This window comes from Spirillospora sp. NPDC029432 (genome assembly GCF_040703975.1).
Lineage (GTDB): Bacteria > Actinomycetota > Actinomycetes > Streptosporangiales > Streptosporangiaceae > Spirillospora.
Map to the genome: position 1 here is coordinate 227,117 of NZ_JBEZWH010000001.1, position 55,652 is coordinate 282,768.

At 73.9% G+C, this 55,652-nt stretch carries 54 protein-coding genes (2 of these 54 running past the window's edge); 24 read left to right on the forward strand and 30 right to left on the reverse strand.

Features of this window, described 5'->3' with window-relative positions; translation table 11 throughout:
• A protein-coding gene (locus tag AB0881_RS00980) for an alpha/beta fold hydrolase (protein WP_366613235.1) crosses the window boundary here: on the reverse strand, positions 1-506 show its 5' portion. The gene continues 334 nt to the left of window position 1, outside the view; only the first 506 of its 840 coding nucleotides appear in the window; it begins with the start codon at positions 504-506; its stop codon lies beyond the left edge, outside the window.
• Positions 503-931: a helix-turn-helix domain-containing protein gene (locus AB0881_RS00985; RefSeq protein WP_366613237.1), complete on the reverse strand. Its 429-nt coding sequence runs from the start codon at positions 929-931 to the stop codon at positions 503-505. The genes AB0881_RS00980 and AB0881_RS00985 overlap by 4 nt, the downstream gene beginning before the upstream one ends.
• Positions 932-1,070: 139 nt before the next feature.
• Between AB0881_RS00985 and AB0881_RS00990 the strand changes: the two genes are divergently transcribed.
• The 3 genes from AB0881_RS00990 to AB0881_RS01000 all read left to right on the forward strand — a co-directional run bounded on the left by AB0881_RS00990 (position 1,071) and on the right by AB0881_RS01000 (position 5,052).
• Entirely contained in the window at positions 1,071-2,084 is a 1,014-nt protein-coding gene (locus tag AB0881_RS00990) for a zinc-binding dehydrogenase (protein ID WP_366613239.1), read from the forward strand.
• Between the two features lie 62 nt (positions 2,085-2,146).
• A complete protein-coding gene (locus AB0881_RS00995) occupies positions 2,147-3,115 on the forward strand; it encodes a hypothetical protein (protein ID WP_366613241.1) in 969 nt (322 codons plus the stop codon).
• Positions 3,112-5,052 (forward strand): hypothetical protein, encoded by a 1,941-nt coding sequence (locus AB0881_RS01000; protein ID WP_366613243.1) that lies wholly within the window; start codon positions 3,112-3,114, stop codon positions 5,050-5,052. The genes AB0881_RS00995 and AB0881_RS01000 overlap by 4 nt, the downstream gene beginning before the upstream one ends.
• A gap of 15 nt (positions 5,053-5,067) precedes the next feature.
• Here AB0881_RS01000 and AB0881_RS01005 read toward each other — a convergent pair whose 3' ends face one another.
• From AB0881_RS01005 to AB0881_RS01025, 5 genes are all read right to left on the reverse strand, one after another.
• Positions 5,068-6,903: an ATP-binding protein gene (locus AB0881_RS01005; RefSeq protein WP_366613245.1), complete on the reverse strand. Its 1,836-nt coding sequence runs from the start codon at positions 6,901-6,903 to the stop codon at positions 5,068-5,070.
• Between the two features lie 67 nt (positions 6,904-6,970).
• Complete coding sequence (locus AB0881_RS01010) at positions 6,971-8,401, reverse strand: hypothetical protein (RefSeq protein ID WP_366613247.1); 1,431 nt, start codon at positions 8,399-8,401, stop codon at positions 6,971-6,973.
• A 93-nt stretch (positions 8,402-8,494) separates the two neighbouring features.
• A complete protein-coding gene (locus tag AB0881_RS01015) occupies positions 8,495-9,007 on the reverse strand; it encodes a hypothetical protein (RefSeq protein ID WP_366613249.1) in 513 nt (170 codons plus the stop codon).
• 147 nt (positions 9,008-9,154) lie between these two features.
• Complete coding sequence (locus tag AB0881_RS01020; protein ID WP_366613251.1) at positions 9,155-10,438, reverse strand: sigma-70 family RNA polymerase sigma factor; 1,284 nt, start codon at positions 10,436-10,438, stop codon at positions 9,155-9,157.
• Between the two features lie 15 nt (positions 10,439-10,453).
• On the reverse strand, positions 10,454-10,873 hold the full coding sequence (locus tag AB0881_RS01025; protein ID WP_366613253.1) for a YciI family protein: 420 nt from the start codon (positions 10,871-10,873) through the stop codon (positions 10,454-10,456).
• 163 nt (positions 10,874-11,036) lie between these two features.
• Between AB0881_RS01025 and AB0881_RS01030 the strand changes: the two genes are divergently transcribed.
• From AB0881_RS01030 to AB0881_RS01040, 3 genes are all read left to right on the forward strand, one after another.
• On the forward strand, positions 11,037-11,756 hold the full coding sequence (locus tag AB0881_RS01030; RefSeq protein WP_366613255.1) for a VTT domain-containing protein: 720 nt from the start codon (positions 11,037-11,039) through the stop codon (positions 11,754-11,756).
• Positions 11,757-11,829: 73 nt separating this feature from the next.
• Entirely contained in the window at positions 11,830-12,831 is a 1,002-nt protein-coding gene (locus AB0881_RS01035; RefSeq protein WP_366613257.1) for a DUF418 domain-containing protein, read from the forward strand.
• Positions 12,832-12,983: 152 nt separating this feature from the next.
• A complete protein-coding gene (locus AB0881_RS01040; protein ID WP_366613259.1) occupies positions 12,984-14,045 on the forward strand; it encodes a PHB depolymerase family esterase in 1,062 nt (353 codons plus the stop codon).
• A gap of 47 nt (positions 14,046-14,092) precedes the next feature.
• Here the strand turns inward: AB0881_RS01040 and AB0881_RS01045 are convergent, their stop codons facing one another.
• Positions 14,093-14,929: an undecaprenyl-diphosphate phosphatase gene (locus AB0881_RS01045; RefSeq protein WP_366613261.1), complete on the reverse strand. Its 837-nt coding sequence runs from the start codon at positions 14,927-14,929 to the stop codon at positions 14,093-14,095.
• A 499-nt stretch (positions 14,930-15,428) separates the two neighbouring features.
• On the reverse strand, positions 15,429-15,659 hold the full coding sequence (locus AB0881_RS01050; RefSeq protein ID WP_366613263.1) for a hypothetical protein: 231 nt from the start codon (positions 15,657-15,659) through the stop codon (positions 15,429-15,431).
• A 206-nt stretch (positions 15,660-15,865) separates the two neighbouring features.
• On the opposite strand from AB0881_RS01050, the gene AB0881_RS01055 reads away from it, so the two are divergent.
• Positions 15,866-16,666, forward strand: a complete 801-nt coding sequence (locus AB0881_RS01055) for an SAM-dependent methyltransferase (RefSeq protein WP_366613265.1) — start codon at positions 15,866-15,868, stop codon at positions 16,664-16,666.
• Between the two features lie 13 nt (positions 16,667-16,679).
• Here AB0881_RS01055 and AB0881_RS01060 read toward each other — a convergent pair whose 3' ends face one another.
• Positions 16,680-17,732 (reverse strand): methyltransferase, encoded by a 1,053-nt coding sequence (locus AB0881_RS01060; RefSeq protein WP_366613267.1) that lies wholly within the window; start codon positions 17,730-17,732, stop codon positions 16,680-16,682.
• Between the two features lie 155 nt (positions 17,733-17,887).
• Between AB0881_RS01060 and AB0881_RS01065 the strand changes: the two genes are divergently transcribed.
• Complete coding sequence (locus AB0881_RS01065; RefSeq protein ID WP_366613269.1) at positions 17,888-19,090, forward strand: erythromycin esterase family protein; 1,203 nt, start codon at positions 17,888-17,890, stop codon at positions 19,088-19,090.
• On the opposite strand, the gene AB0881_RS01070 is transcribed toward AB0881_RS01065, so the two are convergent.
• Positions 19,087-19,686 (reverse strand): helix-turn-helix domain-containing protein, encoded by a 600-nt coding sequence (locus AB0881_RS01070; protein ID WP_366613270.1) that lies wholly within the window; start codon positions 19,684-19,686, stop codon positions 19,087-19,089. The genes AB0881_RS01065 and AB0881_RS01070 overlap by 4 nt on opposite strands.
• 157 nt (positions 19,687-19,843) lie before the next feature.
• Here AB0881_RS01070 and AB0881_RS01075 point away from each other — a divergent pair, with 157 nt between their 5' ends.
• Together AB0881_RS01075 and AB0881_RS01080 are read left to right on the forward strand one after the other, a co-directional pair.
• Positions 19,844-20,869, forward strand: a complete 1,026-nt coding sequence (locus tag AB0881_RS01075; protein WP_366613272.1) for an aldo/keto reductase — start codon at positions 19,844-19,846, stop codon at positions 20,867-20,869.
• Between the two features lie 63 nt (positions 20,870-20,932).
• Positions 20,933-22,240, forward strand: coding sequence for an FAD-binding oxidoreductase (locus AB0881_RS01080; protein WP_366613274.1), 1,308 nt, complete (start codon positions 20,933-20,935; stop codon positions 22,238-22,240).
• Positions 22,241-22,251: 11 nt separating this feature from the next.
• Here AB0881_RS01080 and AB0881_RS01085 read toward each other — a convergent pair whose 3' ends face one another.
• Positions 22,252-23,229 (reverse strand): TAXI family TRAP transporter solute-binding subunit, encoded by a 978-nt coding sequence (locus AB0881_RS01085; protein WP_366613276.1) that lies wholly within the window; start codon positions 23,227-23,229, stop codon positions 22,252-22,254.
• Positions 23,229-25,340 carry a TRAP transporter fused permease subunit gene (locus AB0881_RS01090; RefSeq protein WP_366613278.1) on the reverse strand — a complete coding sequence of 704 codons (2,112 nt, stop codon included), beginning with the start codon at positions 25,338-25,340 and terminating at the stop codon, positions 23,229-23,231. Before AB0881_RS01090 ends, AB0881_RS01085 begins: the two co-directional genes overlap by 1 nt.
• Before the next feature lie 139 nt (positions 25,341-25,479).
• Here AB0881_RS01090 and AB0881_RS01095 point away from each other — a divergent pair, with 139 nt between their 5' ends.
• Positions 25,480-26,424: a TAXI family TRAP transporter solute-binding subunit gene (locus tag AB0881_RS01095; protein ID WP_366613279.1), complete on the forward strand. Its 945-nt coding sequence runs from the start codon at positions 25,480-25,482 to the stop codon at positions 26,422-26,424.
• Here the strand turns inward: AB0881_RS01095 and AB0881_RS01100 are convergent.
• From AB0881_RS01100 to AB0881_RS01110, 3 genes are read right to left on the reverse strand one after another with little or no spacing between them, the layout of a single operon-like run.
• The gene (locus AB0881_RS01100) at positions 26,397-27,839 is read right to left on the reverse strand and encodes a HAMP domain-containing sensor histidine kinase (protein WP_366613281.1); all 1,443 of its coding nucleotides are present in this window, start codon (positions 27,837-27,839) and stop codon (positions 26,397-26,399) included. The two genes, AB0881_RS01095 and AB0881_RS01100, sit on opposite strands and share 28 nt — an antisense overlap.
• Positions 27,840-27,846: 7 nt before the next feature.
• Positions 27,847-28,506, reverse strand: coding sequence for a response regulator transcription factor (locus AB0881_RS01105; protein WP_366613283.1), 660 nt, complete (start codon positions 28,504-28,506; stop codon positions 27,847-27,849).
• A 35-nt stretch (positions 28,507-28,541) separates the two neighbouring features.
• Positions 28,542-29,087, reverse strand: a complete 546-nt coding sequence (locus tag AB0881_RS01110) for an ABATE domain-containing protein (protein ID WP_366613285.1) — start codon at positions 29,085-29,087, stop codon at positions 28,542-28,544.
• A 77-nt stretch (positions 29,088-29,164) separates the two neighbouring features.
• Between AB0881_RS01110 and AB0881_RS01115 the strand changes: the two genes are divergently transcribed.
• Positions 29,165-29,833 carry a haloacid dehalogenase type II gene (locus AB0881_RS01115; protein ID WP_366613287.1) on the forward strand — a complete coding sequence of 223 codons (669 nt, stop codon included), beginning with the start codon at positions 29,165-29,167 and terminating at the stop codon, positions 29,831-29,833.
• Between the two features lie 155 nt (positions 29,834-29,988).
• Positions 29,989-30,921, forward strand: coding sequence for a hypothetical protein (locus AB0881_RS01120; RefSeq protein ID WP_366613289.1), 933 nt, complete (start codon positions 29,989-29,991; stop codon positions 30,919-30,921).
• Here AB0881_RS01120 and AB0881_RS01125 read toward each other — a convergent pair.
• The 3 genes from AB0881_RS01125 to AB0881_RS01135 form a co-directional block, all read right to left on the reverse strand.
• Positions 30,876-31,652, reverse strand: coding sequence for a hypothetical protein (locus AB0881_RS01125; RefSeq protein ID WP_366613291.1), 777 nt, complete (start codon positions 31,650-31,652; stop codon positions 30,876-30,878). The two genes, AB0881_RS01120 and AB0881_RS01125, sit on opposite strands and share 46 nt — an antisense overlap.
• Before the next feature lie 159 nt (positions 31,653-31,811).
• A complete protein-coding gene (locus AB0881_RS01130; protein WP_366613293.1) occupies positions 31,812-32,360 on the reverse strand; it encodes a hypothetical protein in 549 nt (182 codons plus the stop codon).
• 130 nt (positions 32,361-32,490) lie between these two features.
• The gene (locus AB0881_RS01135; protein ID WP_366613295.1) at positions 32,491-33,621 is read right to left on the reverse strand and encodes an FAD-dependent oxidoreductase; all 1,131 of its coding nucleotides are present in this window, start codon (positions 33,619-33,621) and stop codon (positions 32,491-32,493) included.
• 234 nt (positions 33,622-33,855) lie between these two features.
• Here AB0881_RS01135 and AB0881_RS01140 point away from each other — a divergent pair, with 234 nt between their 5' ends.
• The 7 genes from AB0881_RS01140 (at position 33,856) to AB0881_RS01170 (ending at position 40,046) form a co-directional block, all read left to right on the forward strand.
• Positions 33,856-35,391 carry an ABC transporter substrate-binding protein gene (locus AB0881_RS01140; RefSeq protein ID WP_366613297.1) on the forward strand — a complete coding sequence of 512 codons (1,536 nt, stop codon included), beginning with the start codon at positions 33,856-33,858 and terminating at the stop codon, positions 35,389-35,391.
• The gene (locus AB0881_RS01145) at positions 35,388-36,392 is read left to right on the forward strand and encodes an ABC transporter permease (RefSeq protein WP_366613299.1); all 1,005 of its coding nucleotides are present in this window, start codon (positions 35,388-35,390) and stop codon (positions 36,390-36,392) included. The genes AB0881_RS01140 and AB0881_RS01145 overlap by 4 nt, the downstream gene beginning before the upstream one ends.
• A 4-nt stretch (positions 36,393-36,396) precedes the next feature.
• A complete protein-coding gene (locus tag AB0881_RS01150; protein ID WP_366613301.1) occupies positions 36,397-37,308 on the forward strand; it encodes an ABC transporter permease in 912 nt (303 codons plus the stop codon).
• Entirely contained in the window at positions 37,305-38,321 is a 1,017-nt protein-coding gene (locus tag AB0881_RS01155; protein ID WP_366613303.1) for an ABC transporter ATP-binding protein, read from the forward strand. The genes AB0881_RS01150 and AB0881_RS01155 overlap by 4 nt, the downstream gene beginning before the upstream one ends.
• Positions 38,321-38,974, forward strand: coding sequence for an ATP-binding cassette domain-containing protein (locus AB0881_RS01160; RefSeq protein WP_366613305.1), 654 nt, complete (start codon positions 38,321-38,323; stop codon positions 38,972-38,974). Before AB0881_RS01155 ends, AB0881_RS01160 begins: the two co-directional genes overlap by 1 nt.
• A 33-nt stretch (positions 38,975-39,007) precedes the next feature.
• Positions 39,008-39,607 (forward strand): superoxide dismutase, encoded by a 600-nt coding sequence (locus AB0881_RS01165; protein WP_366613307.1) that lies wholly within the window; start codon positions 39,008-39,010, stop codon positions 39,605-39,607.
• A 163-nt stretch (positions 39,608-39,770) separates the two neighbouring features.
• On the forward strand, positions 39,771-40,046 hold the full coding sequence (locus AB0881_RS01170; protein ID WP_366613309.1) for a hypothetical protein: 276 nt from the start codon (positions 39,771-39,773) through the stop codon (positions 40,044-40,046).
• Positions 40,047-40,082: 36 nt separating this feature from the next.
• On the opposite strand, the gene AB0881_RS01175 is transcribed toward AB0881_RS01170, so the two are convergent.
• Together AB0881_RS01175 and AB0881_RS01180 are read right to left on the reverse strand one after the other, a co-directional pair.
• Positions 40,083-41,327 carry a serine hydrolase domain-containing protein gene (locus AB0881_RS01175; protein ID WP_366613310.1) on the reverse strand — a complete coding sequence of 415 codons (1,245 nt, stop codon included), beginning with the start codon at positions 41,325-41,327 and terminating at the stop codon, positions 40,083-40,085.
• 145 nt (positions 41,328-41,472) lie between these two features.
• Complete coding sequence (locus tag AB0881_RS01180) at positions 41,473-42,198, reverse strand: GntR family transcriptional regulator (protein WP_366613312.1); 726 nt, start codon at positions 42,196-42,198, stop codon at positions 41,473-41,475.
• 101 nt (positions 42,199-42,299) lie between these two features.
• On the opposite strand from AB0881_RS01180, the gene AB0881_RS01185 reads away from it, so the two are divergent.
• The 4 genes from AB0881_RS01185 to AB0881_RS01200 are packed head-to-tail and all read left to right on the forward strand — an operon-like array spanning position 42,300 to position 46,341.
• Positions 42,300-43,622, forward strand: a complete 1,323-nt coding sequence (locus AB0881_RS01185; protein ID WP_366613314.1) for an MFS transporter — start codon at positions 42,300-42,302, stop codon at positions 43,620-43,622.
• A complete protein-coding gene (locus AB0881_RS01190; RefSeq protein WP_366613316.1) occupies positions 43,619-44,611 on the forward strand; it encodes a phosphoglycerate dehydrogenase in 993 nt (330 codons plus the stop codon). Before AB0881_RS01185 ends, AB0881_RS01190 begins: the two co-directional genes overlap by 4 nt.
• Before the next feature lies 1 nt (position 44,612).
• Positions 44,613-46,019: an acyclic terpene utilization AtuA family protein gene (locus AB0881_RS01195; protein ID WP_366613318.1), complete on the forward strand. Its 1,407-nt coding sequence runs from the start codon at positions 44,613-44,615 to the stop codon at positions 46,017-46,019.
• A complete protein-coding gene (locus tag AB0881_RS01200; protein ID WP_366613320.1) occupies positions 46,012-46,341 on the forward strand; it encodes a DUF4387 domain-containing protein in 330 nt (109 codons plus the stop codon). The genes AB0881_RS01195 and AB0881_RS01200 overlap by 8 nt, the downstream gene beginning before the upstream one ends.
• Before the next feature lie 6 nt (positions 46,342-46,347).
• On the opposite strand, the gene AB0881_RS01205 is transcribed toward AB0881_RS01200, so the two are convergent.
• From AB0881_RS01205 to AB0881_RS01245, 9 genes are all read right to left on the reverse strand, one after another.
• Positions 46,348-48,201: an ABC transporter ATP-binding protein gene (locus AB0881_RS01205; RefSeq protein ID WP_366613322.1), complete on the reverse strand. Its 1,854-nt coding sequence runs from the start codon at positions 48,199-48,201 to the stop codon at positions 46,348-46,350.
• An 11-nt stretch (positions 48,202-48,212) separates the two neighbouring features.
• Entirely contained in the window at positions 48,213-48,779 is a 567-nt protein-coding gene (locus AB0881_RS01210; protein ID WP_366613324.1) for a hypothetical protein, read from the reverse strand.
• Positions 48,776-49,336: a MauE/DoxX family redox-associated membrane protein gene (locus AB0881_RS01215; RefSeq protein WP_366613326.1), complete on the reverse strand. Its 561-nt coding sequence runs from the start codon at positions 49,334-49,336 to the stop codon at positions 48,776-48,778. Before AB0881_RS01215 ends, AB0881_RS01210 begins: the two co-directional genes overlap by 4 nt.
• Before the next feature lie 39 nt (positions 49,337-49,375).
• Positions 49,376-50,401 (reverse strand): MvdC/MvdD family ATP grasp protein, encoded by a 1,026-nt coding sequence (locus tag AB0881_RS01220; RefSeq protein ID WP_366613328.1) that lies wholly within the window; start codon positions 50,399-50,401, stop codon positions 49,376-49,378.
• Between the two features lie 4 nt (positions 50,402-50,405).
• A complete protein-coding gene (locus AB0881_RS01225) occupies positions 50,406-50,690 on the reverse strand; it encodes a hypothetical protein (RefSeq protein ID WP_366613330.1) in 285 nt (94 codons plus the stop codon).
• Positions 50,691-50,809: 119 nt separating this feature from the next.
• Positions 50,810-51,145, reverse strand: a complete 336-nt coding sequence (locus AB0881_RS01230) for a hypothetical protein (protein WP_366613332.1) — start codon at positions 51,143-51,145, stop codon at positions 50,810-50,812.
• Between the two features lie 26 nt (positions 51,146-51,171).
• On the reverse strand, positions 51,172-53,223 hold the full coding sequence (locus AB0881_RS01235) for a BTAD domain-containing putative transcriptional regulator (protein ID WP_366613334.1): 2,052 nt from the start codon (positions 53,221-53,223) through the stop codon (positions 51,172-51,174).
• 95 nt (positions 53,224-53,318) lie between these two features.
• On the reverse strand, positions 53,319-53,963 hold the full coding sequence (locus AB0881_RS01240; protein WP_366613336.1) for an RDD family protein: 645 nt from the start codon (positions 53,961-53,963) through the stop codon (positions 53,319-53,321).
• A 76-nt stretch (positions 53,964-54,039) separates the two neighbouring features.
• On the reverse strand, positions 54,040-55,652 hold the 3' portion of the coding sequence (locus AB0881_RS01245) for a hypothetical protein (RefSeq protein WP_366613338.1). The gene runs 109 nt beyond the window's last position; 1,613 of the gene's 1,722 nt are visible here — the last part of the coding sequence; its start codon lies off the right edge, out of view — the gene reads right to left on this strand; the stop codon is at positions 54,040-54,042.

Below are 55,652 nucleotides of genomic sequence, written 5' to 3' on the forward strand. Positions count from 1 at the left end.
CGCAGCACCATCGCCTTGAACAGCCAGCCCATCGTCTGCCGCCCGATCCCGCCGGGGCACAGCAGCGCGAGCCGCGCCACCCGGCCCGGCCGGCGGACCGCGTAGTCCAGCGCCGCCCAGCCGCCGAGCGAGGTGCCGGCGAACGACGCGGCGCCGATCCCGAGCCCGTCCAGCACGTCGTCCAGCCACAGCGCGACCGCCTCGGTCCCCAGCACGGGGCGCGACTGGGCGCTCAGCCCCGGCTCGCCGACGAGGTCGACGGCGTAGGTGCGGAAATGCCGCGACCACGAGGCGATGTCGCCCTGCCAGGTCACGGCGTTCGCCCCGGAGCCGTGCAGGAGCAGCAGGGGCGGCGCGTCCTCGGGGCCGGAGACGAGGACGAACGTCTCGCCCTCGCGCGTCGGCACCCGCACGTGCTCGGCGGGGACCGGCCAGGTGCGCAGCGCGTCCTCGTACCGCCGCCGGATCTCGTCCTGCCCGGCGGCGGACTTGTAGATGGTGGTCACGCCTCCATCACCCCTTCGATGTAGTCGAGCAGCCGGGCGGTGTCGCCCAGCCCGCCCAGCACGACGACCTTCATCCGGGCCCGCTCCCGGTCGTACACCGTCTCGATCCGCAGCGGCGCGTCGCCCGCCCCGCGGCCGGAGCCCACGGTGGTCAGGAGCGTGGTGATCCGGTCGGCCGTCGCGGTGTCGACCCCGTCGAGCTCGACGATGCTCGACACCTCGCTGTGCCGCCGCCCGGCCGTTCCCGCCGCGGGCACGGGCGCGGGACGGCCGGTGAACGCCTCCAGGTCCTCGGGCGCGATCCGGTACTGCTTGCCGATGCGGACGGCCTTGAGCCGCCCGTCCCGGACGTAGTTGCGGATCGTCCGCACATGCAGTCCGAGCCGCTCGGCGACCTGTTCCACAGAGTAGAAGCGTTCTGTCACGAAATTACCTTATCTTCCGCTATCTGCATCTACCAAACGACTTTTAGCGGAAGATGGGGAGTGCTGACCCGGCATGCGTCCCCGTCGGGTAGGCCCTCACCGCGAGGATTCGGAACGCGACGCGAAGAGGGCGGGGGGCATGGCCGACATGCTGGCCGGGCGGCTGAACGTGCGGACCCGGAGCTTCACGGTGACGGAGGTCCCCGTGCCGGAGCCGGGGCACGGCGAGGTGCGGATCGCGGTGAAGGCCGCGGGAGTGTGCCTGTCCGACGTGCACCTGATCGACGGCACGGTGAGCCCGCTCTACCTGAAGGGCGACGAGGTGACGCTGGGCCACGAGGTCGCGGGCGTCGTGGACGCGCTGGGGGAGGGGGCCGGCCGGTTCGAGGTCGGGCAGCGCGTCCTGCTCCAGGCGGGCGAGGAGGACCTGGACGGCACGGTCCGCACGCGCGGCGTCGACTACGACGGGGGCTGGGCGGAGTACGCCGTCGCCACCGAGCGGACGGTCGTGCCGATCCCGGACTCGCTGCCGTTCGAGCAGGCCTGCATCATCCCCGACGCGGTGTCCACGCCGTGGGCGGCCATCACCGCCACCGCCCGCACCGAGGCGGGCGAGGCCGCCGGCGTCTGGGGCGTGGGCGGGCTCGGCGCGCACGCGGTGAAGCTGCTGCGCCTGATCGGCGCCGCGCCGATCATCGCGATCGATCCGGTCCCGGCGGCACGCGAGCGGGCCGTCCGGTTCGGCGCGGACCACGTCCTCGACCCCGGGGCGGCGGACTTCCGGGACGCCGTCCGCGCGGCCACGGGCGGGCGGGGCCTGGCGGCCGCGTTCGACTTCGCGGGCGTCCCTGCCGTACGGGAGCAGGCACTCGGCGTCATGGGCAGGCGGGCCCGGCTGGTGCTGGCCGGGCTGAGCGGCCGGCCGGTGACGATCGCCGAGGACACCTTGTTCAGCTACCTCCGGCAGCAGATCCTCGGCCACTACGGCTCCGAGCCCGAGCACGTCGAGCAACTCGTCCGCCTGGTCGGGCAGGGCCGCCTCGAACTCGCCGAGTCGGTCAGCGACGTGCTGCCCCTCGCCGACGCCGCGCTGGCCGTGGAACGCGCGGAGAAGAAGACCGGGAACCCGATCCGCCTGATCCTCCGCCCCTGATCACCGCCCCTGATCCGCCGTCCGGCGGACGGATGTCGGTGCTTGATCATAAGGTGCCCGGGATGGAGATCTCGGCGCTTGAACAGAGATTGCGGGACGATCCCGGCGACCTGGCCGGATGGCTGTCCTACGGCGACCGGCTCACGGAACGGGGCGACGCCCGCGGCGAGCTGATCAGGCTCGAACAGCGCCGCGACCGCCTGGCGCCCGCCGGGCGCCGGGACGTGGAACGCGAGATCGCGGCGCTCGTGAAGGAGCACGGCGCGGGCTGGGACGCGGGGCTGCCGCCGGGCGCGACCGTGCTGGAGCGCCGGTACGGGTTCGCGACGAAGGTCGCCGTCGAGTGGTCCGACCGCCTGCCCGTGGTGGTCGAGCAGGCGCTGCGCGGCCCGTTCACGACCGCGCTGCGCGTCGTCATGCCCGGCGACGGCGAGGAGGACTGGGACGGCGAGGAGGGCTGGGACGGCGAATTCAGCGAGGGGCGCTGGCGGGAGAACCTCGATCCGGACGGCCAGCCGAAGCCGTCCGGGGCGATCGAGGCCGGACTGCTCGCGACGCTCGACATCTCGGGACTCACCGAACTGGACCTGTCGTACATCCGCATCGGCGGGCTCGGCGCCAAGGCCCTCGCCGTCTCGGCGCTCCTGCGCGCCGAGACTCCCGGCGCCCTCGACGGCACGGGCCGGATGGAGGCCCTCGACCTCCGGTACGCCCGCGTCGGCGACGGCGGCCTGGCCGCGCTCGCGGAGTCGCCGTCCTTCGGCGGCGTCCGCCGCCTGCGCCTCCAGCGGAACTCCCTGACCGCCGAGGGGGTGCGCGCCCTCCACCGCTTCGCGGGGCTGACCGAACTCGACCTGCGCTACAACGAGATCGGCGCCGCCGGCGTGGAGGCGCTGCTCGCCGCGCCGTTCATCGGCTCGCTCCGGCGGCTGCTGCTGTACCGCGACGACGTCGGAGACGCCGGCGTGAAACTGCTCGCGAACGCCCCCCAACTCCCGCCCGTACTGCGCACCTACTGGAAGAGCGTATGAGCATCGAACTCCGCGACCGATTCTTCGCCCTGTCCAACGGCGACGGCCGCGCCCCGGCCGGCGAGGTCGACGCGTACCGCGCCGAGGTGGACGCGACCGACGCCGAGCCCGCCGCGACGGTCGGCGGGCTGGACGTCTCCTGGCATCCGACCGCGCGCTTCAAGGCGGTGCGCTTCGTCGACGCCGAGGCCATCGACGCCGGCGTCCGCGACCTGTTCGCGCGGCCCAGCCGGGAGGCGCCCCACCTGGCCGCCGTGTTCGCCGACCCCCGCGAGCTGTCGTTCCGGACGTTCGAGAACATCCTGCCGCTGGACGGCCTGCTCGACGGCGCGGAGTGGACGATGGAGCTCACCGGGCGCGAGGAGTTCGCGGCGGGCGCGTACACGTTCGCGCTGCGGCTCCCGGACACCGGCCGCGAGCGGCTCGAACGGCTGGACGCCCTGGACCTCTACGTCCCGCCGCTCAACGCCGCCTCGCGCGGCGGCGACCGCTTCATCTTCCACTCCGCGCTGCTCGCCGAAGCGCTCACCGAGGCGGTCAAGGGCGCGCTGCCGCCGGCGGCCCTGGAGGGGTTCTCGCACGTGAACCCCGTCTTCCGCTGCAACCGCTTCGAGCCGGACGACGCCAACTTCCACCGCCACCGCGACACGCCCTACTACGACGCCGCGCGCGACCACGTCTCCCGCCACACCCTGCTGATCTACCTCACCGGCGGCTCGGGGGACCCCGTGCTCGACCTGTCCGGGGGCGGCGCGCTGACCGACATCGAGCCGTTCACCTGCGTGGTCTTCGACCAGCGGTACGAGCACGAGGGCGCCCCGTACCGCGACGGCCGCAAGGTGTTCCTGCGCACCGAGCTGGTCTTCACCGACCCCGGCGTCGCGCACGACCCCGAGATCGCCGCGCTCTTCGGCAAGGCGTGCTACCTGACCGGGGAGAGCGTCTTCGCGCCGGAGCTGGCCCGGCACGCCGACGACTACTACAACCGGGTCGCGGCGGCGCACTGGGAGGGGCTCACCCCGGCGCCGGACGGGGCCCGCGAGGCGTACGTGCACAAGCGGTTCCGGGGCCTGGACTTCGTCGCCAACGGCTACGACTTCTGGTTCGCCGCGCGCGGCGGCCTGTCACCGGCCGAGTGCGCGGCGATCACGCTGCTGGACTACTTCAACTGCAAGGTCGGCGGCACGGCGTTCCGCGCCCAGTGCGAATCGACGGTGATCGAGGCTGAGGATTCCCGCTGGATCCCGGACTTCCTCGCGGGCAGGGGCGGCGAGGCGCCGATCGCGCCGTTCGACAAGTCCCTGCTGTTCCCCGAGCCGGAGGCGCCCGCGACCGGCGAGCTGCCCGACTGCGCCTGCGGGATCTGCGACGGGGGCATGCTCAACCCCGCATTCGAGAGCACGCGGAACGCCGACGTCATCGAGCACTACACCCGCGCGCAGGACGCCGCGAAGGCCGACATCATGCCCGCGCCGATCCTGCTGCTCGGCGAGAGCGTCGCCCTCGACCCGGACCGGTTCGTCGTCGAGGGCGGCCGCATCCACGTCCTCGGCAAGGAGGCGCTGACCCCGGTGAACTTCGCCTCCTGCCAGGGCGGCCCGCCCGTCCCGCCGGTGGAGGAGTTCGTCACGACGGCGGCCACGGTCGAGGTGCCGCACCTTCTCGTCCCGCCGATCCTGTTCACCGAGTCGGCCGGCTGCTACCACCTCAAGTTCGACTTCTTCCGCAACTCGTGGCTGGTGGACCACGAGCGGTCCGCCGTGTCCGCGTCCGCGTCCGTGTCCGTGTCCGTGTCCGTCCCGATGATCCGCCCGTTCGACTTCGAGACCGACATCGACGAGAACTGGGAGGAGCACGTCGATTACGACGAGGACGACGAGGAATGGGACGACGACGAGGACGATGAGAACGAGGACGGCGAGGACGACGACGAGTAGGCCGGGGCGGGCCGGTCAGCCGAGCGCGGCGAGCCGGCCCATCCGGGCGAGGGCGGACACCCAGAAGCGCTGCCGTTCCGGCGCCTGCCCGACCAGGTAGGTGGCCCGCAGCTTCGGCGGCAGGTAGGGGAGCAGCCGGGCCACCGCGTCCAGGTGCCGTTCCAGCTGGGACACCTCGGCGTTGGAGAACGCCTGGTGGACCAGGTCGGTGTCGTCGGTGCCCTCCGTGCCCGCCTCGGCCGCCGCCGCCAGCCGGGCCTCCCAGCCGGGGAGGTCGGCGGCGATCTCGGCCAGGCCCGCCCGCGGCCGCTCGGCCAGCCGGGCCTCCAGCCCGGACAGCGGCACCGGCGCGTACTCGCCGTCCCCGAGGTAGATCAGCCCCGTCTGGAGCGGCATGCCCGCCCCGTGCAGCTTGATGAGCCGCTCCAGGGTGCGCTTGGTGACCCAGTCCCGGCCGTCGTCGTCGATGTCGTTCTTCCACCACTCCAGGACGGTCTCGGCCGTCTCGCCGTACGTCGAGATCAGCCACTCGTTGGCCGGGATGTCCTCCGGGCGCACCTCGTAGCTGACGGTGAACCGGCTGGCCTGCGCCACGTTGTTGGCGGCGACGAGCAGCTTGCGGCCCAGATGGTACGGCGGGTTCTGCAGCGCCACCTGCGCGCGCAGGCCGGGGAGCGGGCGGCCGGCGAGCGTCCACTCCTGGGTGATCTCCATCAGCCGGGCGAAGGTCGCCTTGTCCTTCGGCCGGTTGTACTCGTCCCAGACCAGCACCTTGGGCTCGGGGTCGAGCAGCGACCGGCTGAGCAGGGCGTCCAGCGACCCGTCCGGCGCGGGCACCGGAACGCACAGGTCCTCGACGTTGGTCACCGGCAGCGAGAAGTACACCGGGTCGCGGCCGGTCTCCTCCCGCGCGATCTGCTTGGTGATCTCCGTCTTGCCGCATCCCGGCGGGCCCTGCAGCAGGACGGCCCAGCGGTGCGTCATCGCGGCCCGCAGGATCCGGCGGACGGGGTCGGACACGGTGGCCGGGTTGCGCGCCCCGACCGCCGCGGCGATGCCGTCGAGCACCTCGGCGGTACGGTCCCGGCCCGGCCTGCCGTCCTCGCCCTCCTCGGTCAGCGCCAGCCGCGCGCCGTTCAGCAGCGGCAGCCCCCAGGCCAGCGGGAATCCGGCGCGCGCGCAGTCGAGCACGTGCTGCAGCGTGCGCGGCGAGAGGGCGTGGCGCAGGCGCGTGCCCAGCGACGCCCACTGCCGGAACACCTCGCGCAGGTCCCAGTCGGGGTACCGCTCCGCCAGCGCCTGCCGCCACGCGGTGTCGTTCGAGGTCAGTCGGAGGGTGACCATCCGGTCCAGGACGGCAAGGTCGGAGCGGCTCGCGCCCGTCTCGGCCAGGGACTCGTTGTCGGTGAGGAAGACCCCGACGCAGCCCAGCTCGCGCAGGTCGTACTCGCCGAGCGTCCAGTCGCACGCGATCTGCATGAGCTGCGACTGCACCGCGTTGCCGGCCTGGAGCGAGTCGTCGATGAGCAGCACGAACGGCTTGCCGGGGACGAGCTGCCGCATGACGAGCTGCCGGAGCATCAGCTCCCCGCTGCGCTCGTCCCGCACCGGCGCGTTGACCAGCAGGTCGTCCGGGGTGAGGTTGGCCGCCGGGACGACCACCAGCGTGGTGCCGGGGAACCGCTCCGGGACGTACGACACGAACGTGGACGTCTTGCCGATCCCGTGCTCGCCGAAGACCTGCCCGGTCTGCCCCATGGCGATCATCGCGTCGATGAACGCCTCCAGCTTCGCGGTGGTCCCGTCCGCCGGCGGATCGGGGTAGGTGGCGGTGGGCTTCCACTGCCGCACTGCGCCCTCCTTCGTGGTGGTCAGCGTCCATCAGCGTTCATCAGCGGTGATCAGCGTTGATCAGCGGTCATCGGCCGGACGCGACCCGGTGGCAGGCCATCGGGGGGTCGTGCCGGTCCGGCCAGTCGTCGCCGCCGTCGGTGATCAGCCAGATCCAGCGGCCGGGGTCGGCGGGGGTGACGCGGGGCGCGTACCCGTCGGTCACCATGATGACCGCGTCCGGGTCCGCCGCGAGCGTCCTGCCGTCCACCTCCAGCCGGCCCTCCGCGTAGTCGACGACGTTCTGGAAGTCGGTGCCGCCGCCGCCCACGACCCGTTCGCCGGGGACGAACGGCGCCACCCTGCCGTCGAAGCTCAGCCAGTGGCTCTCCACGCCGTCGGTCCGCCCGACCAGCGTGGTCAGCCACTCGACGACCGCGTCGGGCATCGAGCCCGAGGTGTCGAACGCGATCAGCACGACCTTCGTCCGCTCCGGCCCGCGCCGGGCCAGCATCGGCTCGTGGCCGAGCGCCAGCATGACCGCGCCGTGCTTCTTCGGGTAGACCAGCCGGTCGCTCTCGGAGAGCTTCGAGGCGAGCACGTCGGTGAGCCACCGCTGCCACCAGTCGACCCGGCGCGTCCTGAGGGTGGTGCCGCGCAGCCGGTCCAGGCCGAGCCCGCCCCACATCCTCGCCAGCCGCTCCCCGCCGTCCGCCGTCCGGTCGGCGAGGTCGAGCAGCTCGCCGCGCGCCGCCCGGTCGCCGCGCAGCGCCGCCTGCGCCACCTCGCGCAGCACCTCCTCGCCGACGCGTTCCACGGTGGCGTCCTCCAGCGGGACGCCCTCGCCGCCCAGGTGGACGCAGTACGTGGCCGCGGGGACGGGCGGGTCCTTCATCTTGCGCAGCTCGCCGTACACCGTGAGGTCGGTGCGGGTGAACTCGTCGTACGGCAGCGGGGCCAGCCCCTGCTCCAGCAGATCGTCCCGGTACGCCCGGTAGATGGTCTCCGGATCGACGCCCACCGGCTCCCGCTCGACCTCGCCGTCCTCGCCGCCGCCCTCGCCACCGTCCGTGCCGCGTACCGGGACGGTCGGAAGGGCGGACCGCTCCAGCCGGCGCAGCGCGACATGGTTGACGATCACCTCCGCGGCCAGCGTGAACACCGGGTCGGTCCGCAGCTCCTCGTCCACGTGCAGGTGCCGGAGCATCAGGTGCCGGGCCTCGTGGAACAGCACGAACCCGACGCCGTCGAGGTCGAGCTCCAGGAAGAAGTACGGGTTGTAGAGCAGGACGCAGCCGTGCTCGCCGGTCGCCGCCACCGCGGCGGTGGGGACCGCGGTGGTCGGGATGTGGTGGTGGCATTTGGCGTACAGCCAGGACGCGACCGTGCTCTCGCCGACCCCGAAGCCCAGCAGCGCGTCCTCCTTGCGCCGCCGTGCCCGCTCCACCACGTCCGGGTCGGCCGGCTCCTCCGCCATCAGGCGGCGCGGATCGGGCAGCCCGGGATAGCCCTGCGACAAGTCTCCCCAGCCCCCCGCCCGTCACGATCCGTCCCGTACCGACCACAGGAACGTTAGCGGCCCGGTGTGACAGAACGGGCGTGCCCTGGGGACTCAGCCACCGAGGATGCGGCGGACCAGGTCCTCGGTGTAGGCCTCGGTGAACCGGTCGGCGGGCCCGCTGATCTCGACCTTCCCGCCGGTGATGGGGGCCGCGACCGTCGGCGCGGCCAGCACCTCCCCCTGGGCGAGGACGGCGATCCTGTTGGCCGGCTCCTGCCGCTTCGCCGCCGCGGCCGTCAGGGCGGCGAACGTCCGGGCGTCCGCCGGGGTGAACGACATCGCCACCGTGTGGGTCGTCCGGCCCTCGGAGCCGGGCGGCCGGACGCGGATGTCCTCGACCTCGCGGATCGTCATGCCGGAGCCCACCTGGAGGCACCGCCCGTCGGACGGGTCCGCCAGCCATGCCTGCCCGCACGGCCCGTCCGCCGCCGCCAGCACCGGGACGAAGCTCACCGGCTGCTTCAGCCGGCCGGACCCGCCGGCCGCGGGGTCCTTCTCCCGCAGCAGCGCGTAGGCGCCCAGCACGGCCACGCCGAGGACGGTGACGGCTCCCACGACCAGCACGGGGATCAGCCATGCCCGGCGTGCCGGCGGCGGGGGTGGCGGGGAGAAGGGCGGGGGAGGCGGCGGATTGGCCCCGTAGGGCGGGGGATCGCTCTGCACAAGGTCCGAGTATGGCCGCCGTGCCCGTCCCGCGCCATGCCCGCCCGCTCAGCCGAGATCGGCGATCTTGCGTTCCAGCACCTCCCGCTCGCGCTCGTTGCCGCACAGCCGGACGGCCTCCGCGAACTCGGCACGGGCCTCCTTGGCGCGGCCGAGGCGGGCGAACAGCTCGCCGCGCACACTCGGCAGCAGGTGGGAGTGCGCCAGCGTCCCGGCGGCGGCCAGCCCGTCCACGATCGGCAGGGCCGCGGCCGGCCCCTGCGCCATGGAGACCGCCACCGCCCGGTTGAGGTCCACCACCGGGGACGGCGCCAGCCGGCCGAGCGCCTCGTAGACGAGCACGATGCGCTCCCAGTCGGTCTCGTCGACGGACGGCGCGACGGCGTGGCACTCGGCGATCGCCGCCTGGAGCCCGTAGGCGCCCAGGCCGCGGCCGGTCCGCTCGGCGCGGGCCAGCGCGGCCCGGCCCCGGCGGATCGCGGAGCGGTCCCAGCGGCGGCGGTCCTGGTGCTCCAGCAGCACCGGCCGGCCGTCCTGCCCGGTACGGGCGGGGAAGCGCGCCGCCGTCAGTTCGAGCAGCGCCAGCAGGCCCAGCACCTCCGGCTCGTCCGGCACCAGCCGGGCCAGCACCCGCGCGAGGCGCTGCGCCTCGCCGGCCAGGTCGAGCCGGAGCAGGTCGCCGCCGGAGCTGGCCGAGGACCCCTCCGTGAAGATCACGTAGATCACGCTGAGCACCGACCCGAGCCGCTCGCGCCGGTCCTGCGCGGGCGGGACCTCGAACGGCACGCGGGCCGCCCCGAGGGTCTTCTTCGCCCGCGTGATGCGGGCCTGCACGGTGGCGGTCGGGACGAGGAACGCCCGCGCGATCTCGTCGCTGGTCAGCCCGCCGACCACGCGCAGCGTGAGCGCCACCCGCGCCTCCGGCGACAGCACGGGGTGGCAGGCGGTGAACATCAGCGCGAGCACGTCGTCGTCGATCTGGTCCGGGTCCCACAGCACCTCGGCGTCCGGGTCCGGCGCGGCGGGCTCGGCCCCGGAGAGCGCGCCGCCCTCGCCCAGGTTCTGGGCGAGGGCGGCGTACCTCTCGTCGCGGGCGGAGCGCCGCCGGAACGCGTCGATCGCGCGGCGCCGGCCCACGGTCAGCAGCCACCCCGCGGGGTTGCGGGGCACCCCCTCGCGCGGCCAGTTCACGAGCGCCTCGGCCAGCGCCTCCTGGGCGAGGTCCTCGGCCAGCGCGAAGTCGCCGGTGTAGCGCGTGAGCGCGCCGACGATCCGCGCCGACTCGATCCGCCAGACGGCGGCCACCGCCTCACGACCGGTGTGATCCGTCATCTCCCGCCGTTCCGCTCAGAGCTGGCCGGTCGCCTCGCGCCACGCCCGCTCCTTCTTGATCCACTCGTTGTCCTGCGGCATCTCGTCGATCGTGGTGACGCGGCGGATCTCGGTCTTGAAGCCGGGGCCGGTGAGCGGCGCCCGCTTGGCCCACTCGACCGCCTCCTCCTTCGACGCGACGTTGAGGATGTAGAAGCCGCCGAACAGCTCCTTGGTCTCCCCGTACGGCCCGTCGGTGACGACCGGCACCTCGGAGCCGTGGTCGACGACCACGCCCTCAGCGGCGTCGTCCAGGCCCTCCGCCGCGACCAGCACGCCGGCCCGGATCAGCTCGTCGTTGAACCTGCCGACGGTCTCGATCATCTCGGTGAAGTCGACGTCCGCCATCGTCTTGAAGGCCTCGTCGGTCGCGCGCATGATCAGCATGTACTTCATGTCCGTCTCCCTGGCTCGGTCGGGCCCCTTGCGAACCCTCTCACCCCAAGGTCGAACGGTGCGCGGACCGGATCGACACGGCGGCCGAACTTTTTCCGGGAATTTCGGGAACCCGACATCATGGGTGTCGATCGCTCGACCGAACCGCCAGGCAGGAGCCCGCATGAGCCGCCGTTCCGGCGCCCCCGAACCGTCGACCTCACGGTCGGCCACCGCCAAACTGGCGGTCCTCGCCGCGCTGCTGCTCGGACTCGGCGTGCTGGTGGCCCTGGGCGGCGGCGCGTTCTGGGCGGACCTCAGCGCGTGGGTCGACTCGCTCGGCTTCTGGGGGCCGCTCGTCTTCGCGGCCTGCTACGCGCTCGCGGTGGCGGCGCTGGTCCCTGGCTCGGTGCTGAACGCGTCCGCCGGCGCGCTCTTCGGCGTCGCCCTCGGCTCGGTGGCGGTGATCGCCGGCGCCTCCGCCGGGGCGGCGCTCTCGTTCGGCCTGGCCAGGCTCCTGGGCCGCCCGGCGGTGGCCCGGTTCACCGGGTCGGGACGGCTCGCGCGGCTGGAGTCGTACCTGTCGCGCCGCGCGTTCGAGTCCATCCTGGTGCTGCGGATGGTGTCGATGTTCCCGTTCGGCGCGGTCAACTACGGGGCGGGGGTCGCCGGTGTCGGGTTCGCCCCGTACATGGCGGGCACCGTGCTCGGGATCGTGCCGGGCACGCTCGTCTACACCGGCCTCGGCGAGGCGCTGCGCGAGCCCGGTTCGCCGGCGGTGTGGATCGCCCCGGCGGGACTGGTGGTCCTGAGCGCGGGCGGCTGGTACGCGTCCCGCCTCGTCCGCGCCCGCACCGCCCGGACGGCCGCCGCGAAGCCCCAGGAGACCGGCGACGCGCCCTGAGGCCGGCCACCGGAACGGGCCCGGCCATCGTGTCGGCGCGCCATGGCGCGCCCGGCGATGTGACCATGGCGGCATGCCGGTCACCGATGACGCCGGGGACGCCGCCGGGCACGGCCCGGTGCGGGCGGACCGGCGGATCGCCGAGCTCGACGCCCTGCGGGGCTTCGCGCTCTGCGGGATCGTCTTCATCAACATCCCGCAGACCCTGGAGATGTTCGGCGCCGAGGAGGAGCTGCCCGGCGTCCTCAGGTGGTTCGTCCTCGGACGCTTCTACCCGATCTTCTTCCTGCTGTTCGGCATCGGGTTCGGGATCTTCCTGCGGTCGGCGCGGCGGCACGCGCGGCGCCCCCGCGTCCTGCTCCTGCGCCGGTTCGCGGCGCTGGCGGCCGTGGGCGCGCTGCTGCACCTGCTGCAACCGGGGGAGGTGCTGCTGCCGTTCGCCGTCACCGGCGTCCTGGTCCTGCTGCCGCTCAGCTACCTGGACGGGCGGGCGGTGCTGGTCAACGGCGTCGTCCTGACCGCCGTCGGCCTGCTGGCCGGGACCGGCGGGTACGGGCTGCTGCCAGGGCTGTTCGCGCTGGGGTTCGCGCTCGCGGAGCTGGACGTGCCCGCCACCCTGGAACGGCGGGCGGGGCAGCTCCTCGCCCTCGGCGCCGGGGCCGCCGCGGCGGGCGCCCTCGCCTGGTGGCCGATCGTCCTCGGCCCGCCCGGTGCCGCGGGGACGCGGCTCGGGCTGCTGCTCTCGCTCGCCATGGCCGCCTGCTACCTGGTGCTCTTCCTGCTGGCGCTCCGCACGCCCGCCGGGCCCGTACTGTCGCGGGCGCTGTCCCCGATGGGGCGCATGGCGCTGACCAACTACGTCACCGCCGCGCTGCTGTTCGTCCCGATCGGCAGGGCCATGGGGTTGCACGGGTCCGCCGAGTGGGGCCTGTCGGCGCTGCTGGGGATCGGCGTCCTGGCCGTGCAGGCGGTGTTCAGCGTTCTGTGGCTCCGGAGGTTCCGCTATGGCCCCCTGGAGTGGGCGTGGCGATGCGTCACGTACTGGAGGCGCCTGCCTGTCCGTGGGCCGGCCTGACGGCCCCGGAAAGGCCGATTTCTTATGGAGGGCGCACACTCCCCGCTTTTCTCTAACACGGGAATTGTGCAATTGAAAGCGCTGTTTTCCGGTCAACGGAAATAGGCGATTGCGCCGATGACCTGCCGCGAATCCCGACGGACCCTGCGGTCATGAGAACCTCAGTCAAGGCGGGCGAATCCCGCCCCCGCCGCTCCCGCCCCCGTCGCCGCCGCAGACCGTTGCTGGCCGGTGCGGCGTCGGCCGCGCTCCTCCTCGCGCTCACCGGGACGGCCTGGGCGCTCGCGCCGCCCGCGAGCGCGCAGACAGGCTTCCACGAAGTACGAGCCTTCGGGAGCAATCCGGGAAATCTGCGGATGTTCGCGTACGTCCCCGCCGCCGCCCAGAACGGCGCGCCGGTGGTCGTCCTCTTCCACGGCTGCGGCGGCTCCGCCGAGGACCTCGACGTGAACACCGGCTGGCGCAAGTTCGCCGACGCCTACGGCTTCACCATCGTCTTCCCCGAGCAGAAACAGGAGAACGTCGGCTCGGGCGGGATCGTCCCGCACAAGTGCTTCAGCGCGTGGAACGCCGAGGACCGCACGCACGCCGGGCAGGGCGAGGCCCGTTCCGTCGTCCAGATGGTCGACTACATGAAGGCGAACCACCAGGCGGACGCCGGCCGGGTCTTCGCCACCGGGTACTCCGGCGGGGGCGCGGCGACCAACGTCATGCTCGCCGCGTATCCCGAGGTGTTCAAGGCGGGCGCGGTGTTCTTCGGAATGGCGTACGGCTGCGCCGACACCGAGGACGCCTATTTCCGCACCGGGTCGTTCGGGCCGTGCTCCGGGGCGTTCAACACGCTCACCCCGCGGCAGTGGGGCGACAAGGTCCGCGCGGCCTACCCGGGCTATTCCGGCCCGCGGCCGCGCGTGCAGATCTGGCACGGCGGCGCGGACCGGCTGATCGACCCGAACTCCCTGGAGAAGCAGCGCGACCAGTGGACGGACGTGTTCGGCTTCTCCCGGACGCCCGCGTCCACGACCACCCCGGCGCTCGGCGTCACCAAGAGCGTCTACGGCGACGGCCGGCTGGAGACGTACCTGATCAGGTCGATGGGGCACGAGGCGCCCATCGACCCGGGAACGGGACCGGACAAGTGCGGCTCCGTCGGGCAGGGCCATGACGCCCTCTGCGGTCCGTACTACGCCGCGCGCTTCTTCGGCCTGAACTGACCCGCCGCGCCGGGCCGTGCCGGTTTCGGCCGGCCCGGCCCGGTCCTTCAGCTGGCCTGGACGACGCCGGTCGCGACCAGCGTGAGCACGACCGCGCCGAGGATCACCCGGTACACGATGAAGACGGTGTACGTGTGCTTCGCGATGAACTTCAGCAGCCAGGCCACGGCCACGTACGCGACGATGAAGCTGACCACCGTCGCCGTGATCGTCGCGGGCCAGCCGACGCCCGTGGTGATGGTGTCGAACTCGTCCACGACCTGGAGCGCGCCGGCCGCGGTCAGGGCGGGCACCGACAGGAAGAACGACAGCTTGGTGACCGTCACCCGGTCCAGTCCCCGCATCAGGCCGGCCGACATCGTCGCCCCGGAGCGCGACACCCCCGGGATCAGCGCCAGGCACTGGACGATCCCGATGATGAGCGTGTCCTTCCAGGTCACGTCCTTCTCGTCGCGCTTCTGGGTGGCGGTCTTGTCGGCGAAGTACATCACCCCGCTCCACAGGATCAGCGCCGACCCGACGAACCAGAGGCTGCGGAGCGTCGTCTCGATCTGGTCCTTGAACAGCAGGCCGACGATGCCGATCGGGATCGCGCCGAGGAGCACCGCCCACGCCTGCCGGTAGTTGAGATCGGCCCGGTGCTCGCGGCTGGCCAGCCCGCGCACCCAGGCCGCGATGAGCCGCTGGAAGTCGGCCCGGAAGTAGATCAGGGTCGCGAGCACGGCGCCGACCTGGATGATCGCGGTGAACGCCGTGATGTCGGGGTCGTCGGGGGAGTGCCCGAGGATGCTCTCCAGGATCGTCAGGTGCCCCGTGCTGGAGACCGGCAGGAACTCGGTCAGCCCCTCCACGGCCCCGAGGAAGACCGCTTCCAGAATGTTCAACGTAGCCCTCATGTTCGTTCGTCGACGCGTCCCGGGCGGTCCGCCGCGACCGGCCGCGTCTCACTGCTCAGGGGGTGCACGCCGCGGGGAACTCCATCAGCGGCAGCAGGAACAGTACTGGTCGATCCGGGCCGGGCGGACGCGATCGGCGACCGGCGCGCCGGTCGCGGGAGCGGGGGCACGGGGCCGCACCGTCCCGAACGTACACGTTCTCCCGGGAGCCCCACAGGCACCGGCCCGATGGGAGCGAGATCCGCCTCCCGCGCGCGCGGCCGGGCGGCGGGGGACGGCCGGGCCGGTCAGCGGGCGTGTCACGGCGGGCCGGCCGGTGCGTCCGGGAGCCCGCGCGCACCGGCCGACCCGGCGTGACGGCATGATCACCCGGCGGTGCGGCGGCGTCCGGCGGGCATGCGGGGGAGTGCCGCGGGCGCGGCGGAAGTTCACGTCCTTTTCATCCGCCGGTCACGTCCGGGCGCCCGCGGCGGATTCCCGCGGCCGGTCAGCCGCCGAGGACCAGCCGGACGCCGCGCCCGTAGAGGCGCAGCGAGAAGAGCAGCAGCGGGATGCCGAGGGGAAGCAGCAGGATGGTGGCGCAGAGGATGACCGACACCACCGTGAGAACCGTGGCGAGAAGCCACACGACGAGGGCCAGGAGGCCGCGCACCAGTACGGTAAGCAGGCCCACGACGGGGGACAGCACCCCGTTGAGCAGCCCGCTCAGGAACCTCATCTTCCTTCACCTCTCTGTGAATGAATGAGGTGGGCTCCATACCCGGAAGTTCCCTTCCCATGTACGGAAAGTCAGGGAACGGGGAGGGTATGGCGGGCAGTGCTGATTGGTCCCAGAAAGGTGTGGTGTCGGACGGGCCGAAGAGGGTCCGCCACGGATACGATCTTGGTGACGCGACCGCACCCGCCCCCGAGGAACCGCCCTTCATGACCGAGAACCCACCGTCCTTGGATCTGCGTACCGACGAGCCGCACCCCGCGCGGGTCTACGACTTCTACCTCGGCGGCAAGGACCATTTCGGCGCCGACCGGGAATTCGGCCGGCGCGTCCTGAGCATCTGCCCGCAGCTGCGCCCGCTGGCGCGCGCCAACCGCAGGTTCCTCGCCCGTTCCGTCGGGGTGCTCGCGCGCGACCACGGCGTCCGCCAGTTCCTGGACCTCGGTACGGGCCTGCCGACCTCGCCCAACCTGCACGAGGTCGCCCAGGGCGTCGCCCCCGAGTCCCGCGTGGTGTACGTCGACAACGACCCGATCGTCCTCAACCACGCCCGCGCGCTGCTGACCAGCGCACCCGAGGGCGCCACGGCCTACATCGACTCGAACGTCGTCGACATCGACCGCATCATGCGGGAGGCGGCGCGGACGCTCGACTTCGACCGGCCGGTGGCGGTCAGCGCGCTGGCCCTGTTCCACTTCCTGCCCGACCCCCATCCCGCCGAGCTGCTGGCCGAGCTCCGCGGCCGGCTCGCCCCCGGCAGCTTCCTGACGATCAGCCACGTGCTGCCGGCCCTCCAGGAGGTCGCCGACGCCTACCAGGGGACGATGGGCCTGGGGACGCTGCGCGACCGGGACGAGATCACCGCCCTCTTCGGCGACTTCGAGTTCATCGAGCCGGGCCTGGTCGACCCGTTCCGCTGGCGGCCCGAACTGGAACCCGCCGAGACCGAGCCCGGCGACGAGATAGAGAATCTGGGGGCCTGCGCGGTGGCCCGCAAGCCGGCCGAGTGATTCCGGCCGTGCGTCACGCGGCCCGGCATTCGATGATCACGTGGCGGCCCGTGGGGCGGTGCACGGCGGCGACCCGGAGGCCGGCGCCTGCGGCGAGCGCCGCGTAGTCGTCGAGGGTGCGCTCGCGGCCGCCGGCCAGCACGAGCATGCGCAGGTCCATCTCCGCGAACGCGGCGGGCGCGTCGCCCGGGGCGCCGTGCTCCTCGACCACCAGGACCCGGCCGGCCGCGCCGGCGGCCTCGGCGCAGCGGCGCAGGATCGCGGTCGCGGCGGCGTCGTCCCAGTCGTGGACGACGCGGCAGAGCAGGTAGACGTCCGCGCCGGCGGGCAGCGGGTCGAAGAAGCTCTGGCCGGCGATCTCGCACCGGCCGTCCAGGCCGAGCGCGGCCAGGTGCTCCCGGGCGCGGGCCGCGGTCTCCGGCAGGTCGGCCAGCGTGCCGCGCAGCCGCGGGTTCCGGCGGAGCAGCTCGGCGATCAGTGATCCGGTGCCGCCGCCGACGTCGGCGACGTGCCGTACCGCCGTCCAGTCGTAGCCGTCCGCCACCGCCGTGTTGTGCCCGGGGTTGGCCGCCATGGCCGCGTCGAACGAGGCGCCGATCGCGGGGTTCGCGTCGAGGTAGCGCCAGAACGGCAGCCCGAAGACCCGCTCCCAGGCCGGCTCCCCGGTGCGGACGGTGTGGGCCAGCTCGGTGAACGCCAGGTCCATCCGGCCGCCGAAGCCGTCCAGGTCCAGCCAGGCGCGCATCCCGGCGGGGTGGTCGGAGCGCAGCAGCGCGGCGGTCAGGTCGAGCGCGAACTCGCCCGGCCGGGGTTCGGTGAACACGCCGTGCAGGACGAGGTGGCGCAGCATCCGGCCGAGCGCGTCCGGATCGGCGCCGGCGCGTTCGGCCAGGTCCTCGACGCGGGCCCCCTCGCCGCCGTCGCCGTCCGGCATGAAGTCGGCGAGCCGGAGCGTCGCGGCGACCCGGAGCGCCATCGGGGTCACCAGGTCCATCAGCGGCCCCAGCGTCCCCCACGCCGCCATCATCGCCTCGTCGGTCACCTCTGCCTGCTCTTCCGGAGTCATCCGCATCCCTCCCTGCCGCCGATCGTCCCCACCCGCTCCCGGAGGCGTCTTGGACGAATGGGAGCTTCCATTAACGAGTTGAAACTTTTCTCGATGCCTCCTGCATGAATATCGCCAAAGCCTCCACGTAAAACTTCAACGATACTGTTGAAGGTATGGATTTCGGCATCAGAGACATCGCCAATTCCGTCGACGCCACCACCGTCATGGACTTCTTCCCCGCCCGGCCGCGGGTGCTCGCCCTGGGCGAGCCCACCCACGGCGTGGACGCTCCGCTCGTCCTCCGCAACGAGCTCTTCCGGCGGCTCGTCGAGCGGGAGGGCTACCGGACGATCGCCATCGAGAGCGACTGCCTGATGGGCCTGCTCGTGGACGACCACGTCACCTCGGGCGCGGGCACCCTCGACGAGGTCATGGAACGCGGGTTCAGCCACGAGCTCGGCGCGTCCGCGGCGAACCGGGAGCTGGTGCGCTGGATGCGCGACCACAACGCGGGGAGGCCCGCGTCCGAGCAGGTGCGCTTCGCCGGGTTCGACGGCCCCCTGGAGATCACCGCCGCCGCGAGCCCCCGGCGGGCCCTCACCGCGCTGCACGCCCACCTCGCGGACCGGCTGGACGCGGACCTGCTCCCCTGCACGGCGGAGACGCTCGACCGCCTGCTCGGCGACGACGAGCGGTGGACCGAGCCCGCCGCGATGATGGACCCGTCCCGGTCCTTCGGGCGGTCGCCCGAGGCCGCGGAACTGCGGCTGCTCGCCGACGACCTCGTGGCGCTGCTCGACGGGTACGCGCCCCACCTGCTCGGCACGGCCGCGCGGGACGACCGGGACCGGGCGCTCCTGTACGGGCGCACCGCCGTCGGCCTGCTGCGCTACCACTACTGGATGGCCACCGAGTCACCAGGCCGCCTGGCACGGCTGACCGGCCTGCGGGACCTGATGATGGCCGAGAACCTCCTCGCGCTCGCCGGCCGGGGCCCGCTCCTGGTGTTCGCCCACAACGGCCATCTCCAGCGGGAGAAGAGCTCGATGCGGATGGCGGGCCGGCGGGTGGAGTGGTGGAGCGCCGGCGCGCACGTGAACGCCCGCCTGGGCGAGGAGTACGGCTTCCTGGCCATGGCCATCGGCACGATGCGGAACCAGGGGGTGGACGCCCCGCCGCCGGACACCCTCGAAGGGCTCCTGTACGCCCTCCAGGAGGAGAGCTGCGCCTTCGACGCCCGCAGGCTGGTAAGCGCCTTCGGGGACGCGCTCCCCGCCCGGCGCGAGTCCCCGTACTTCGGCTACGCCCCGCTGGACCCGGCCGACCTGGGCACGAAGGACGGGATCGTGTTCGTCAGGGACATCTCGCAGGACTAGTCCGTCCGCTCCGGCGGGCGCAGGCCCGCGACGAGGAGCCCGACGAGCCGGCGGGCGTCGTAGCGGGGATCGCCCTCGGCGCCGATGCAGAGGTTCCCGGCGCCGCGCATGAGCTCGTACGCCTCGATGCCGGGGCGGATCTCGCCGGCGGCCGCGGCGGCGTCGAGCAGCCGCGCGCACACGGGGAGGAGCCGGTCGAGGAAGTACGCGTGCAGCGCGTCGAAGCCGGCGTCGTCGGACCGCAGCACGGCGGCGAGCCCGTGCTTGGTGACCAGGAAGTCGACGAACCGGTCCATCCACCGCGCGAGCGCGTCGTGCGGGGACGCGGTGCTCTCCAGCAGGGCCGGGCCGGCCTCGGCGCACGCCTCGATCTGGTGCCGGTAGACGGCGATGATGAGGTCGGCCCGCGTCGGGAAGTGGCGGTAGATCGTCGCCGTCCCGACGCCGGCCTTCGCCGCGATGTCGCGTACCGGCGCCTCCACGCCCGCCGTCACGAAGACCGCCGCGGCCGCGTCGAGCAGGGTCTTCTCGTTGCGCCGGGCGTCCGCCCGCTTGGGCCGGGCCGCGCGCCCCGCGCCGTCGCCGCCGTCGTTCATCGAGCGCTCCCTCCGGTGCCGCCGTTGCTAAACGGGACAGCGTTCCGTATATTCATAACCGGGACGCTGTTCCGCTTGCTCAATGATGGCAGAGCGGCGGGCCCGTCACCAAGCCACGCGTTGGCACCCCACTCATCCGCCATGGAGGGACACGTCCATGCAGTACCGCACTTTGGGCCGTACCGGCGTGCAGGTCGGCTCGCTCGCGCTCGGCGCGATGAACTTCGGCGCGATCGGGCGCACCACCCAGGACGAGGCCACCGCCATCGTCGACGCCGCCCTGGAAGGCGGCGTCAACATGATCGACACCGCCGACTGGTACGGCGCCGGCGAGTCCGAGGAGATGGTCGGCAAGGCCATCGCCGGCCGCCGCGACGACATCGTGCTCGCCACGAAGGCGAACATGCCGATGGGCGACGAGCGCAACCGCCAGGGCAGCTCGCGCCGCTGGCTGTACACCGCGCTGGACGACAGCCTGCGCCGGCTGGGCGTCGACCACGTCGACCTCTACCAGATCCACCGCTGGGACCCGAGCACCGGCGACGAGGAGACGCTGTCGGCGCTGACCGACCTCCAGCGCGCCGGCAAGATCCGCTACTTCGGCTCCTCGACGTTCCCCGCGTACCGCATCGTGCAGGCCCGGTGGGCCGCCCGCGAGCACCGCCTGGGCCGGTACGTCACCGAGCAGCCCAGCTACTCGATCCTGCAGCGCGGCGTCGAGGCGCACGTGCTGCCCGTCGCCCAGGAGTACGGGCTCGGCGTGCTGGCCTGGAGCCCGCTGGCCTCCGGCTGGCTGTCGGGCGCCGTCCGCAGGGGCCGGGAGATCACCACCAGCCGCGCGGCGATCCTGCCGGAGCGGTTCGACCTCTCCGTCCCGTCCAACCAGGCCAGGCTGGACGCCGTGGAGCGGCTGGCCGCGGTCGCCGACGAGGCCGGCCTGACGCTGATCCAGCTCGCGCTCGGCTTCGTGACCGCGCACCCCGGCGTGACCAGCGCGCTCATCGGCCCCCGCACGCTCGACCACCTCCACTCCCAGCTCGCCGCCGCCGACACCGTCCTGTCCGCCGATGTGCTCGACGCGATCGACGAGATCGTCGCGCCCGGCACCGACCTCGCCGCCCACGAGAAGTTCGACACCCCGCCCGCCCTGCTCGACCCGGCACTGCGCCGCCGCCGGAATTGACCCACGATCACAAAGGCGGAATGCACCTGCCGGCCGGTCTATCCAGGTTCTAGCGTTCTGGTCATGACGAACGCTCTGAACGAACTGCGCACCGCGGTCCGCGGCCAGGTCCTGCTCCCCGGCGACGCCGGCTTCGACACCGCCCGCCGCCCGTGGAACCTGGCGATCGAGCAGCCGGTGGCGGCCGTGGTCGAGGCCGCCGACGCCGCCGACATCGCCGCGCTGGTCGGGTACGCCCGCACCGCCGGGCTGGGCATCGCGACCCAGCCCGGCGGGCACGGCGCCACCGGCCGTACCGACGGCACCGTCCTGCTGCGCACCCGCCGGCTCGACACCGTGGAGATCGACCCGGCCGCGCGCCGCGCCCGCGTCGGCGCCGGCGTGCCCTCCGGCCGGCTCCAGGCGGCCGCCGCCGAGCACGGCCTGACCGGCCTCCCCGGCAGCTCGCCGATCGTCACCGTCACCGGTGTCGCGCTCGGCGGCGGGCTGAGCTGGTTCGGCCGGGCGCACGGCTGGATCGCCGACAGCGTCACCGCCTTCGACGTCGTCGACGCCGGAGGGCACCAGCGGCACGTCACCGCGGACACCGACCCCGACCTGTTCTGGGCGCTGCGCGGCGGGGGCGGCGACTACGCCATCGTCACCGCCCTGCACCTCGCCCTGCACCCCGCGCCGCACCTGTACGGAGGCCGGGTCCTGTGGCCGGCCGAGCACGCCCCGGCCGTCCTGGAGGCGTACCGGCAGATCACCGCGACCGCCCCCGACCGGCTGACCGCCTGGCTGGACCTGCTGCACTTCCCCGGCGCCGACCCGATGGTCGCCGTGGACGCCACCTACCTCGGCCCCGCCGGCGAGGCCCGCGCGCTCCTCGCCCCGCTGGACGCCCTGGCGCGGCCGGTCTCCGACTCCCGCCGGACGATGCCGGTCTCGGAGATCGGCTCCATCGCCGCCGAGCCCACCGACCCCAGCCCCGGCCTCTCGCGCGGCGAACTCCTCACCACCCTGGACGACGCCGCCGCCAAGACCCTGCTGGCCGAACCCATCGCGCCCCTGCTCAGCCTCCAGATACGGCACCTGGGCGGCGCGTTCGCCCGCCCGTCCGACAGCCCGTTCGGCCCGCTGACCGAGCCGTACTCCCTCTACATGCTCGGCATCCCGACCGACCCGGCCGCCGCCCGGGCCGTGGCCGCCAAGCAGCGGGCCGTCGCCGAGGCCCTCCCGGTCAGCGGCCGCAAGCCGATCACCTACCTCAACGCCACCGAGACCGCGGCGGACGCCTTCGCCCCCGCCGCGCTCGACCGCCTGCGCGACATCAAGCACCGCCACGACCCCGGCGACACCATCCGCAGCAACTTCCCGGTCCAGGGCTGACGCCCGCCGTGTCAGGCGCCGTCGTAGTACTTCTTGGCGCCCGGGTGCAGGACGACCGGGTCGGTCTTCGCGGCGCGGACCCGGTCGATGTTGTTCGCCTCCGGATGCACCTTGATCAGGTCCTGCCGGCGGTCGAAGAGCACCCTGGCGAGGTCGCGGGCCAGGGTGTCGGGCATTTTTGCCGGGACGATCAGCACGTTCGGGACGGCGATCGTCTGCACCGCGCCCGGCGTGCCGTACACGTCCTTCCCGATGGTGGTCGACTGGTAGATCGTCCCGAACTTCGCCTGGAGGCCGGGCAGTTCGCGGGCGAGGGGGACGAAGACGGCGCGGGACTTCATGGTGGTCATCAGGTCGGTGATGCCGCCGGTGGGGAGGCCGCCCGACCAGACCATGGCGTCCAGGGTGCCGTCCTTCATGCCCTGGACCGTCTCCGGCAGCGACAGCGCCTGCTTCTTGATCCCCTTCTGCGGGTCGATCCCCGCCGTCTCCAGCAGGCGCAGCGCCATGGTCTCGGTGCCGGAGTTGGGGGAGCCGGTGGAGATCCGCTTGCCCTTCATGTCGGCCACCGAGCGGATCCCCGCGTCGGTACGCGCGATCACGTGCACGTAGTTGTCGTAGATGCGGGCGAGCGCGCGGATGGGCTGCGGGCTGGAGAAGCCGTGCTTGCCGGTGGCGGCGTCGCCGGCGACGTCGGCGAGGCTGAACGCGATGTCGGAGTCGCCGCGCACGACCCGCCGGATGTTCTCGACGGACGCGCCGGTGGCCTCGGCGGTGGCCTGGTAGCCGCGGACGTGCTTGCTGATCAGGTCCGCGTAGCCGCCGCCGAGCTGGTAGTAGACGCCGGTGGTGTTGCCGGTCGCGATGGCCAGGCGGCCCCGGTTGTAGAGGCCGTCGCCGCCGGTGTCGCGTTCGCCGCCGCACGCGCCGAGCGCGCCGGTCAGGGCCAGCGCCGCGAGGGCGGCGAGGGGCCGGGTGAAGGAGCGCATCATGGTCCTTTCAGGGGTGTGCCGGTGGTGGACGGGACCGCGGTGCGGCGCCGCCGGGCCAGGTGGAGGAGTACCGCCGCCGCGAGCAGCCCGAGGCCGGCGGCCACGCTCTCGGGGCGCAGGTAGAGGAGCGCGCCGGCGGCGCCCGCGCACAGCAGCCGTTCGGCGGGGCCGGCGGGGCCCAGGATCCAGCCGCCGGTGACGGCCGCCAGCGCCGCCACGGCGACGGCCGACACCGCCAGGGCGGCCAGCACCTGCGGCCACGGCGCCTGCCACAGCAGGGCGCGGCCCGACGGCGCCAGCACGAACGCGAACGGGACGAGGAACGCGGGCAGGGTGTACTTCCAGGTCAGCATCATCGTCCGGAACGCGTTCGCACCGGTGATCGCCGACGCCGCGACCGCCGCGAGCGCGGTGGGCGGCGTCACCTCCGACAGCACCGCGTAGTAGAAGATGAACATGTACGCGGCGTCCGGCGCGACGCCCTGCGTCTGGAGGACCGGCCCGATGATGACGGCGGCGATGATGAACGACGCGGTCACCGGCACCGCCAGGCCGAGCAGCAGCACGGCGACGGCGGCGAGCAGGACGGTCGGCAGCAGGTACCCGCCGGCGGCGTCCACGATGAGGCTCGACGACTTCAGCCCGAGCCCGGTGAGCGTCACGACCGCCACGATGATCCCCGCCGCGGCCGTCGTCGCCGCCACGGGCAGCACGCCGAGGGTGCCGGCCGCGAGGGCCTTGGCGGTACGGCGCGGGCCGAGCCGGTTGCGCCGGTCCAGGAACGACAGCGCGAACGCGAGCAGGGTGGCGAACACGACGGCGCGGAACGGCGACATCCCGAACGCCATCAGCACGACGATCGCGACCAGCGAGGAGAAGTGGTACCCGAAGCGGCCGAGCAGCCGCCAGAACGAGGGCGCGTCCAGCTCGACCGGCCGCACCCCGAACCGCCGGGCGTCGATCTCGATCGCCAGGATGATCCCCAGGTAGTAGAGGAGCGTCGGGACGGTCGCGTACAGCAGCACGGTCAGGTACGGGACGCGCAGGTACTCGGCGATGATGAAGGCGGCCGCGCCGAGCGTCGGCGGGGAGAGGATCGCGCCGATCCCGGCGGCCGCGAGCACGCCGCCGCCGGAGGCGGGCGGGTACCCGGCGCGCTTGAGGATCGGCCAGGAGACGCTGCCCAGCGACACGGTCGTGGCCGTCCCCGACCCGGACACCGTGCCGAGCAGGAACCCGGCCAGCGTCACGGTGCGGCCGGGCGCGGCGGCGGACCGGCGGAACGCGGCGAACGAGACCTCCACGAAGAACCGCCCCGCCCCCGAGTGGTCGAGCACGGCGCCGTAGATCGTGAACAGCACGATGTAGGTCGCGGCCACGTCCAGCGGCACCCCGAACAGCCCCTCGGTGCCCATGTAGAGCTGGATGAGGATGCGCTCGAAGCCGAAGCCGCCGTGCCCGAGCGTCCAGTCCACCGGCAGGTAGCCGCCGTAGTAGGCGTACGCGACGAAGCCGACGCAGATGCCCGGCAGGATCGGCCCCACGGTACGGCGCGTCGCCTCCAGCACCAGCAGCACGCACCCGGCGGCCATCGCCAGGTCGAGGCCGGAGGGGGTGACCGTCCGCCGGATGAACTCGTCGAACCCGAACAGCGGGTACGCGCACACGACGACGGACACGGCCGCCAGGATCCAGTCCGCGACCCCGGGATCGTCGCGCTCGCGGACGCGCTCCGGCGCGGTCTCGTCCGGCGCAGCACCGTCCGGGGCGCCTTCGGGACGGCGCCGGGCGCGGAGCCGCGCGCGCAGGTTCAGGCCGGGCCGGTAGACGAGGAACGTCAGCGGCAGCACCGCCGCCAGGAAGCCCATCCGGTACTGGAGCGCCGGCTGCGGCCGGAAGACGGCGTACAGGGCGTACAGCGACACGCCGAACGCGACCGCGCCGGCCGCGTACGCCACCGGGCCGGTGAGGCGCCGCGCTGGACGTTCGGCGTCGTACTCGGCGATCAGGTCGTCGGTGCTGGCGCCGGTGTCGGCGCCGGTGCGCGCGGGCTGGGGCGGCCCGTTCCCGGCCGCCGGGCGCGGGGGTTCAGGAGGTGATATCGACACGCCGTCCTCCGTTCGCTTGCTCGGAACGTAGGTGTGACCCAGCCCACAGGCAAAGCGCGGAGCCCCCGATTTGAGGAACTCTTAGGGTTGCGCCCGCCCGGGGCTCCCGGGCCGGCGGCGCGGCGCGTACCGTGCTGGCGTGCGGCCCGTTCTCGCGCTCGTCCTGGCGGTGCTGGTCCCGTGCTCGGCCGCGGCCGCGTGCGGGGAGCCGGCGCCGCACGAGGGGCGCCTGCTGATCGCGGCGGGCGGCGGCAGCGGCGTCTACCGCGCGTACGCCGAGGGCCTCGCGCGGGTGGCCCGCGCGGACGGCATGGAGGCGCGCGTCCTCGCGACGGCGTCCGCGGCCGACGGCCTGCGGCAGGTGGCGCGGGGGACGGCGGACGTCGCGTTCGCCCCGGCCGATCTCGCGGCGCTGGCGCTGGCGGGACGGCCGCCGTTCGAGGGACGGCAGCGCGTGTCGGCGCTGGCCCGGCTGTACGACGAGTACACCCACCTGGTGGTGCCCGCCGACAGCGGCGTCCACGCCCTGCCGGACCTCAAGGGCCGGACGGTGGCGACCGGCACCCCCGGCACCGGCACCGAGCTGGTCGCGACCCGGCTGCTGGCGGCGGCCGGGATCGACCGGGACGTCCGCGTCCGGCGCCTCGCGGTCCGGGACGCGGCGGCGGCGCTGCGGGAGCGGCGGGTGGACGCGCTGTTCTTCTCCGGCGTCGTGCCGAGCGAGGCGATCACGCAGCTCACCCACGCGATGGGCGTGCGGCTGGTCGACCTCGGCGCGTACGTGGGGCCGCTGCGCCGCTTCCACGGGGACTTCTACCAGGAGCGCTCGATCCCGGCGGCGGCGTACCGGCTGTTCGCCGCGCCCCGGACGGTCGGCGTGCCGAGCCATCTCGCCGTCGGGTCCGCGATGCCCGCCGGCCGCGCCCGCGCGCTGACCCGGCTGCTGTTCGAGCGCAAGGACGTCCTCGTGGCGGCCCGCCCGGAGGCGCTGTACCTGAACCGGCGGGGCGCGATCTCGACCGGCCCGCTGCCGCTGCATCCCGGCGCGGCTCTCTACTACCGCGAGTCCAAGGTCGCCGGCTGACCATCCCCCTCCCGCGCCGGCGGGACGGCCGCGGCCGCGGCCGGCAGGACGAGCCGGACGCACAGCCCGCGCGGCTCGGCCGGAAGCAGCTCCAGCCGCCCGCCCGACGCCTCCGCCAGGGCGTGCGCGATGGCGAGCCCGAGCCCGGTCCCGTCGATGTTCTGGTGCGCCGGGCCGCGCCAGAAGCGCTGCGTCGCGCGGGCGCGCTCCTCCGCCGACAGGCCGGGCCCGTCGTCGGCCACGTCCACGCGGACCACGCGCCGTTCCCCGCCGGGCTCCCCGGCACGGCGCGGGCGCGACACGGTCACCGTGACGGTCGCGCCCGGACCGGCGAACTTCGCGGCGTTGTCGATCAGCGCGTCCAGGATCTGGCCGGTCCCGCCGGCGACCGCCAGCGCGCCCGCGTGCGCCGCGCCCCGCCGCCGCACCCGCACGCCCGCCGCCGCCTCCCGCCACGCGGCGACCCGTTCCGTGGCGACGCGGCCGCAGTCCACGACGGCGACCCGGCAGTCGCCGCCCTCGGCCCGCACCAGCGCCAGCAGCCCGTCCAGGATCCGCGCGAGCCGTACCGTCTCCTCGATCGCCGACTCCAGATCGGCCGCGCCGTCCGGCGCCATGTGCGGGGCCAGGTTCTCCACCCGCAGCCGCAGCGCCGCCAGCGGGTTGCGGAGCTGGTGGCCCGCGTACGACACGAACGACCGCTGCAGCTCCAGGTTGCGGCTCATCGCCTCGGCCATCGCGTTGAAGTGCTCGGCCAGCCGCCGCAGCTCCGCCGGGCCCGTCGCGACCGCGGCCCGCGCCTGCAACTGCCCGGCCGACAGCTCGCCGGTGACCCGGTCCAGGTTGCGCACCACGCGCAGCACCCACCGGCTCACCGGCACCGCCGCCAGCCCGAACACCAGCAACGCGACCAGCCCCGCCCCCGCGAGCTGCCCCCACCGCCGGGCGATGCTCGCCCGCACGGCGCCCGTCGGCGAGACCGTGACCGCGGCGCCGATGACCTCGCCGCCGCACCCCACCGGCTCCACCACGATCATCGGCTCGCCCGTCCAGGGCCACACCACGTCCTGGACCGCCGAGCGCTCGCCCGACAGCACCGCGCGCAGCCGGGACCGGCCCACCTCCCGAACCATCCCGGGACGGGACGCCACCACGATGTTGCCGTCCCGGTCGGCGACCGCGGCCCGGATCCCGTACAGCTCGTCGTAGCGGACCAGCTCGGCCCGCAGGCTGTCGGTACGGCCGCTGCACAGCGCCGGCTCGGCCAGCGACGCGAACCGCGACGTGTCGTTCAGCCGGTCGATGAACATCGCCTGCGTCGCGTGCCCGGCGAACGTCACCGCGAGCGGGATCTCCAGCGCCGCCAGGACCAGCACGAGCAGCGAGACGTACACCGCGAGCAGCCGCCGCAGCATCGGCCGCTCACGCCCCGTCGGCGGCGAGCCGGTAGCCGACGCCGCGCACCGTGCGGATCACCTGCGGGTCGCCGAGCTTCGCGCGCAGGTTCGCCACGTGCACGTCCAGCGTGCGCTGCGCCCCGGGCCACGTGCTCTGCCACACCTCCAGCAGCAGCCGCTCGCGCTCGACCACGTCCCCCGGCCGCCGGGCGAGCGCGGTGAGCAGCTCGAACTCCTTCCGCGTCAGCGCCACGAGCGCGCCGTCCGCCCCGGTGACCTCGTGCCGCCCCAGATCGATCCGCAGCCCCCGCGCGACCACCACCGGCCGGGCCGGCGGCCGCACCCGCCGCATGACGGCGTCGATGCGGGCCATCAGCTCGGCGATCCCGAACGGCTTGACCACGTAATCGTCCGCGCCGGAACGCAGCCCGATCACCCGGTCCCGCTCGTCCCCCCGCGCCGTGACCGCGATGATCGCCGTCTCCCCTTCACCGCGAAGCCGCCGGCACACCTCGACGCCGTCCATGTCGGGCAGCCCCAGATCGAGCAGCACGAGATCGGCCACCGGCGCCGCCAGCGCCGCCGCGGCCGTGGCGGCCCGGCGCACGTCGAACCCCTGCCGGCGCAGCGCCACCGTGAGCGCGTCGGCGAACCGGTCATCGTCTTCCACCAGGAGGACTCGCATGGCGGACTCATCGTAAGAGCGCCGAGCCCGCACGCCTAGGAGATGGCCGAGGCCCGCTTGCGTGCCCGGTACGCCGCGGCCTTGACGCGGTTGCCGCACGCGTCCATCCCGCACCACGCACGCCGCGCGCCGCGCGACCGATCCACATAGATACGGGTGCACCCCGGACGGCCGCACTCCTTGAGGCAGGCGCCGCGATCGGCGAGCAAGGCGATCCCGCCCCTCGCCACCTGCGCGAGCACCGCGCGAAGATCCCCCGACACGCGCATCCCCGCGTCACTGAGCTCGACCTCGGGCGCCGGCCCGGCCGCGATCCCGTTCACGATCCCCAGCGCGCCCGGCTCGAACGGCCGTCCGAGGACCCGATCGAGCGCGAGCCGGTAGATCGCCTCACGCAGCTCCAGCGCGGCCTCGAAAGTCTCGGCATCGGCACTGACACGCTCGGGCAGCCCTGCGCACTCGGCCACCCACCGCTCAAGATCCGCAGGCGTGGCCAGGGCATCGACGGCCCCGTCCCGACGAGACCCCACGGTCCCGGCCAGATCGAGGGCCGGATCACCGCTCACGAACGCGAACTCCACGTCACCATCTTGACCGGTGACGCCCCCCGGGGCAAGATCGTCACCTGTTCAACCGGTGACGCAACGAAGGGGACCACATGATCCGCGGCATCGAGGCCGTCGTCTTCGACGTCCTCGGAACCCTCGTCGACGAGCCCGGCGGCCTCCGAACCGCGATCCACGAGGCCGTACCCGGCGACGACTTGCTCCCCGTATGGCAACGGCACATCGAACACGAACAACAACGCATCGCCCAGGGCGACCGCCCGTACGCCAACACCGACGTCATCGACGCGGAGGCCGCCCAGCGAGTCGCCGACCACGCCGGACTTACCGACCCGGCGGCCATCGCCCGCCTGGCCACGGCCGGCCACCGCCTGCCACCCTGGCCCGACTCGGCCGCCGGCCTCGAACACCTCGCGCGCCGCTTCCCCGTACTCGGCCTCTCCAACGCGAGCCGGACCGCCCTCCTCCACCTCAACGCGCACGCCGGCCTGCGCTGGCACCAGGCCCTGTCGAGCGAGGCCGTCCAGGCGTACAAACCGGCACCGGAGGTCTACCGGCTCGCCATGGACACCACCGGCTGCCCGCCGGAACGCATCCTCATGGTCGCCGCCCACGCCTGGGACCTCCGCGCCGCCCAAACAACCGGCATGCGAACCGCCTACGTCCACCGCCCAACCGGAGACCCACCCGCAAGCACCGACACCTTCGACGCCCACTTCACCGACCTGCCCGCCCTGGCCACCGCCCTGACCACGAGATGAACGGGCTCCCGCCTACCGAGAGTCAAGACGGCCCGTAACAAGTATTCGCCAACCGGGCGGTGACCCAGAGATGTCCGGTGGACATCTTTACGACCTCTCACCGCCGACGGACGATGCGTCCTCTGTCACCCGCGATTCGGGGAGGGTGCACGCCGATGGCGATCGAACGCACCGGCCACGCTAAGAACTGCGAGAAAGCCGAGAAACCGCCGTGCGCCTGCGCCTGCGGCGGCGCCGAGCACGGTTGGCAAGAAGGACTCGCCATCGCCGCCGCCCCATCCGACTCCGGCTTGCGAAAGCTCGTGCGGGCGGCCGACGCGGCCTGGGACGCCGCCGCGAAGGAGGCCGCGGATTCCACCGCCCGCCGGAGCAAACCATGGCAGCAGGCCGTGAACGGACAGCGGGCGGCGATCAAATCATTCGTGGCCGATGTCGTCCGGTGGCTACGCCGTGACCGGAACCTGTACAGCGCCACCGAAGAGGTCGGTCAACCGTTCCGCATCTCTCGCGACAAGGACCCGGAGGATCCGCGCCGACGTCCCACCCCCGAGGAGAAGGAACAGTTCGTCGAGACCCACGTCATCCCGCGATTGCGCCGAGAGTTCGGCGACCGGCACATCGATACGTTCCAGAAAAAGGCTCGCAACGCGCACTTCTGGTGTGAGCTGCTGGCCCAGACGGCCCGTGCCCTCGACGCGTTCCAGAATCGGTACGACCAGGCCAAGCAGGATGTCGTCGCGGCGCTCACCTCCCTGGACGAGAGTCGTCCGGACGGTTGGGCCGCTCTCCTGCCGGAACAGGTCGTGATCCGGCAGGCGGTGGAACTGGTCTTCGAGCACCTGCCGAGGGCCGCCACCGGCGGCATCGCCGTTGAGGACGCTTTCCGCCTTGTCTGGCCGGCCCGCGTCCTGGCCGTGCTGATGTGCCGTGAGCCCCGCCGCCATCCGGCCGTCCTCGAGTACTGCGTCAGACCGATCGTCGACTATGGGACGGCGGAAATAAGGGAACAGGTCAAAGACCGGCTCCGGCAGGCCTTCCCGCTCTACTGGTCCGAACCGCCCGGAGGAGCGCCAGGCGGCCCGGCGTAGGACGGGGAGACTCGTGTCCGGGCGGGAGGCGTGCCGCGTACCAGGGAGAGGCCCAGTGGGACGAATGCGATCACGAGGGCCAGGACGAAGGCGATGCCGTGTGGTTCGCCTGCTTTGAGTACTCCGGTGGCGTGCAGGGCCATCGGCGTGAGGCAGAGAGACCGCCACGGGCCGAGGGTGCGGGAGAGGTAGGCGCCGATCGCCAGGACGATCCAGCCGACGTTGTACGCGGCGGTCAGCGCGTACGCGAGGTTGGGGGAGGCGTAGGCGTCGTCGAGGAACGCTATGGCGGCCGTCAGACCCTGCTGGTTCACCAGTTGGAAGGCGAGATGGTTGATGCCCTCGTAGAAGGCCAGGGCGATGAGCCCGGTGAGGGCCGACGCGCCTCCCAGCAGTCCCCACCAGGGTCTCGTCCTGCCGATCAGGGCGGCGAGCGAGAGGAACGCCGGCCACAGAGCAAACCAGCCGAGGGCCAAGACGATGTAGGACGCCGTCATAAGGCCGGGATGGTCCTGGTAGGCGGCCAGTTGCCCCGGGTAGTCGAACCTGGTGGACGGCCCGTCGGGCACGAGATGGCGGGCCTGGATCCGCAGCGATTCCCCGACCAGCAGCAGTAGCGGGGAGACCAGCATGGCGACGCCGCCCAGCCGATGGAGCAAGGACAGGAAGCGGCCGTCGTCGGCGTGCTCCGAGGATGACCTGGTGAGGATGCGCGACACATTGATCACCATGCGGGCGATGTCCCACTCCGCACACTGGACGAAAGTAAGCGCCCAGCCTCCACTTTGGCCGTCCACCTGGACCGGACAGCGCGCGCCGGTCGATCGCGTAGCGATGGAGGCCGCGCGGCGGTGATGGGTCACCGGGCTGCCGGCGCGGCAACGGGGCGGTCATGCGGTGGTCGCCGGGCGGCAGCGGCGTACGTAGTAGGCGTAGGTGAGGGCCAGGGTCAGCGGGCCCCACAGGGCGATCGGGGTGATGCAGATCTTCGCCAGCGCCTCCCACCAGCCGTTCTCGTAGCCGGTTCCGTCGATGACGCCGGTCCAGGTGAGAGCCATCATCACCGAGACGGCGGTCATGATCAGCCCGCCGATCGTCGCCGGGACGATCACCGCCGCCGGTCGGATGCGCTTGCCGCCGATGAACGGGATCCAGCCGGGAACGACCTCGCCCCAACCTCGGACGAGACCGATGCACAGCAATGCCACCGCCTCCGTGAGAATGCTGAGGCCGAAAACGTACGGGATGGTGATCCACAGAGGTGATGCGGCCGCATCGTCGACCTGGCCCATTTCGAAGTGGAAGGCGAACGGCAGCCGCCACAGGGATGAAGGCAGTAGGAGCAGCGGGATCGCGTAGGCGGTCCGCAGTGCCCACCGCGGGACGGGCCGTTGTGTGTCGCCGGTGGAGGGGGCCGTGTGGATCAGCTTGATCGTCATGACTCGACCCTCTTCGACCCGGAGGGGCTTGTGATCACCCGTTCGGGGGAGCCGTCTCGCCGCCGGAGTGAGATGCCGGTCGGGGAACGCCGGAGCCCGCAGGGCCCGTCGCTCGCCGGTGGGCCGGTCGTCAGGTGGTCACTCGGAAGCGGGGCGGGGGTGGGCGTTCGCCTGAGGCCGTGTCGGCGATGATGCGGCCGAGGAGCGGGGCGAACTTGGCGCCGTGGCCCGAGCAGGGCGATGCGACGGTGATGCCGTCGGCGCCGTCGATGACGAAGTCCTCGGTGGGGGTGTTGGTGAACAGGCAGGTCGTCTCGGCGTACGGCTCGGGGACGAGGCCGGGCAGGGTGCGCCGGACGTAGGCGGTGATCCGTTCGCGGTTGGCCGGGTCGATCCCGCCGGTCTGCGCGGCGGCGTCGCGGATCGGGCGGCCGCCGTTGAACTCGGCCACCTTCTGGCCGCTCCGGCCGTCCGGGAGGGCGGCGTCGCGGCCGCCGGGCAGGCCGTAGACGAGGATCTCCGGGGTGTCGTGGATGAACGTCGGCCAGGGTTCCCGCGGGGCGTCGCGGTAGGGGAAGTGGTAGGCGTTCTCCTGCATGACCTGGAGCGGGGGGAAGGCCTGGAGGAACGCGGCAGGGAGGGGGAGGGAGGCGAGCAGGCCGGGGAGCCAGCCGCCGGTGGTGACGATGACCTTCTCGGCCTCCTCGGTGCGGCCGTCGGAGCAGGTGATGAGGTGGCCGGTGCCGGTTCTTTCGATCGAGGTCACCGGGCGGCCGGTCTCGACGCGGGCGCCGTGGGTCCGCGCCAGCCGCAGCATGGCCGACACCGCGGCCTCCGCGTCGACCACTCCGGCGGCCGGGTGCCACAGGACGTCGCCGGTGCCGAAGTCGAACTGCGGCCAGCGCGCGGATGCCGCGCGGGCGGTCAGCAGTTCGTGTTCCACGCCGACCTCGGTGAACACGGACGCCAGCGTCGCGGGGTCGCGGACGGCGCCGAAGTCGAGGGAGCCGGTGCGGGTGATCAGCCGTTCGCCGGACAGTGACTCCAGTTCGTCCCATTCGACGCGGGCGTCGGCGACCATCCGGGCGTAGAAGGGGTCCGCGTAGCCGTACCGGAGGATCCGTGCGGATCCGTGCGAGCTGCCCATGGCGTTGGCCGGTGTGGAGCGTTCCAGAACGGTCACCTCGTGGCCGCGCCGGGCCAGTTGCCAGGTGGTCGCGGCACCGGCGAGCCCGGCCCCGACGACGGCGTACGTGCTCATCGTGTCCTTCCTCCCGGCCGGCGGGTCCCGGCCACGGATCACGATGCCAGAACGGCCGTCGCGAGGGCCGGGCGAGTCTGCCATCGTGCCCGCCGCTTGAACAGGGTCATTGTTGCCACACTTTTGTAGTTGCAAGGATCTTGCAGTAACACGCCCGGCGGGTTAGCGTCGCTGGGCGTGAGGGGCACTTCGCGTGGTGTGTTGAGGTCTGTCGTATCTGTTGCGGTTGTCGGGGTGCTGGTGGCGTGTGCCGCGCCCGGAGGGCCGAGGCCGGCGGGGGACGGCGGGCTCGTGCTGGCCGACCCGTACGAGGACGAGTCGCTGCACCCCCTGATGGGGTACGGCGAGGGCGGCATGAGCAAGATCTTCGACGGGCTGGTGACGCACGACGCGCAGCGCAGGCCGCGGCCCGCGCTGGCCGCGGCGGTGCCCGTCCCGTCGGCGGACGGGAAGACCTGGACGGTACGGCTGCGCGGCGGGGTGACGTTCCACGACGGGTCGTCGTTCGGGCCCGAGGACGTGGTCGCCACCTACCGGACCCTGCTCGATCCGAAGGCCGCGTCGCCGGTCGCCTCGTCGTACCGGATGCTGGACGAGGTGCGCCAGGCAGGGGCGGATTCGGTGGAGTTCCGGCTGAAGCACCCGTACGCGCCGTTCGCGCACAAGCTGGCGCTCGGCATCGTCCCGTCCGAGGCGCTGGACGGCGGGAAGCTGCAGGCGTCGCCGTTCAACGGCCGTCCGGTCGGGACGGGGCCGTACCGGTTCGCCGAGTGGCGGCGGGGCGAGCGGCTGGTGCTCACCGCCAACGAGCGCTACTGGGGCGGGGCGCCGCGGATCAAGCGGCTGACGGTGGCGTTCGTCCCGGACGACAACACCCGCGCCCAGCGGATGCGGCGCGGCGACTTCGACGGGACGGTGCTGCCGCCCGCGCTGGCCGGGACGTTCGCCCGCACCGACGGGATGACGGTGTACGGGCACGACAGCGCCGACTACCGCGGGGTGATGCTGCCGCAGAAGAACCCCGTCACCGCCGATCCGGCGATCCGGCGGGCGCTGAACCTGGCGGTGGACCGGAACGGCATGATCCGGGCGCTGCTGGCCGGGCGGGGCAGTCCCGCGTTCGGGCCGGTGCCGCAGGTGCTGCGCGAGTACGCCGATCCGGGTGCGGTGTTCCGGCACGACCCGGCCGAGGCGGGCCGGATCCTGGACGCGGCGGGCTGGAAGGCCGGAAGCGGCGGCGTACGGGTGCGCGACGGCAGGCCCGCGCGGTTCACCCTCATGTATCCGGCCGACGACTCGGTCCGGAAGGCGCTGGCCGGCGGGTTCGCGTCCGACGCGGGCAAGGTCGGTGTCAAGGTGGATCTGGCCGGGCTGGGCTGGGACGCGATCGAGCCGCGGATGAAGCGGGACGCGCTGCTGATGGGCGGCGGCACCCCGCTGGACCCGGACCTGGTGGCGTACGGCCTGCTGCACTCGTCGCAGGCCGAGGACGGGTTCAACAACCCGGGCTCGTTCCGGGACGGCGCCGTGGACGGCGAGCTGGACAGGGCCCGCCGCGCCACCGACCAGGCCGCGCGGGCCGGGGCGTACCGGGCGATGCAGCGGCGGCTGATGGAGAACCCGCCGTGGGTGTTCCTGGTCTTCCTCGAGCACACCTACGTGCTCCGCGGCCGGTGGACGGGCTACCGGCCGGTCGTCGATCCGCACGTGCACGGCGTCCTGGGCTGGGGGCCGTGGTGGAACCTCGAGAAGTGGGCGCCCCGCGGGTGAGCGCCTCCACGAGCACGCGGGACGGGCGGCTGCGCGCGGCCGGCCGGATGGTGCTGCGGCGCGCGCTCGTCGCGGTCCCGCTCCTGCTGGCGGTGTCGGGCGTGGTGTTCCTGCTGGGCGCGGCGTCCCCGTTCGACCCGCTCTACCAGTACTACGGGACGCGGATCTTCACGGCGGCCGAGGCGGATCTGGCGCGGACCCGCGCCGAGCTCGGCCTGGACGAGCCGGTCTGGCGGCAGTACGCCGACTGGCTGGGCGGCGTGCTCGGCGCCGACTGGGGAACGAGCCGCAGCTTCGGCCAGCCGGTGGGGCAGGTGGTGGCCGAACGCCTGCCGTGGACGCTGCTCCTGGCGGGCACCGGCCTCACCCTGGCGGTCCTGATCGCGCTCGCCCTCGGCGTCGTCTCCGCGTGGCGCCAGGGCGGCTGGATCGACCGCCTCACCGTCACCATGGCGCACTCGCTGGAGGGGCTGCCGACGTTCCTGCTCGGCCTGGGCGCGATCGCCGTGTTCGCGGTGGCGCTGCCGCTGCTGCCCGCGGGCGGGATCAGCGAGGCCGCCGGGGGCGGCGGAGCGGCGTCCACGATCCGCCACCTGGCCCTGCCGGCGCTGGTCCTGGCGGTCGCGCAGCTGCCCTGGCTGATCCTCACGCTCCGGCAGCAGCTGCTCGTCGGGCTGGCCGACGACCATGTCACCGCGGCGCGCTCGCGCGGCCTGCCCGAACGCACCGTCGTGCTCCGGCACGGGCTGCCGGTGGCGCTGCTGCCGTTCGTCACCACCGTCGGCACCCGCCTCCCCGAACTCGTGACCGGCGTGGTCCTGGTCGAGGAGGTGTTCTCCTGGCCGGGCGTCGCGGGCGCGATGGTCAAGGCCGGGCTGAACGTCGACTTCCCGCTGCTGGTGGCGCTCACCCTGCTGGCGACCGCCGCGGTCCTGGCCGGGAACCTGTGCGCCGACGTCGCCGTACTGATGATCGATCCGAGAGCGACCGCCGATGGGTGAGGCCATGAACGAGCAGACCGCCCGGGCGGGGGAGTGGCGCCCCGCCGGCCGCCGCAGGCCGGGCGGCACGGCGCGGCCCCGCGCCGCCGCGTCCGCCCGGATACGCGTGATCGCCGCCGTCGCGGTGCTGGTCCCGCTGGCCGCCGCCATCGTGGTGCTGCCCTGGTTCGCCGGGGACGCCGCGACCGGCACGGTCGACTACGACGCGGTCCGGGAGGCGCCGGGGCCCGGCCACTGGTTCGGGACCGACGACGCCGGCCGGGACGTCCTCGCGCGCGCCGCCGCCGGCGCCCGCGTCTCGCTGATCGTCGCCGTCACCTGCGCGCTGGTCGCGACGGTGCTCGGCACCCTGGTCGGCGCCGCCTCGGGCGCCGCGGGCGGGCTGGTGGACGCGATCGTGATGCGGCTGGTGGACGGCGTCAACGCCGTACCGCACCTGCTGCTGGGCATCCTCATCGTGGCGCTCTACCGCGGCTCGCTCTGGGCCGTCATCGCGTCCATCGCGCTGACCCACTGGACGACCGTGGCCCGCATCGTCCGCGCCGAGGTGCTGTCGCTGCGCTCGCGCCCGTACATCGACGCGGCGATCTCCGGGGGCGCGTCCCGGCGCACGGTCCTCTTCCGGCACCTGCTCCCCGCCGTCGCGCCGCAGTCGGCGCTCGCCGCCGTCCTGCTCCTGCCGCACGCGGTCTGGCACGAGACCGCGCTCAGCTTCCTGGGGCTCGGCCTGCCCCCGCACCTGGCCAGCCTGGGCACGATGGTCGCCGACAGCCGCGACGACGTCCTGATCGGCGCCTGGTGGACGATCGCCGCGCCCGCCGGGATCCTCATCGCGATCACCCTCGCGGTGGCGGGCCTGGCCGGCCGGTGGCGGGACCGGCTCGTCCCGCGGCGGCGCTCGGAGCTGGCCCTGTGACCGGCCCGCTGCTCACCGCGCGGGAGCTCTCGGTACGGTTCCGGTTGCGCGACTCGATCGTCCAGGCCGTCACGGACGCGTCGTTCGAGCTGCGGCCCGGCCGGCTGCTCGCGCTCGTCGGGGAGAGCGGCTGCGGCAAGAGCGTCCTCGCGTCCGCGCTGCTCGGGCTCCTGCCGGGCAACGCGGAGATCCGCGGCGACGTCCGGCTGCACTCCGGGAACGGGCGCTCGCTCGAACTCACCACCGCGCCTGAACGCGTCCTCGCCCGGCAGGTGCGCGGCCGCAGGATCGCGCTGGTGCCGCAGTCGGCCGCGACCGCGCTGACCCCCGTGCGGACGGTCCGCGCCCAGCTCACCGAGACGCTGCGCGAGATCCGCCCCGGCGGCGGTGACCGGGGCCGCGAGGCCGACGCGCTCGCCGGGCGCGCCGGCCTGGTCCCGGACGCCCTGGACCGCTACCCGCACGAGCTGTCCGGCGGGATGGTCCAGCGGGCCGTGCTCGCGTTCGCCCTGGCCGCCGATCCCGACATCGTCCTCGCCGACGAACCGACCTCCGGCCTGGACCGGCCGCTGGTCGACACCGCCGTGGACGCCCTGCGCGGGCTCGCCGACGACGGCCGCGCGGTCCTGCTCATCACCCACGACATCGCCGCCGCCGAGCGCGCCGCGACCGACGTGGCGGTGATGTACGCCTCCAGGATCGTCGAGCGCGGCCCGGCCGCCGAGGTGTTCGGCGACCCCTGGCACCCGTACACCCGCGGCCTCCTCGACGCCACGCCCGCCCGCGGCCTGCGCCCCCTGCCCGGCCACCCGCCGAACCTCTCGGACCTGCCCGAAGGCTGCGCCTTCCGCGACCGCTGTCCGCGGCGCGACGCCTGCACCGGCGACCCCTCCCTGGTGGACGTGCCGGGCGGCCGGTCCCTCGCCTGCGCGCGCCCGCCGGACGGCGCCGCCGCCCCCATGGAGAGCGGGATCGACCGGGAGACCGCCGCCGAACCCTCGGGAGAACGGTGATGCTCAGCGCGACCGGCCTCGTCGCCGGCTACCGCCGCGGCCCCGACGTCCTCACCGGGGTGTCCGTCACCCTCGAACCGGGCCGCGTCGTCGGCGTCCAGGGGCCGAGCGGCTGCGGCAAGTCCACCCTCATCCGCGTGCTCGCCCTCCTGCACCCGCCCCGCGCCGGGAGCCTCAGCCTGGACGGGGAGGCCGTCCGGCGCCACCGGTACGCCGCGCCCGCCGCCCAGCGGCGCCGCGTCGGCGTGGTCTTCCAGCATCCGCGTGCCGCCGCCGACCCTCGCCACACCCTGCGGCGGATCGTCTCGGCCCACCTTCCGCCGTCCGCGCCGCCCGGCGAGACCGACCGCCTGGCCGGCCTCGTGGGGCTCACGCCCGACCTGCTCCACCGCCGCCCGCACGAGGTCTCCGACGGCCAGCTGCAGCGCGCCTGCCTGGCCCGCACGCTCGGCGCCGACCCGCGCTACCTGCTGTGCGACGAGATGACCGCGATGCTCGACGCGTCCAGCGCGGCCACGCTCCTCCACCTCCTGCGCGACCAGGTACGGGCGGGCGGCCGGGCGGCCCTCCTGGTCAGCCACGATCCCGCGCTCCTGGACGCCGTCTGCGACGAGACCCTCCAGTGGCCCGACCTTCAGCAGTTGCATCCTTGATGCAACTGCGAATTATTTGCAATAGTGGACGCCATGACCTACACGCTTCCCGACCTTCCCTACGACTACGCCGCCCTCGAACCCGCCATCACCGGCGAGATCCTGGAGCTGCACCACTCCAAGCACCACGCCGCCTACGTCAAGGGCGCCAACGACACGGTGGAGAAGCTGGCGGAGGCCCGTGACAAGGAGGAGTTCGGCGGGCTGGTCGGGCTGGAGAAGACCCTCGCGTTCAACCTGTCCGGCCACGTCCTGCACACGATCTTCTGGGACAACCTGTCCCCGGACGGCGGCGACCGGCCCGACGGCGCGCTCGGCGCGGCCATCGACGAGCACTTCGGCTCGTTCGACGCGTTCAGGAAGCAGCTGACCAGCGCCACCGCGACCGTCCAGGGGTCCGGCTGGGGGGTTCTCGGCTGGGAGCCGCAGGGCGAGCGGCTGATCGTCCAGCAGGTGTACGACCACCACGGCAACGTCGGCATCGGCTCGGTGCCGCTGCTGGTGTTCGACGCCTGGGAACACGCGTACTACCTGCAGTACCGCAACGTGCGCCCCGACTACGTCCAGAAGCTCTGGGACCTCGTCAACTGGAACGACGTCGCCGCCCGCTTCACCGCCGCCAAGGGCGCCTGACGGCCGCCCCGGCCCGCGGACCGCGGCGCCCACCGGACCCGGATCATGCTCAGAACACGGTCCTCGGGGTCCGGCGGGCGCCGCCTCGCATTCTCCCATCCGGCGGGCCGGAGTACGCTCAAGATCTCGGCATGGACCGCACCCCTGCGCCCGGGAGGACCTCATGGCTCGTCGCGGCGGATCCGGGCGGAAGAGCGAGGGCGACGACTTCGGCGGGATCTCCTGGCGCCGCGCGGCCTTCTACATCGCGGTCCTGGCCGTGACGCATCCCCTGGCGGCCCTCAAGGCCCTGTCCGAGGAGCTCGGCCACGCCTTCCGCTGGGCGCTCCGGGCGGCGGGCCTGCCGTTCCGCGTCCTGGCCCTGAACCGGTACGAGCGGCACCGGTCCCGCCGCCCCACCTTCGAGGACCACCTGCGCCGCGACGCGGACGGCGCGTGAGGCACGCTCCCTCCGCGCCCGGGCGGGGCGGTCCCGCTACTTGCAGATGGCCGTGTCGACCAGGTCCATGACGACCTCCATCTTCTTCATGGCCTCCTTCTCCATGGCCTCCATCGAGGACTGCTCGGAGATGATCGCGGCCGGCAGGGTGTTGGTCACGACGGTGACCGCGCGGCCGTCGGCGGCGGCGCCGCCGCGGGAGTGGAAGCCGTGGATGTCGCCGCCGTGCCCCCAGATGTCGCCGCAGGACAGCGTGATCTTGTCGAGGCCGAGCCCGAACACGGTGTTCGGCATGCCGCCCTCCTCCTTGACGGTCTTCCGCATCTCCGCCAGCTGCGCGGCCGGCATCAGCCTGCCGCCGATCAGCCCGGCGAAGTAGGCGTTGAGGTCGCGCGGCCGGGAGACCAGCATGCCGGCGGCGCCGGACACGGACGGGTCGAGATCGGTGGCCTTCCGCAGCTTCCCGCCGGGCGGCGCCACGTACCCCTCCATGCGCGGCTTCGGCAGGATCTTCTCCCCGGGCTTCGGCCACCGGGTGTGCCGGAGCCCGAGCCGGTCGATGACCCGCTCGGTGACCGCCTCGCCCACCGGCTCGCCGGTGGCCTTCTCCACGAGCATCCCGGCGATGATGTAGTTGGTGTTGCTGTAGCTCCGCTTCTGGCCGGCGGGGAACTCCGCCTTGTGCTTCAGTGCGGGCTTGAGCAGCTGCTCCGCCGTGTACGTCGTGTCCGGGACGTTCCTGGTGTCCGCGTCCACCCACCGGGTGTAGTCCGGGAGGCCGCTGCTGTGGCCGAGCAGATGCCGGACGGTGATCTTCTTGCCGCTGTAGTCCGGCCCCTCGACCACGCCCGGCAGGTACGTGTCGATCGGCGCGTCCAGCCGCACCTTGCCCTCGCCGACCAGCTGGAGGACGGTCGCGGCGACGAACGACTTGGTGTTGCTGGCGATGCGCACGTAGCCGTTCTTCGGCGGCGCCTCGCCCGTCTCGCGGTCGCCGACGCCCGCCGAGTAGTCGCGGGTCTTGCCGTCCTTGCCCGTGACGGAGACCAGCACCCCGGGGAATCCTGCCTTCACCACTTGCTGCATCGCCTTCTGCACGGCGAGCTCGTTCTTGGCCGCGCCGATCTCCGCTTCGGCGTCGGCCTTGGTGCCGGTGGCGCACCCCGACAGGCCGCCCACGGCGAGGGCTCCGGCCACCGCCCCCGCGATGGCGCGCGACGGCCTCCGGCGGCGCGGGGACGGGACGTTCGGACGGGCGGCGGGCTGGATGTGCGCTGGCACCGTGACTCCTCAGAAACCACCTGGACGGTGGAGCGGGGGACGTTTCTCTGGAACGCCTCCAGAATCTCGGTCCGCGCCGCCCGGCTCCATAACGCACACAGGAAGAAACGTGGTGTAGCCAGCACTACCGCGAGGCGGGGCGCCGTCAGCGGCGGGGGCGGGCCAGGAGCGCCGCCAGGCCGCCCTGGGCGTCCTCGATGACCAGCCGTTCCGCGGTCGCCGAGTCGCCCTCCCGGAGGGCGCGCACCAGGGCGCGGTGGCTGGAGTAGCGGTCCAGGCCGAAACCGTCGTCCGCGGCGATCTTCTCCAGCCGCAGCGCCCGGCGCTCGGGCCGGGAGAAGACCTGGGACTGCTCCAGGAGCCGGATCAGCACCGGGTTGGCCGCGCACGCGTTCACCGCGTCGTTGAACTCCTGCATCCGGTCGAGCAGCGCGGCGACGTGCCGGTCGACGTCCTCGCCGTTCCGGTGCCGGGTCACGATGACGATCAGCAGGTCGTCGGCGGCGTCGAGGATCGCGTCGAGCGCGTCGAGCTGCGCGGGCGTCGCGTGCCGGGCCGCGAACCGGGCCACCAGGCCCCGCAGGCCCACCTCGACCTCGGCGAGGTCGTCGATGGCGCGCTCGGCGATGTCGGCGACGACGACCGTGCGGGGTCCGGTGCGCTGGATGAGGCCGTCCTGCTCGAGCCGGCGCAGCGCCTCGCGCACCGGCGTGGGGCTGACCGCGAGCCGCTCGGCCAGGCCCCGCTCGGTCACCTTCTCGCCCGGACGCAGCGTGCCCGCGCCGATCGCCTCCCGGAGGGCCCGGTACGCGTGGTCGGCGCGCGTCTCGCCGCTCGTTCCGGGCCGGTCCGCCGTCGACTTGACCATCATGCGCCCACGATAACAGCAGCGATGGCAAGTGCTGATGCTGTGTATTGACATTTTTGCTATGGCAAGTACGGTGACTCGGGCCACATGCGAGGAGGACGTACATGGCCAGCGCGACGCGAGCCGAGAGCGGTCCGGCCGATACCCGGAGGATCACGTTCTACGTGGCCCTGGCGGTGTTCGCCCAGGAGTCGACCTGGAACTTCTACGACAACCGGGTGCCCGAACTGCTGCGCGACCATGTCGCCAGCGCCGCCGTCATCGGGCTGCTCATGGGCATGGACAACCTGCTGGGCGTCTTCATCCAGCCGTGGATGGGCAACCGGTCCGACAACACCCGGACGGCCTGGGGGCGCCGGATCCCGTACCTGGCGGTCATGATGCCGGTGGGCGCCCTGCTGTTCCTGCTCATCCCGCAGGCGACCTCGCTCGGCTGGCTGATCCTCGTGATCTTCCTGTACGCGCTGGTGATGAACAGCTTCAAGCCGGTCAGCGAGTCCCTCATGCCGGACTTCATCGAGCCCGCGCGGCGGAGCCGGGCGAACGCCGCCGTGAAGATCGCGTCGGCGCTGACCACCATCGTCGCCGCGCTGGTCAGCCTGCTGCTGGTCGACGACCACCCGAAGCTGGCGTTCGCCGTGCCGTCCGGGCTCATGCTGGTCGCGGCGGGCGTGCTCGTCTGGCGGGTGCGCGACAGCCGCTCGGCCGCCTACCAGGCCGCGCTCGCGGAGGACAAGGACGCAGACGAGGACGCAGGCGCGGCGGCCGGCGGGGCGCGCGGCACCGGTGCCAGGCTCAGCATCAGGACGATCATCGGTGAGCTGGTCCGCGATCCCGACCGGAGCCGGCTGCTGCTGATCGTCGCCGTGTTCGTCTTCGCGGGGGCGTGGTTCGCGTCGCGCTCCCTGATGACCCCGTACGGCGTGGAGACCCTCGGCCTCTCCGACGGCGAGGCGGGCGGGCTGACACTGCCGAGCGGGATCGCGTACATCCTGGCCGCGTTCCCCGCCGCGCTGCTCGCCGAGCGGTTCGGGCGGCTGCGGGTGATGGCCGCCGGGATGGCCGTCTTCGGCGCGGGGATGATCCTCGGGACCGCCGTCCAGACGCCGGCGGTCACCGTCGCCGCGATGTGCCTCGCGGCGGCCGGCGCCGCCGGATTCGTGATCAACGCGGTCGTCGTGCTGTGGAACCTGGCGCCGTCCAGCCGCGTGCTCGGCACCTACACCGGCCTGTACACGGTCGGCTGGGCCGGCGGCGGAGTCGCGGGACCGGCGCTCGTCGGCCTGGCCGTCGATGTCACGGGCTGGCATCTGATGCTGCTGCACATCGCCTTCCTGACCGCCGTCGCCGTGCTGCTGGTCGTACGGATCGACCGGCTCCGGCGCGCGAGCGGCACGACCGCGAGCGAGAGCGAGAGCGTCGGATGAGCGCCCCGCCGACCGCCGCGCCGACCGTTCTCGTCACCACCGACTACCTGGTGCCCGGCGACGAGGTGGACGCCTTCCTGCGCGACGCCGGTTTCGCCACCCGGCACCGCCCGCCGCGGGGTCCCCGCGGGCACGCCGAGCTCGTCGCGATCCTGGCCGGTGCCGAGGGCGCGCTGATCGGCAACGAGCCGATGACCGCCGAGGTGTTCGCGAACGCCCCGGACCTCCGCGCGGTGGTGCGCACCGGCGTGGGGTACGACTCCGTCGACGTCGACGCCGCGACCCGCGCGGGCGTGTCGGTGAGCAACCTGCCCGGCGTCAACGCCAACGCCGTCGCCGAGTACACGATGGCGCTGCTGCTGGCGCAGGCCCGCCGGCTGGTCCCGGCCGCCGCCGGGGTGCGGGCCGGCGGCTGGCCGCGCGAGGACGGCCACGAGCTGCGCGGCAGGACCCTCGGCCTCCTCGGGTACGGCGCGGCGGCGCGGGCCGTCGTGCCGCTCGCCCGCGCCTTCGGCATGACGGTGCTGTGCACGACGAGCGTTCCGGAGAGCGGGCGCCGCGACGCCGCCGCGCGGTTCGTGGGGCTTCCCGAACTGCTGACCGCGGCGGACTACCTCTCCGTCCACACGGCGCTCACGCCGGCCACCCGGCACCTGATCGACGCGGCCGCGCTCGCCCGGATGAAGCCGACGGCGCACCTCGTCAACACCGCCCGCGGCGCCATCGTGGACGAGGCGGCGCTGGCCGCCGCCGTGCGCGCGGGCCGGCTCGCCGGGGCCGCCCTCGACGTCACGGCCACCGAGCCGCTGCCGGCGGGCAGCCCGCTGCGGGACGTCCCCGGCATCACGGTCTACTCCCACCTGGCCGGGCAGACCGCCGAGGCGCGGCGCGCCGCCGGCCTCGACGGCGCCCGGGAACTGGTCGCCGCCCTGCGGGGCCGCCCCCGGACCTCCCTCAACGCCCACCTGTTCCAGAGAGACGAGGATTGAGATGACGAGTACGTCCGCGACCGAGGATCCAGGCGAGCGGGAGGCGGTCAGGGTCCTGGCCCCGAGCGGGATGGTCGGGGCGGGGTTCCCGCCGGAGACGATCGACCGGGGCGTCCGGCTCGGGGCCGACGTGATCGCCATCGACGGCGGCTCCACCGACTCCGGCCCGTACTACCTGGGCTCGGGCACGGCCAAGACGACCGCCGCGGCCGTGGCCCGCGACCTGCGGATCCTGCTGCGGGCCGCGGCCGGCGCCGGCATCCCGCTGATCGTCGGCTCCTGCGGTACGAGCGGCACCGACTCCGGCGTCGACTGGGTCGCGGGGATCGTCGCCGGGATCCTGCGCGAGGAGGGCCTGGACCTGAGGGTCGCCCGGATCTACAGCGAGCAGCGGGCCGCCGCGCTCAAAAAGCGGCTCGGCGAGGGACGGATCCACCCGCTGCCGCCGATGGGCGACCTGGACGCCGCCACCCTCGACGCCTGCCGGCACATCGTCGGGATGATGGGTCACGAGCCCATCGCGGAGGCGCTGCGGGCCGGGGCCGACGTCGTCCTCGCCGGCCGGGCCACCGACACCGCCGTCGCCGCCGCGTACCCGCTGCTGATGGGCATGCCGGCCGGCCCCACCTGGCACGCCTCCAAGATCGTCGAGTGCGGCGGGCAGTGCACCACCGACCCGCGCGCCGGCGGCGTCCTCGCCACCATCGACCGGGACGGCTTCACCATCGAGCCGCTGGACCCCGCCAACGCCTGCACGCCCACGTCGGTGGCGGCCCACATGCTGTACGAGACCGTCGACCCCTTCCGGATGCGGGAGCCGGCGGGCACGCTCGCGGTTGCGGACGCGACGTACACCGCGCTGGACGCCCGCCGCGTCCGCGTCGAGGGATCGCGGTTCGAGCCCGCGCACCAGTACACGGTCAAGCTGGAGGGCGCCCGCGTCACGGGCTACGAGACCATGTCGTTCAGCGCCGTCCGGGACCCGCACATCCTCGCCCGGATCGAGGAGTGGGCGGCGCTGCTGCGCGAGGTCGTCACCGGGCGCGTACGGCAGACGCTGGACCTCGAACCCTCCGCGTACGCGCTCGACATCCGCCTGTACGGGTACGACGCCGTCCTCCAGGACATCGACCCGGCGACCGGGCCGCCCCGCGAGGTCGGGGTGATGCTGCTGGTCAACGCCACGGACCAGGCCACGGCCACCGCCATCGCCAAGATCGCGAACCCGCTGCTGCTCCACCTCCCCACCCCCGACATGGACCACCTGCCGAGCTTCGCCTTCGCGACCTCGCCCGCCGAGACCGAGCGCGGCCCGGCGTACGAGTTCGCGCTCAACCACGTCGTGGACGTCGACGAGCCCACCGACATGTTCCGCATCGAGATCGCCGAGGGGGACTCCCGTGACTGACGGCCACCGGCCCACGCTGGGCGAACTGGCCCTGGAGGTCCGTTCCAAGAACGCCGGGCCCTTCTGGGTCACCATGGAGCTGTTCATGCGCGACGCCGAGGGGTACGCGACGGTCGCCGACGCGGACTTCATCAACGAGGAGGTCGTCGCGCGGCTCTACCGCCTCGACCCGGCGACGATCCAGATCTTCCGCATCCCCGCGCTCAACGTCGTGAAGATCTCGTTCCCCCGGCCGGTGCCCCAGGGGAGCCCGCGCGACCGCGACATCCACGCGGGCCAGCACCACGTCCCGCTGGCCGCGCTGGCGCCCCCGGAGGCCTGACGGCCGTCACGACCAGGCGCGGTCCTGCTCCCGCTCCCGCTGGTAGCCGGACGCCTGGAGGCGGAACATGCGCGCGTACAGGCCGTCCGCCTCCATCAGGGCGTCGTGGGCGCCGCGCTCGACGACCTCGCCGCCGGACAGCACCGCGATCGTGTCGGCGTCCCGGACGGTGTTGAGGCGGTGCGAGATGAGCAGGCCCGCCCGGCCGGCGCGGTGCTCGCGCAGCGTCCGGTGCGTCTCGTGCTCGGCCTCGGCGTCCAGGCCCGCGCTCGGCTCGTCCAGGATCAGCAGGTCGGTCCGGTCGCGGAGGAGGGCGCGGGCGAGAGCGACCCGCTGCCACTGCCCGCCGGACAGCATCACCCCGGTGCCGGGGTCGTCGTGGGAGGGCGTGTCGAACGCGCGTGACAGCATCGTGCCGTAGCCGCGCGGCAGCGCCTCCAGGGTCTCGTGGATCCCGGCCCGGCGCGCGGCGGCCGCGATGCGGTCCAGGTCGCCGAGCGCGCCGGTGTCGCCGAGGCCGATGTTGTCGGCGGCGGTGAGGTCGTAGCAGACGTAGTCCTGGAAGACCCCGCCGATGCGGCGCCGCAGCTCCTCGACCGGCAGGTCGCGCAGGTCGACGCCGTCCCACAGCACCGCGCCGCGCGTCGGGTCGTAGAACCGGCACAGCAGCTTGACCAGCGTGCTCTTCCCGGCGCCGTTCGGCCCGACCAGCGCGGTCGCGCCGTCCGCCGGGATCGTCAGCGAGACGCCGCGCAGCACCCACGGCAGGTCGTCGCCGTAGCGGAACCAGACGTCCCGCAGCTCGACGCCCGACCGGAGGGGGCGGACGGCGGCGCGCGGCTCCGGCGGCTCCGGCAGGTCGGGCTCCGTCTCGACCACGAAGCGGTAGTGGCCGAACAGCAGCATCGCCTCGTGGGTACGGCCCGCGCTGCTGATCATGATGGCCAGGCCGTCCTGGACGCCGGCGACGGCCGCGACGAACATCGCCACATCGCCCACCGTCAGCCGGCCCTGCCGCGCCGCGCTCACCGCCCACACCAGGCCCGCCCCGGCGACGACCGCGCCCAGCGCGCCGTGCACGCCCTGGACGAGCAGCTCCCGGCGGTCCATCCGGCGCCGCTGGCCGTTGATCCAGCGCAGCTCGGTCAGCATCCGCGCGCCGAACAGCCCGCCCAGCCCGTACAGGCGGACCTCCTTGGCGGCGCTGGTGCTGTTCAGCAGCTGGGCGTAGAAGAACTCGCGGCGGGTGGCGTGCCCGAGCCGGCCGTGGACGCGCGCCCGGTAGCGGCTCAGCCGGAACTGCCCGTTCAGCGCGACCAGTCCCGCGAGCCCGACGGGGAGGAGCATCCACGGGTTCAGGACGGCGAGAGTGCCGAGGAAGCCGCCGAGCATGAGCGTCCCCTGGACGCCCGCGAGCGTGCCGCCGACCACCTCCGCCGGCCCGGACGACCCGGTCTCGCCGGCGAGCGCGAGCCGGTCCTGGAACCGCGGGTCCTCCAGATGCCGCAGCCCGGGCAGCCGCGCCACCGCCGCGTACAGCCGCCGCCGGCAGATCAGGTCGATGGCCCGCCCGAGCTCCGCCTCCACGTACGGGACGGCGTGCGGCAGGACGGCCGCCGCCACCCCGGCCAGCGCCAGCAGCAGGACGGGCACCAGCAGCGGCCGGCCCGGATCGGCCAGCCCGTCCAGGACGGTCTTGGTCAGCCACGCCAGCGCCACCGGGACGGCGCTCGCCACGACGGCGAGGACGGCGCGCAGCACCAGCCGCCCGCGCCCGGAAGACCAGGCCAGCTCCGCCACCGCCCGCAGCGAGCCCGCCGAGTAGCGCGGCTCCTCCTCGTCCACACGGACTTCGTTCACGCGGACTTCGCTCACGCGGGGGCGTCGCCCGGTACGGGGACGGGGATGCGCTCGGGCAGCGCGTAGCTCGCCACCATCACGTCCTCCGCCAGGACGGCGAACGCGGGCAGCGCGCCGACGCCGAACGCCTGGATGAGCGGCCCGTTCTCCTCCTCCTCGGTCAGCACCCGCGCCACCGGAGCCAGCTCCGCGCACAGCTCGTCCCGGCCGGGGCCCTTGCCCAGCACCACGGCGAGGACGTGGTCCCGGCCGCCGGGCGCCGCGCCGGCGCGGGCGAGGAACTCCGGCAGGCTGTGCTCGCACGACTGGCATCCGGGCGCCATGAACGCCATCAGCGTCGACCCGCGCAGGTCGGCGCGGGACACCGGCGTCCCGTCCATGGCGGCGACGGTGAAGTCCCCGACCCGCTCGCCGGGCTCGACCTCCAGCGGCGGGGGGTAGCCGGCGGCGGGGGCGCCGCCGCGCCCGGCCAGCAGCCGGGCCTGCTCGTTCAGCCGCCGGATCACCGCGAGCGTCAGCGCGATGTTGGCCAGGCACAGCACGCCGACGACCGCGACCGCGGCCGTGGACACCGTCATGGGGTCTCCTCGCTGGTAGCGGCCAGGGGGCGGACGAGATCGACGATCTCCTCCAGATCGATCAGCAGCAGGGCGGCCGCCGCGCCCGCGACCGCGGCGAGCACCGCCGCCGCGCCGGCCGGCGGCGGGCCGTCCCCGGACAGCGCCATCGCCGCGCCGCCGCCGGCGGCCAGGAGCAGCACCAGGTTCCGTACGACGTGCGGGACGCCCGGCGGCCGCGTGCCCGCGCCGAAGCACCGGCACGGCACCCGTACCCGGCGCCGCATCATCGACAGCACCGCCGCGGTGAAGACGGCCAGCAGCACGGCCGCGGTCGCGAAACCGAAGGGGACGAGCGGCGGCACGAGCAGCGCCGCCGCCGCGGCCGCCTCGGCGGCGACGGCACCGGCGGCGGCCGGTCCGGCGAGCGCCGCCGGGACCCGCACGGCCCCGGCCAGCCAGGACCGGAAGTTCGCGAAGGCGTCCCGGCCGGCGACCTTGGCGGCGCAGGAGCGGGCGAACGTGACCGCGACGGCCGCCTGGCAGCCGATCGTCAGGTGGGCCATCGCGTCGGCCACGCCGCCCGCTCCTTTCTAGCTCTCTTCCGTGCCGGTGGATCAGTACCCGACCTGCACCGCGTCGCCGCGCCGGAACGGACCGCCCCGCTTGAGCAGGTCCGCCATGCACGCGCCGAGCGGCAGCTCCAGGTCATGCTCCATCCACATGAACTGGCCGGCCGGGTTCACCTCCAGGAACACGTGCTCGCCCTCCGGCGTGACGATGAAGTCGACCGCGGCGTACACCGCGTTCAGCTCCGCCAGCAGCGCCTGGGTCCGCTTGACGACCTCCTCCGGCAGCGGGTGGTACTCGCCGTAGGGCAGCACGGCGACCTCGCCGGCCTCCCCGCGCCAGTCCACCCTGGTGGAATCCATCTCCTGCGAATTGATCGTCACCGGGAAGTAGGTGTTCCCGATCACGGTGAGCCGGACCTCGTAGGCCTTCTCGACGTACTCCTGGAACATGCACATCGTGTGGCCGACCCGGTCCAGGTTCTCCCTGATCTCGTCGCCGACGACGGCGGTGAGCAGCCCGCCCGGGAACGCGCCCGGGTAGTGGATCACCCCGCCGATCTGCGACTTGTAGACGATCGGCGGGCCGTCCCCGTCCAGCAGGGCGGCCACCTCCGCCGGATCGTTGGTGAGCAGCGTCCGCGGTACGCGGAACCCGAGCCGCTTGGCCAGCTCCAGCTGGTACGGCTTGAGCTCCCCGATCGCGTCGATGTCCGGGCGGTTGACCCAGAGGCAGTCGGTCGCGCGCAGGATGCCGCCGATGGCCTGCATGGCCTCCTTGCGCGCGAACAGCTTCTCCGGTTCCGGCATGTCCGGCCCGAAGTCGAAGGCGGTGGGCCGGCGGTACCACACCGCCGAGAGCCGGTCGAGATCCAGCTCCCGGTCCTTGTGGCGCAGTACCCGCCGGCCGCCGTCCCCGAAGTCCGAGGTGGTGAACGTCAGCCGGCGCGGGAAGTAGCTCAGGTCCACGCGCACGACCTCGGTCCCCTGCTCGGACAGGGCCGTGATGACCGGATCGACCGTCGGGTCGAACTCCTGGGTCAGGATGAGGACCCGGGGATCGGATGCGGTCATCGCGTCAGGCGCAGGTGTCGTCCCGGCAGCGGTCCGAACCCTGATAGCAGCTGGTGTTGGTGTAGGTGGCGATACCGGCCGTGGGCAGCCCGGGCGGGGCGACCCACGTCTGGGTGTTCTCGTCGTAGTGGCCGGGCATCCGGTCCGCGACCTGGCCCTCCCAGTCGGCGGAGTACAGGTAGGCGAGGGGCTGCAGGCGCGGGTCGGCCGGCTGCTGCGGCTCGACGTGGACGCCTTCGAGGAAGGAGAGCGCGGTGTGCAGCGGCTCTCGGGTCAGGGTGTCGGACATGGGGCGACCTCCTTCGTCACCGCGGGCGCGGCGACCTTCGGACCTGCCGTCGTGGCACGGCTGCCAGGACGGAGCTCAAGGGCAGGACTGGACGGACAGGACTGGACGGATCGAGACGCTCAGGGCGGGGGCGAGGCGGACGGCTCGGTGATCCCGGCGATCCCGGTCACCTCGCCCGAGAACCGCCACACCAGGCCGGTCTCGTCGAAGTGCCCGGCCGTGAAGGCGAGGTCGTGCTCCGGCTCCCACTCGGAGACGACCTCGTACAGGTAGGCGAGCGGTGTGCCGGGCGCGTGCCTGCGGTGCGCGCGGACGTCCGCCGGGACCGCCCGCACCACCATCGAGCCCTCGTGGAGTTCGGGACGGTCGAAGCGGAGGAACGCCGGGCCTCCCGGCAGCGGATGCTCGTCGTGGGCGGTCGCGGGGGAGTCGCCGGGGCGGGGTTCCTCGATCACGGACGCATCGTCGCCGATGACCGCTCTCAGTTCGCTCTCAGCCCGCTCTCACGGCACCGGGCGCGGTAGCCGAGCGTCGCCCGCAGCAGCCGCGCGCCGAGATCGTGGAACCCGTGCGCCGCGGTCTGCTCGATGACCGCCGCGAGCGCCTCGTCCTCCGCCTCGAACCAGGTCGGCGGCCCGGTGGCGGCGGCGAGCTCGGCCGCGGCCCGCTCCGCGCGGCGTAGCCAGCCGGCGAACGCGCGGCGCAGCGCCGCCTCCCGCGTCCGGGGCCGGTCCAGGGCATGCGCAAGCTCTCGCGCGTAGAGCCTGAGCAGGACGGGCATGCCGTACCGGACCTGGCCCGCGGCGTCCTCGCCCAGCGGGTCCAGCAGCGCGGCGTCCGCCAGCGCCTCCAGGTGCGCGCGGGCCGCCTCCGGGGAGGTGCCGAGGGCCGCGGTGGCGGCCCACTCCGGGAACGTCGCCGTGCGCAGCAGCCCGAGCAGCCGGAACGCGTGCCCGTGCGCCGGGTCGAGGTCCTCGTAGTTCTCGCGCAGCCGGGCCCGGACCGCCATGCCGCGGACGGCCAGCTCGTCCAGCCTGCGGTGCTCGGGACGCAGCAGCCCGGCGAGCCGGGCCGGGCTCGACCCGGGCCGGTGGGCGAGCCGCACCCCGGCGACGCGCACCGCCAGCGGCAGTCGCCCGCACATCCGGACGATGTCGGCCGCGGCCGGGTCGGCGGCCACCCCGTCCCGGCCGGCGGCGCGGCCGAGCAGCGCGACCGCGTCGTCGTGGGGCGGCACGTCCAGCCGCAGCGTCCGCGCGCCGGTCAGCCCGGCCAGCGGGACGCGCCCCGTGACCAGCACGGCGCAGCCGGGCGTGCCCGGGATCAGCGGGCGCAGCTGCGCGTCGTCCATGGTGTCGTCCAGGAGCAGCAGGACGCGGCGGCCCGCGACGCGCGAGCGGAACAGCGACGACCGCTCGTCCAGGGACCGCGGGACGTGCTCGTCGTCCACCCCGAGGATCCGTAAGAACCCCGCCAGCACCTCGGCGGGGTCCACCGGCCGCGAACCGGGCCCGCGCAGCACCGCGTACAGCTGCCCGTGGACGAACAGCGCCGCCGCGCGGTGGGCCACATGGACGGCCAGGGCGGTCTTCCCGACCCCGGCCGTCCCGTTGACCACCAGCAGTACCGGCCCGCCGCGGCCGGAACCGGACAGCAGCGGGCCGCTGAGCGCCGCGACCTCGTCCCGGCGCCCGGTGAAGTCGCAGATCGCCGCCGGCAGCTGCCGCGGTACGGGGGCGCGGCAGCGGTCGCCGTTCAGCGCGGCCGCGTGCGCGTCCAGCACCTCGCGGGACGGGGCGACGCCCAGCTCGTCGGCCAGCCGCCGCCGGACCCGCTCCACCTGGCGCAGCGCCGCCGCGTTCCGGCCGCAGGCGGCCATCAGCCGGATGAGCCGCGCCTGGAGGGGCTCGTCGTAGGGCGCGCCGGCCGCGACGTCCTCCACCAGCGCGATCGCGGCGTCCGGCCGGTCCAGCCGGAGCGCCAGGTCGGCGAGCGCGGCCGCGCAGTCGATCCGCGCCTGCTCCACCTCCCGGACGGCCGGGTCGTCGGCGACCGGTTCGGGCCGCCCGCCCAGCACCGGCCCGCGCCACTCCCGGAGCGCCGCCGCCAGCAGGGCGAGGCCGCGTTCCGGATCGCGGGTCCGGGCGTACGCGGCGACAAGTGTCCGGAAACGGCCGATGTCGACCGCCCCGTCCGGCACCGCGAGCCGGTATCCCGAGCCCGCGTGCTCCAGCCGCGCGTCCGGACCCAGGGCTGTCCGCAGCCATGTCCGCAGCCGGGTCGCGGCGCACTGGAGCGCGCGGCGGCTGCCCTTGTCGGCGCCCCAGGCCAGGGTGAGCAGCCGGTCCTCGCCCACGATGTCGCCCGGGGTGAGCAGCAGCGCGCTCAGCAGCGCGCGCACGCTCGGCCCCGGCAGCGGCACGAGCCGCCCGCCGGTGCGCACGGCCAGCTCCCCGAGGATCAGGAACTCCGCGCCGTCCGGATCGCGGCGGCAGGGGTCCCCGGTCAGGGTGTCGTCGGCAGGGTCGGCCATCGACAGCGCCCTTCGTCGTCCCAGTCAAGATCGACGTTAGGTCGGTACCGAAGGCCGTACAAGGAGTCCCGGAAGCCGATTTCCCGCGCCCGGCCTCAGCGCTCGGCGTACGGGTCGGGCATGCCCGGCTCGACCTTGACAACGAGGGTGTGGGCGGCCTTGTCGTGCAGGGTCTGCTTGCGCGGGTCCCACAGGATCCACAGCGCGTCCAGGAGGCTGCCCAGCCCGCACGGGATGGCCAGCAGGATCTGCACGCCGTACCGCCACGCGGCCGTCCCCGAGCTGATCGCCCCGCCGTCCTGCTCCCGCACCACCCGGATGCCGAGGGCCATCTTGCCGAGCGTCTGCCCCTTGCGGGCGTGCATCAGCCAGAAGTAGAAGAAGCCGAGCACGGTGGAGATCCCGCTGCTGACGAGGTTGCCGACGATGTACCCGTTGGAGGTCATGGGGGCGTTCGGGTCCATCATGGCGTCCCAGTCGATGAACGGCAGCGACACGACCGTGCTGACGACACCGAGCAGGAGGTTGTCGAGGATGAGCGCGCCGAGCCGCGCCCAGCGGCTGGCCAGCCCGCCGTACGACCCGGCCCCGTAGCCGGGGACCCCGCCGTAGGGCTGCCCCTGCTCGCCCTGGCCGTACGGGGACGGCCCCTGGGGGACCTGCCCGTACGGCTGCTGCTGGCCATAGGTCCCGCCGAAGGGCGGCGGCTGCTCTTCGGGACCGGGTTGCGGTTGCGTCATGCGATCATGTTAGGGATTCCGCGCCCGCACGCCCCGGCCGACCTCGGCCAATGTCCGCGTTCTTCAGGCCGCGTTCTCACGCGGGGTCGACGACCGTGCGGTCCCCGTCGCGTTCGTAGGCCACGACCTGGACGACCGGGAGGCGGGCCGTCTCCGGGGGCCGGCCGCCGGCGCGCGGACCCGGCACCACCAGCAGGCGCGTCCAGTCCGGCCCGTGTCCCTCGGCCTCGTGGGTGCCCAGCTCGCCGGCCGCCTTCAGCTTCACGATGTCCGGGCCCGCCGCCGCCACCAGATGCCAGCGCCGCGGCGACCGCCACCACAGGGCGGCGGCCATCGTCCCGGCGGACGCGGCGGTGGCGCTGTTCGTCCCGCCGCGCTCCGACAGCGCCCGCCCGGCGTCGGAGATCAGCACGGCGGTGCCCGCGGCGCGGCCCGGCGCGGACTCGTCCACCGTCAGCAGCGTCGCCCGGCCGCCGCCGTCGGGCAGCTCGCCGCTCCACAGCCGGCCCAGCAGCAGGTCGCCCGCCTCGCCCAGCGTCGCCGCGCCCTCGCAGGCGACGGCCCGCAGCGCCGCCCACCGGAACCTCTCCTCCCGCTCCGTATCTCGTTTCGGTCCTTCGCGGAACAGCACGCGCGGCGCCGCCGACCGCGGGCTGTGCGAGGCGAGCTGCGTGACCGTCCGCGGCGGCCCGCCCGCGGCCGGCCGGAACGTCATCTGGAACGCCACGTGGTTCTGGCAGCGCGGCGTGAACCAGTGCCACGGCAGCGGATCGCTCAGCCCGTCCCGGACCGCCAGCGGCCGCCAGTCCGGCGCGCTCCCGGACGGCACCGCCGCCCGCACGTCCCGCAGCCACGGCGGGACGAGGTAGCGCCACGTCATGCCCACCATGATCAGCTGCCCGCTGCCCGTCCCGAGCCGGCGCACCGACTCCACGCCGCGCGACAGGCGCCGCTCGAAGTACTGCGCCACGCTGGGCGCGTCCCGGCCGGGGGAGTCGCGCAGGACGACGAGGGACGCGCCGTCCACCGTCCCGGCGTACAGGACGAAGACGCGGCCCAGCGGCGGTTCGCGGCGGTCGGCCCGCCAGGCCTCGGCGGCGCGGCGCAGCAGCCCGGTGTCGTGCCGCAGCCCGCCCTGCGCGGGCCACTGGCCGATGCCCGGCGCGCCGGTCACCTGCCACGCGCGCGGGTCGATCGCGGCGGGCCCGCCGGTCCGCCCGTCCGGCCGGGTGAGGACGAACGCGGCGGCCGCCGCGAGCGCCGCCGCGAGCAGGCCCGCGACGGCGGCGCGCCACGCGGTAGGGACGGCGGGCGGCGGGCGCAGCCGGACGAGGCCGGGTTCGAACGCCTCGATCTCGGCGCGCTGCGCGGCCTCGTCCAGCCCCGTCCGGCCGTCCACGGCGGCGGTGATCCGGTCCACGTCCCCGAAGCCGGTGTCGACGTGGGCGCGCAGCTCGGCCGCGACCTCGGGCGCGGTGAGGCCGTCGCGGCGCAGCAGGTAGGCGAGCCGCTCGTACGGCGACAGCTCGCGCAGCGCCTCCCGTACCGGCCCCGGGGGCACGGGCCCGGCCTCGAAGAGGAGGCGGTGCAGCCGGTGCCGTCCGGCGGGCGGGTCGGTGAGGAGGATCGCGACGAGCCGGGCCCGCATGGCGGGGTACCCACCGCGCCGCGCCCGCGCCGCGCCGGCGG

What these genes read in the sequence shown, in the direction of transcription:
- AB0881_RS01060 (WP_366613267.1), bottom strand. Translation starts at nt 17,732, where the DNA reads ATGACTCCGGAAGAGCAGGCAGAGGTGACCGACGAGGCGATGATGGCG.
- AB0881_RS01025 (WP_366613253.1), bottom strand. Translation starts at nt 10,873, where the DNA reads ATGAAGTACATGCTGATCATGCGCGCGACCGACGAGGCCTTCAAGACG.
- AB0881_RS01115 (WP_366613287.1), top strand. Translation starts at nt 29,165, where the DNA reads ATGATCCGCGGCATCGAGGCCGTCGTCTTCGACGTCCTCGGAACCCTC.
- AB0881_RS01185 (WP_366613314.1), top strand. Translation starts at nt 42,300, where the DNA reads ATGGCCAGCGCGACGCGAGCCGAGAGCGGTCCGGCCGATACCCGGAGG.
- AB0881_RS01105 (WP_366613283.1), bottom strand. Translation starts at nt 28,506, where the DNA reads ATGCGAGTCCTCCTGGTGGAAGACGATGACCGGTTCGCCGACGCGCTC.
- AB0881_RS01070 (WP_366613270.1), bottom strand. Translation starts at nt 19,686, where the DNA reads ATGAACGACGGCGGCGACGGCGCGGGGCGCGCGGCCCGGCCCAAGCGG.
- AB0881_RS01165 (WP_366613307.1), top strand. Translation starts at nt 39,008, where the DNA reads ATGACCTACACGCTTCCCGACCTTCCCTACGACTACGCCGCCCTCGAA.
- AB0881_RS00995 (WP_366613241.1), top strand. Translation starts at nt 2,147, where the DNA reads ATGGAGATCTCGGCGCTTGAACAGAGATTGCGGGACGATCCCGGCGAC.
- AB0881_RS01125 (WP_366613291.1), bottom strand. Translation starts at nt 31,652, where the DNA reads ATGGTGATCAATGTGTCGCGCATCCTCACCAGGTCATCCTCGGAGCAC.
- AB0881_RS01195 (WP_366613318.1), top strand. Translation starts at nt 44,613, where the DNA reads ATGACGAGTACGTCCGCGACCGAGGATCCAGGCGAGCGGGAGGCGGTC.
- AB0881_RS01130 (WP_366613293.1), bottom strand. Translation starts at nt 32,360, where the DNA reads ATGACGATCAAGCTGATCCACACGGCCCCCTCCACCGGCGACACACAA.
- AB0881_RS01225 (WP_366613330.1), bottom strand. Translation starts at nt 50,690, where the DNA reads ATGTCCGACACCCTGACCCGAGAGCCGCTGCACACCGCGCTCTCCTTC.
- AB0881_RS01000 (WP_366613243.1), top strand. Translation starts at nt 3,112, where the DNA reads ATGAGCATCGAACTCCGCGACCGATTCTTCGCCCTGTCCAACGGCGAC.
- AB0881_RS01085 (WP_366613276.1), bottom strand. Translation starts at nt 23,229, where the DNA reads ATGCGCTCCTTCACCCGGCCCCTCGCCGCCCTCGCGGCGCTGGCCCTG.
- AB0881_RS01020 (WP_366613251.1), bottom strand. Translation starts at nt 10,438, where the DNA reads ATGACGGATCACACCGGTCGTGAGGCGGTGGCCGCCGTCTGGCGGATC.
- AB0881_RS01190 (WP_366613316.1), top strand. Translation starts at nt 43,619, where the DNA reads ATGAGCGCCCCGCCGACCGCCGCGCCGACCGTTCTCGTCACCACCGAC.
- AB0881_RS01240 (WP_366613336.1), bottom strand. Translation starts at nt 53,963, where the DNA reads ATGACGCAACCGCAACCCGGTCCCGAAGAGCAGCCGCCGCCCTTCGGC.
- AB0881_RS01135 (WP_366613295.1), bottom strand. Translation starts at nt 33,621, where the DNA reads ATGAGCACGTACGCCGTCGTCGGGGCCGGGCTCGCCGGTGCCGCGACC.
- AB0881_RS01120 (WP_366613289.1), top strand. Translation starts at nt 29,989, where the DNA reads ATGGCGATCGAACGCACCGGCCACGCTAAGAACTGCGAGAAAGCCGAG.
- AB0881_RS01160 (WP_366613305.1), top strand. Translation starts at nt 38,321, where the DNA reads ATGCTCAGCGCGACCGGCCTCGTCGCCGGCTACCGCCGCGGCCCCGAC.
- AB0881_RS01080 (WP_366613274.1), top strand. Translation starts at nt 20,933, where the DNA reads ATGACGAACGCTCTGAACGAACTGCGCACCGCGGTCCGCGGCCAGGTC.
- AB0881_RS01150 (WP_366613301.1), top strand. Translation starts at nt 36,397, where the DNA reads ATGAACGAGCAGACCGCCCGGGCGGGGGAGTGGCGCCCCGCCGGCCGC.
- AB0881_RS01065 (WP_366613269.1), top strand. Translation starts at nt 17,888, where the DNA reads ATGGATTTCGGCATCAGAGACATCGCCAATTCCGTCGACGCCACCACC.
- AB0881_RS01180 (WP_366613312.1), bottom strand. Translation starts at nt 42,198, where the DNA reads ATGATGGTCAAGTCGACGGCGGACCGGCCCGGAACGAGCGGCGAGACG.
- AB0881_RS01220 (WP_366613328.1), bottom strand. Translation starts at nt 50,401, where the DNA reads ATGACCGCATCCGATCCCCGGGTCCTCATCCTGACCCAGGAGTTCGAC.
- AB0881_RS01100 (WP_366613281.1), bottom strand. Translation starts at nt 27,839, where the DNA reads ATGCTGCGGCGGCTGCTCGCGGTGTACGTCTCGCTGCTCGTGCTGGTC.
- AB0881_RS01235 (WP_366613334.1), bottom strand. Translation starts at nt 53,223, where the DNA reads ATGGCCGACCCTGCCGACGACACCCTGACCGGGGACCCCTGCCGCCGC.
- AB0881_RS01210 (WP_366613324.1), bottom strand. Translation starts at nt 48,779, where the DNA reads ATGACGGTGTCCACGGCCGCGGTCGCGGTCGTCGGCGTGCTGTGCCTG.
- AB0881_RS00990 (WP_366613239.1), top strand. Translation starts at nt 1,071, where the DNA reads ATGGCCGACATGCTGGCCGGGCGGCTGAACGTGCGGACCCGGAGCTTC.
- AB0881_RS01170 (WP_366613309.1), top strand. Translation starts at nt 39,771, where the DNA reads ATGGCTCGTCGCGGCGGATCCGGGCGGAAGAGCGAGGGCGACGACTTC.
- AB0881_RS01055 (WP_366613265.1), top strand. Translation starts at nt 15,866, where the DNA reads ATGACCGAGAACCCACCGTCCTTGGATCTGCGTACCGACGAGCCGCAC.
- AB0881_RS01075 (WP_366613272.1), top strand. Translation starts at nt 19,844, where the DNA reads ATGCAGTACCGCACTTTGGGCCGTACCGGCGTGCAGGTCGGCTCGCTC.
- AB0881_RS01035 (WP_366613257.1), top strand. Translation starts at nt 11,830, where the DNA reads ATGCCGGTCACCGATGACGCCGGGGACGCCGCCGGGCACGGCCCGGTG.
- AB0881_RS01030 (WP_366613255.1), top strand. Translation starts at nt 11,037, where the DNA reads ATGAGCCGCCGTTCCGGCGCCCCCGAACCGTCGACCTCACGGTCGGCC.
- AB0881_RS01040 (WP_366613259.1), top strand. Translation starts at nt 12,984, where the DNA reads ATGAGAACCTCAGTCAAGGCGGGCGAATCCCGCCCCCGCCGCTCCCGC.
- AB0881_RS01050 (WP_366613263.1), bottom strand. Translation starts at nt 15,659, where the DNA reads ATGAGGTTCCTGAGCGGGCTGCTCAACGGGGTGCTGTCCCCCGTCGTG.